At 55.9% G+C, this 57,399-nt stretch carries 54 protein-coding genes, 1 tRNA gene and 1 pseudogene (2 of these 56 cut by a window edge); 32 read left to right on the top strand and 24 right to left on the bottom strand.

The features are described from left to right. Positions 1-351: the 3' end of an aspartate aminotransferase family protein gene (locus SOP85_RS09835; RefSeq protein ID WP_323626807.1), read on the top strand. The gene continues 837 nt to the left of window position 1, outside the view; the window shows 351 of its 1,188 coding nt (coding positions 838-1,188); its start codon lies off the left edge, out of view; its stop codon occupies positions 349-351. On the opposite strand, the gene SOP85_RS09830 is transcribed toward SOP85_RS09835, so the two are convergent. The 4 genes from SOP85_RS09830 to SOP85_RS09815 all read right to left on the bottom strand — a co-directional run bounded on the left by SOP85_RS09830 (position 319) and on the right by SOP85_RS09815 (position 3,505). Next, complete coding sequence (locus SOP85_RS09830) at positions 319-573, bottom strand: Txe/YoeB family addiction module toxin (RefSeq protein ID WP_274073890.1); 255 nt, start codon at positions 571-573, stop codon at positions 319-321. The two genes, SOP85_RS09835 and SOP85_RS09830, sit on opposite strands and share 33 nt — an antisense overlap. Continuing rightward, the gene (locus tag SOP85_RS09825; RefSeq protein WP_020795569.1) at positions 570-824 is read right to left on the bottom strand and encodes a type II toxin-antitoxin system Phd/YefM family antitoxin; all 255 of its coding nucleotides are present in this window, start codon (positions 822-824) and stop codon (positions 570-572) included. The genes SOP85_RS09830 and SOP85_RS09825 overlap by 4 nt, the downstream gene beginning before the upstream one ends. Before the next feature lie 153 nt (positions 825-977). Then, complete coding sequence (locus SOP85_RS09820) at positions 978-1,460, bottom strand: adenylate kinase (protein WP_323626806.1); 483 nt, start codon at positions 1,458-1,460, stop codon at positions 978-980. Positions 1,461-1,585: 125 nt separating this feature from the next. Further along, positions 1,586-3,505 carry an alkaline phosphatase D family protein gene (locus tag SOP85_RS09815; RefSeq protein WP_323626805.1) on the bottom strand — a complete coding sequence of 640 codons (1,920 nt, stop codon included), beginning with the start codon at positions 3,503-3,505 and terminating at the stop codon, positions 1,586-1,588. Between the two features lie 148 nt (positions 3,506-3,653). Between SOP85_RS09815 and SOP85_RS09810 the strand changes: the two genes are divergently transcribed. The 6 genes from SOP85_RS09810 (at position 3,654) to SOP85_RS09785 (ending at position 10,295) form a co-directional block, all read left to right on the top strand. Next, positions 3,654-4,106 (top strand): hypothetical protein, encoded by a 453-nt coding sequence (locus tag SOP85_RS09810; RefSeq protein ID WP_323626804.1) that lies wholly within the window; start codon positions 3,654-3,656, stop codon positions 4,104-4,106. Positions 4,107-4,123: 17 nt separating this feature from the next. Further along, entirely contained in the window at positions 4,124-4,492 is a 369-nt protein-coding gene (locus SOP85_RS09805; protein WP_323626803.1) for a PH domain-containing protein, read from the top strand. Between the two features lie 470 nt (positions 4,493-4,962). After that, a complete protein-coding gene (locus SOP85_RS09800) occupies positions 4,963-6,909 on the top strand; it encodes a flavin monoamine oxidase family protein (RefSeq protein WP_323626802.1) in 1,947 nt (648 codons plus the stop codon). Between the two features lie 203 nt (positions 6,910-7,112). Continuing rightward, positions 7,113-8,000: a nitrilase family protein gene (locus SOP85_RS09795; RefSeq protein ID WP_323626801.1), complete on the top strand. Its 888-nt coding sequence runs from the start codon at positions 7,113-7,115 to the stop codon at positions 7,998-8,000. Between the two features lie 17 nt (positions 8,001-8,017). Further along, complete coding sequence (locus SOP85_RS09790) at positions 8,018-9,217, top strand: hypothetical protein (RefSeq protein WP_323626800.1); 1,200 nt, start codon at positions 8,018-8,020, stop codon at positions 9,215-9,217. Between the two features lie 76 nt (positions 9,218-9,293). Continuing rightward, positions 9,294-10,295: an asparaginase gene (locus SOP85_RS09785; protein WP_323626799.1), complete on the top strand. Its 1,002-nt coding sequence runs from the start codon at positions 9,294-9,296 to the stop codon at positions 10,293-10,295. Positions 10,296-10,409: 114 nt separating this feature from the next. On the opposite strand, the gene SOP85_RS09780 is transcribed toward SOP85_RS09785, so the two are convergent. From SOP85_RS09780 to SOP85_RS09765, 4 genes are read right to left on the bottom strand one after another with little or no spacing between them, the layout of a single operon-like run. Continuing rightward, complete coding sequence (locus SOP85_RS09780; protein ID WP_248687421.1) at positions 10,410-10,625, bottom strand: formate dehydrogenase subunit delta; 216 nt, start codon at positions 10,623-10,625, stop codon at positions 10,410-10,412. Beyond that, the gene (fdhF, locus tag SOP85_RS09775; protein WP_323626798.1) at positions 10,622-13,504 is read right to left on the bottom strand and encodes a formate dehydrogenase subunit alpha; all 2,883 of its coding nucleotides are present in this window, start codon (positions 13,502-13,504) and stop codon (positions 10,622-10,624) included. The genes SOP85_RS09780 and fdhF overlap by 4 nt, the downstream gene beginning before the upstream one ends. Further along, positions 13,501-15,060, bottom strand: a complete 1,560-nt coding sequence (locus SOP85_RS09770; RefSeq protein ID WP_323626797.1) for a formate dehydrogenase beta subunit — start codon at positions 15,058-15,060, stop codon at positions 13,501-13,503. The genes fdhF and SOP85_RS09770 overlap by 4 nt, the downstream gene beginning before the upstream one ends. After that, entirely contained in the window at positions 15,060-15,536 is a 477-nt protein-coding gene (locus SOP85_RS09765; RefSeq protein ID WP_274073882.1) for a formate dehydrogenase subunit gamma, read from the bottom strand. The genes SOP85_RS09770 and SOP85_RS09765 overlap by 1 nt, the downstream gene beginning before the upstream one ends. A gap of 902 nt (positions 15,537-16,438) precedes the next feature. On the opposite strand from SOP85_RS09765, the gene SOP85_RS09760 reads away from it, so the two are divergent. Then, positions 16,439-17,350, top strand: a complete 912-nt coding sequence (locus tag SOP85_RS09760; protein ID WP_323626814.1) for an Abi family protein — start codon at positions 16,439-16,441, stop codon at positions 17,348-17,350. A gap of 303 nt (positions 17,351-17,653) precedes the next feature. Here SOP85_RS09760 and SOP85_RS09755 read toward each other — a convergent pair whose 3' ends face one another. After that, positions 17,654-17,965 carry a DUF3077 domain-containing protein gene (locus SOP85_RS09755; RefSeq protein WP_046820408.1) on the bottom strand — a complete coding sequence of 104 codons (312 nt, stop codon included), beginning with the start codon at positions 17,963-17,965 and terminating at the stop codon, positions 17,654-17,656. A gap of 661 nt (positions 17,966-18,626) precedes the next feature. On the opposite strand from SOP85_RS09755, the gene SOP85_RS09750 reads away from it, so the two are divergent. From SOP85_RS09750 to SOP85_RS09740, 3 genes and pseudogenes are all read left to right on the top strand, one after another. Beyond that, the gene (locus SOP85_RS09750; protein WP_323626796.1) at positions 18,627-20,039 is read left to right on the top strand and encodes a PAAR domain-containing protein; all 1,413 of its coding nucleotides are present in this window, start codon (positions 18,627-18,629) and stop codon (positions 20,037-20,039) included. After that, a complete protein-coding gene (locus SOP85_RS09745) occupies positions 20,036-20,419 on the top strand; it encodes a hypothetical protein (RefSeq protein ID WP_046820406.1) in 384 nt (127 codons plus the stop codon). Before SOP85_RS09750 ends, SOP85_RS09745 begins: the two co-directional genes overlap by 4 nt. 248 nt (positions 20,420-20,667) lie before the next feature. Beyond that, positions 20,668-20,778 (top strand): annotated as a pseudogene (locus SOP85_RS09740) (transposase domain-containing protein); the annotation flags it as partial. Between the two features lie 30 nt (positions 20,779-20,808). Here the strand turns inward: SOP85_RS09740 and SOP85_RS09735 are convergent. The 4 genes from SOP85_RS09735 to SOP85_RS09720 all read right to left on the bottom strand — a co-directional run bounded on the left by SOP85_RS09735 (position 20,809) and on the right by SOP85_RS09720 (position 23,054). Continuing rightward, a complete protein-coding gene (locus SOP85_RS09735) occupies positions 20,809-20,955 on the bottom strand; it encodes a hypothetical protein (protein ID WP_323626795.1) in 147 nt (48 codons plus the stop codon). 121 nt (positions 20,956-21,076) lie between these two features. Continuing rightward, a complete protein-coding gene (locus SOP85_RS09730; protein ID WP_323626794.1) occupies positions 21,077-21,751 on the bottom strand; it encodes a hypothetical protein in 675 nt (224 codons plus the stop codon). Beyond that, positions 21,739-22,596, bottom strand: a complete 858-nt coding sequence (locus SOP85_RS09725) for a hypothetical protein (RefSeq protein WP_323626793.1) — start codon at positions 22,594-22,596, stop codon at positions 21,739-21,741. The genes SOP85_RS09730 and SOP85_RS09725 overlap by 13 nt, the downstream gene beginning before the upstream one ends. Positions 22,597-22,724: 128 nt before the next feature. Further along, positions 22,725-23,054, bottom strand: coding sequence for a hypothetical protein (locus SOP85_RS09720; protein WP_323626792.1), 330 nt, complete (start codon positions 23,052-23,054; stop codon positions 22,725-22,727). 402 nt (positions 23,055-23,456) lie between these two features. Here SOP85_RS09720 and SOP85_RS09715 point away from each other — a divergent pair, with 402 nt between their 5' ends. The 3 genes from SOP85_RS09715 (at position 23,457) to SOP85_RS09705 (ending at position 32,315) form a co-directional block, all read left to right on the top strand. Continuing rightward, the gene (locus SOP85_RS09715) at positions 23,457-24,998 is read left to right on the top strand and encodes an RNA-directed DNA polymerase (RefSeq protein WP_323626791.1); all 1,542 of its coding nucleotides are present in this window, start codon (positions 23,457-23,459) and stop codon (positions 24,996-24,998) included. A 770-nt stretch (positions 24,999-25,768) separates the two neighbouring features. Further along, positions 25,769-30,400, top strand: a complete 4,632-nt coding sequence (locus tag SOP85_RS09710; protein WP_323626790.1) for an HTH domain-containing protein — start codon at positions 25,769-25,771, stop codon at positions 30,398-30,400. Then, entirely contained in the window at positions 30,393-32,315 is a 1,923-nt protein-coding gene (locus SOP85_RS09705) for a hypothetical protein (protein ID WP_323626789.1), read from the top strand. Before SOP85_RS09710 ends, SOP85_RS09705 begins: the two co-directional genes overlap by 8 nt. Positions 32,316-32,641: 326 nt before the next feature. Here the strand turns inward: SOP85_RS09705 and SOP85_RS09700 are convergent, their stop codons facing one another. The 10 genes from SOP85_RS09700 to SOP85_RS09655 form a co-directional block, all read right to left on the bottom strand. Continuing rightward, positions 32,642-33,484, bottom strand: a complete 843-nt coding sequence (locus SOP85_RS09700) for a chromosome segregation protein SMC (RefSeq protein WP_323626813.1) — start codon at positions 33,482-33,484, stop codon at positions 32,642-32,644. A gap of 237 nt (positions 33,485-33,721) precedes the next feature. After that, complete coding sequence (locus tag SOP85_RS09695; RefSeq protein WP_323626787.1) at positions 33,722-36,628, bottom strand: DUF927 domain-containing protein; 2,907 nt, start codon at positions 36,626-36,628, stop codon at positions 33,722-33,724. After that, positions 36,625-36,897: a DUF3077 domain-containing protein gene (locus SOP85_RS09690; RefSeq protein ID WP_323626786.1), complete on the bottom strand. Its 273-nt coding sequence runs from the start codon at positions 36,895-36,897 to the stop codon at positions 36,625-36,627. Before SOP85_RS09690 ends, SOP85_RS09695 begins: the two co-directional genes overlap by 4 nt. Beyond that, on the bottom strand, positions 36,894-37,178 hold the full coding sequence (locus SOP85_RS09685; protein WP_323626785.1) for a hypothetical protein: 285 nt from the start codon (positions 37,176-37,178) through the stop codon (positions 36,894-36,896). The genes SOP85_RS09690 and SOP85_RS09685 overlap by 4 nt, the downstream gene beginning before the upstream one ends. Continuing rightward, the gene (locus SOP85_RS09680) at positions 37,175-37,333 is read right to left on the bottom strand and encodes a hypothetical protein (protein WP_177327479.1); all 159 of its coding nucleotides are present in this window, start codon (positions 37,331-37,333) and stop codon (positions 37,175-37,177) included. Before SOP85_RS09680 ends, SOP85_RS09685 begins: the two co-directional genes overlap by 4 nt. A gap of 373 nt (positions 37,334-37,706) precedes the next feature. Then, positions 37,707-38,012 (bottom strand): hypothetical protein, encoded by a 306-nt coding sequence (locus SOP85_RS09675; RefSeq protein WP_323626784.1) that lies wholly within the window; start codon positions 38,010-38,012, stop codon positions 37,707-37,709. Further along, on the bottom strand, positions 38,009-38,290 hold the full coding sequence (locus tag SOP85_RS09670) for a helix-turn-helix transcriptional regulator (RefSeq protein WP_323626783.1): 282 nt from the start codon (positions 38,288-38,290) through the stop codon (positions 38,009-38,011). The genes SOP85_RS09675 and SOP85_RS09670 overlap by 4 nt, the downstream gene beginning before the upstream one ends. Positions 38,291-38,393: 103 nt before the next feature. Beyond that, on the bottom strand, positions 38,394-39,233 hold the full coding sequence (locus SOP85_RS09665; protein ID WP_323626782.1) for a hypothetical protein: 840 nt from the start codon (positions 39,231-39,233) through the stop codon (positions 38,394-38,396). Positions 39,234-39,513: 280 nt separating this feature from the next. Then, complete coding sequence (locus SOP85_RS09660) at positions 39,514-40,755, bottom strand: tyrosine-type recombinase/integrase (protein ID WP_323626781.1); 1,242 nt, start codon at positions 40,753-40,755, stop codon at positions 39,514-39,516. Positions 40,756-40,919: 164 nt separating this feature from the next. Next, a tRNA-Leu gene (locus tag SOP85_RS09655) sits at positions 40,920-41,004 on the bottom strand. Positions 41,005-41,109: 105 nt separating this feature from the next. Between SOP85_RS09655 and queA the strand changes: the two genes are divergently transcribed. From queA to SOP85_RS09625, 6 genes are all read left to right on the top strand, one after another. Next, positions 41,110-42,174 (top strand): tRNA preQ1(34) S-adenosylmethionine ribosyltransferase-isomerase QueA, encoded by a 1,065-nt coding sequence (gene queA / locus SOP85_RS09650; RefSeq protein WP_046820403.1) that lies wholly within the window; start codon positions 41,110-41,112, stop codon positions 42,172-42,174. A gap of 14 nt (positions 42,175-42,188) precedes the next feature. Next, positions 42,189-43,304, top strand: coding sequence for a tRNA guanosine(34) transglycosylase Tgt (gene tgt, locus SOP85_RS09645; RefSeq protein WP_274077280.1), 1,116 nt, complete (start codon positions 42,189-42,191; stop codon positions 43,302-43,304). Between the two features lie 43 nt (positions 43,305-43,347). After that, on the top strand, positions 43,348-43,686 hold the full coding sequence (gene yajC / locus SOP85_RS09640) for a preprotein translocase subunit YajC (RefSeq protein ID WP_016773317.1): 339 nt from the start codon (positions 43,348-43,350) through the stop codon (positions 43,684-43,686). 63 nt (positions 43,687-43,749) lie between these two features. Continuing rightward, positions 43,750-45,618, top strand: coding sequence for a protein translocase subunit SecD (secD, locus tag SOP85_RS09635; RefSeq protein ID WP_323626780.1), 1,869 nt, complete (start codon positions 43,750-43,752; stop codon positions 45,616-45,618). A 9-nt stretch (positions 45,619-45,627) separates the two neighbouring features. Beyond that, positions 45,628-46,542 (top strand): protein translocase subunit SecF, encoded by a 915-nt coding sequence (gene secF, locus SOP85_RS09630; RefSeq protein WP_274077271.1) that lies wholly within the window; start codon positions 45,628-45,630, stop codon positions 46,540-46,542. Between the two features lie 120 nt (positions 46,543-46,662). Continuing rightward, a complete protein-coding gene (locus tag SOP85_RS09625) occupies positions 46,663-47,214 on the top strand; it encodes a glycine zipper 2TM domain-containing protein (RefSeq protein ID WP_323605688.1) in 552 nt (183 codons plus the stop codon). 260 nt (positions 47,215-47,474) lie between these two features. Here the strand turns inward: SOP85_RS09625 and suhB are convergent, their stop codons facing one another. Next, on the bottom strand, positions 47,475-48,293 hold the full coding sequence (gene suhB / locus SOP85_RS09620) for a type III secretion system regulator SuhB (RefSeq protein WP_034150845.1): 819 nt from the start codon (positions 48,291-48,293) through the stop codon (positions 47,475-47,477). A 146-nt stretch (positions 48,294-48,439) separates the two neighbouring features. Between suhB and trmJ the strand changes: the two genes are divergently transcribed. The 12 genes from trmJ to rlmN all read left to right on the top strand — a co-directional run. Then, entirely contained in the window at positions 48,440-49,210 is a 771-nt protein-coding gene (trmJ, locus tag SOP85_RS09615; RefSeq protein WP_274077269.1) for a tRNA (cytosine(32)/uridine(32)-2'-O)-methyltransferase TrmJ, read from the top strand. Positions 49,211-49,212: 2 nt separating this feature from the next. After that, entirely contained in the window at positions 49,213-49,989 is a 777-nt protein-coding gene (cysE, locus tag SOP85_RS09610) for a serine O-acetyltransferase (RefSeq protein WP_323605692.1), read from the top strand. Between the two features lie 285 nt (positions 49,990-50,274). Then, entirely contained in the window at positions 50,275-50,766 is a 492-nt protein-coding gene (gene iscR, locus SOP85_RS09605) for a Fe-S cluster assembly transcriptional regulator IscR (RefSeq protein ID WP_007903581.1), read from the top strand. A 50-nt stretch (positions 50,767-50,816) separates the two neighbouring features. Further along, a complete protein-coding gene (locus tag SOP85_RS09600; RefSeq protein ID WP_034150842.1) occupies positions 50,817-52,031 on the top strand; it encodes an IscS subfamily cysteine desulfurase in 1,215 nt (404 codons plus the stop codon). Positions 52,032-52,132: 101 nt separating this feature from the next. Then, positions 52,133-52,519, top strand: a complete 387-nt coding sequence (gene iscU / locus SOP85_RS09595) for a Fe-S cluster assembly scaffold IscU (protein ID WP_046820395.1) — start codon at positions 52,133-52,135, stop codon at positions 52,517-52,519. Between the two features lie 34 nt (positions 52,520-52,553). Further along, positions 52,554-52,877 (top strand): iron-sulfur cluster assembly protein IscA, encoded by a 324-nt coding sequence (gene iscA / locus SOP85_RS09590; protein ID WP_003227904.1) that lies wholly within the window; start codon positions 52,554-52,556, stop codon positions 52,875-52,877. 8 nt (positions 52,878-52,885) lie between these two features. After that, positions 52,886-53,407 carry a co-chaperone HscB gene (hscB, locus tag SOP85_RS09585; protein WP_323605699.1) on the top strand — a complete coding sequence of 174 codons (522 nt, stop codon included), beginning with the start codon at positions 52,886-52,888 and terminating at the stop codon, positions 53,405-53,407. Positions 53,408-53,458: 51 nt separating this feature from the next. Then, positions 53,459-55,321, top strand: coding sequence for a Fe-S protein assembly chaperone HscA (gene hscA, locus SOP85_RS09580; protein ID WP_274077267.1), 1,863 nt, complete (start codon positions 53,459-53,461; stop codon positions 55,319-55,321). Between the two features lie 2 nt (positions 55,322-55,323). Continuing rightward, on the top strand, positions 55,324-55,665 hold the full coding sequence (fdx, locus tag SOP85_RS09575; RefSeq protein WP_274077266.1) for an ISC system 2Fe-2S type ferredoxin: 342 nt from the start codon (positions 55,324-55,326) through the stop codon (positions 55,663-55,665). Positions 55,666-55,679: 14 nt separating this feature from the next. Next, positions 55,680-55,880: a Fe-S cluster assembly protein IscX gene (iscX, locus tag SOP85_RS09570; RefSeq protein WP_274077265.1), complete on the top strand. Its 201-nt coding sequence runs from the start codon at positions 55,680-55,682 to the stop codon at positions 55,878-55,880. A 195-nt stretch (positions 55,881-56,075) separates the two neighbouring features. Then, on the top strand, positions 56,076-56,501 hold the full coding sequence (gene ndk, locus SOP85_RS09565; RefSeq protein ID WP_024014216.1) for a nucleoside-diphosphate kinase: 426 nt from the start codon (positions 56,076-56,078) through the stop codon (positions 56,499-56,501). A 28-nt stretch (positions 56,502-56,529) separates the two neighbouring features. After that, a protein-coding gene (gene rlmN, locus SOP85_RS09560) for a 23S rRNA (adenine(2503)-C(2))-methyltransferase RlmN (protein ID WP_274077264.1) crosses the window boundary here: on the top strand, positions 56,530-57,399 show its 5' portion. It continues 273 nt past the right edge of the window; only the first 870 of its 1,143 coding nucleotides appear in the window; it begins with the start codon at positions 56,530-56,532; its stop codon lies off the right edge, out of view.

Genomic DNA, 57,399 nt, shown 5'->3' with positions numbered 1-57,399 from the left:
CCGTTGGCCTGTCGGGTCGGTTGTACGGTGCTGGATATCATCGAAGAACAAGGCCTGCTGGAAAACGCCCGGCGCCAGGGCGAACGCCTGTTGGCCAGGTTGCGCATGGAATTGGCCGACAATCCAAACGTCCTGGCCATCCGCGGCCAGGGCCTGATGATCGGCATCGAACTCAAGCAACCGATCCGCGACCTGAGCCTGATCGCCGCGCGGGATCATGCGTTGCTGATCAACGTGACGCGGGGGCAGACCATTCGCTTGTTGCCGCCTTTGACGATTGATGAGCGGGAGGTGGAGATGATTGTCAGGGGGGTGAGTTCAGTAGTGGTATCTGCACATCACAACGCGTAACTCACCGTCTTCGATGGTGTAGACCAAGCGATGTTCAGCCGTGATCCGGCGCGACCAGAAGCCGCTTAAATTGTGTTTGAGCGGTTCCGGTTTTCCGAGGCCCTCGAAAGGTTCACGCTGGATGGCTTTGATCAGCAGGTTGATGCGCTTGAGTCCCGCCTTGTCGTTTTGCTGAAACCACAGGTAGTCATCCCAAGCTTCAGGAGTGAACTCGATGTTCATTCTTCAATGAGTTGCCGTGACTTGGTTTTCCCGGCGCGCAGGTTGCCGATCGATTTGATCAAGCGTTCGGCATTGGCGGGGGAGCGGAGCAGGTAGGCGGTCTCTTCGAGGGCGTTGTATTCGGCTAGCGACATCATCACCACCGGCTCGCCTTTCTGGCGCGTGACCAGCAGCGGGGTGCGGTCTTCATTGACGCGATCCATGGTCTCGGCCAAGTGCGCGCGTGCGGTGGTGTAATTGATGGTGTGCATGGTGAAATCCTCGCTCGATGCAAGGACTGTACAGAAATGAGTACAGGTCGACAAGGCGATATCTCCGAATGGTCATTGCGCAATGAGCGCATCAACGTGTCTTCCGAGTATCGCCGAAAGCTCCTCGGGACGTTTCCGAGAACGCTGTAGTCCTTATCTGATAAAGGCGAAATCTGCAATTTCAGTCCGGTCCATCAATTGAATTCTGCAACCGGTAAACCCGTCGAATAGCCGCTGATGGGCCGTGTATCCGCTGGAACCGTCACGCTGACGATAACTGCCCGCCCACTCCAGCAACGCGATCAGACGTTCATCGTCATTGACTTCACGCTGACGAATATTGGCGACGCACACCTCGTCGGCAACGCTCAACCAGATCAGCGCAGTCGTGCGGGGCAGGAGTTCGCGGGCGATCCAGCCATACACACCTTCGATCACCCAGCGCTCCTGCTCGGCCGCGATTCGCGCCATGGCCAAGGCTTCGGCGCGGGGGCGGGCGATGCTGTGTTCGTCGGACAGCCAGTGAACGCGGTCGAGATCGGTCCAGGGCACCTGCAAACGCTCAGCCAGCCGCTGCGCCAGCCAGCTCTTGCCGGAGCCGGAGTTGCCGATGATCAGGGTTCGGGTTAAATCCATGAGCGACACCGATCAAACTGTGGGAGCGGGCTTGCTCGCGAATGCGGTCTGACAGACACCCCAATAGGGACTGGTAGACCGCATTCGCGAGCAAGCCCGCTCCCACAGGTTCTCAGTCCAGCCCTTCAGATATCACCTTCAGGCGCCACCATCCGCGTCTTCGGCGAGCCATTGGCGTTATGCTGGAAAATATCCCGTGGCTGCCCTTGTTCATTGAAGTACACCTGGCCGATCCCCGCTGAATTCCACAGCCGTTCACCCGCCTCAGCATGTTCCGGCACATGCGGCACGATGCGCATGCGCCGACGCTTGGTCAGCCAGTTCAGCGGCGAACGCGGGGAATACAGCCAGCGATTGAGGCGGTCGAACCACTCCAGCAGGGCCGGCGGGAACTCGTTCTTGATCCCGCTGCTGGTGATCTGCCAGATGCGCGGGCCGGCCTTGCGGTGGCGGATCAGCACTTCGTAGACGAAGGAATAATGCACATCGCCGGACAGCACCACGTAGTTACCCGGCGTGCGCGAGTGGCGGAAAATGTTCAGGATCACCTGGGCCGCGCCGCGATGGGCCATCCAGTTCTCGGCGTCCACCAGCAGTGGATAACCCAGCCAGCTGAACACCCGTTGCACGGTTTCGATCAGCTTGACGCCGAAGATCGGCGCCGGCGACACGATGATCGCCGAAGGGTGATCGAGCAGTTCCTGCTGCAGTTCGCTGAGGGCTTCCCAGTCCAGCAGGCCCGACGGTTGCTTGAGGTTCATCTCGCTGCGCCAGCGCCGCGTGCGGGTATCGAGCACCACCATGGCCGGCGTGGTGGGCAGCACGTAGTGCCAGTGCTGGAAGCGCAGCAGCTCATCGATCAGCGCGTCCTGGACATCGCTGTCCAGGTAATGGTCATCGCCGGTGGCGCTGAGTGAACGGGTTTTTTCCAGCACATCAACGAACGCATCCGGGTTGTTGCCCCAGCCCTGGCACAGCATGTAGGCCAGCAGTGCATTGCCGATGATGCGCCGGGAAAACGGATGGCCGTAGGCCGTTTCCTCCCATTGCGCGGAAAGATTCCAGTCGTCGGTGATGTCGTGGTCATCGAAGATCATCAGCGTCGGCACGTGTGCCAGCGCTCGCGCGACCTTGTCCAGGCCAGCCTTGAACGCGTCGATGCGCGTCTGTTCCAGGGCATAACGCTCGCGGCGTTCCTTGATCAGTTTCGGCGGTTTTGGCGCGATCAGGGTCCAGGGCGTCGGCGACCAGACCAGCAGGTACATGGCCATGACTTCGGCGAAGGTCACCAGGTGATTGTCGGCACTGCTGCTGGTGAAAATCGGCTTGCGCGCACCCCCGAAAAACCGCTCGCGCAGGGTTTCGTTGCTTTGCAGCGCCGGCAGCAGATCCGCCCGGTGGTAATAACAGGCGGCGTGCCCGTACAGCTCGGCGCTGTCGCTGACGATGGCGCCAGCCAGATGCTCACCGAAAAGCCCCAGCCGTTCGATCACGGCATGGATCGCCCGCAGGGTCGGCCCGGCGACATCGTCGGCGTAGACCTGGTCGCCGCTCATCATCAGCAGCGCCGGACGCTCGCTGGCCAGGTGCTCTTGCGCCAACAGCTGATCGACGCACAGCAGGCCGTCGGGCGCCGGGTGATGGGGTTTGCGGCAGGAACCGTGCAGCAACTGCTCGATGCGCGCATGCAGGACGAAGTTCGGCGCAGCCGCATCGCCATACAACAAATGCGGCGCCCAGGTGGCGATGCCCGTGCCGTCATCGATCAACAGGTCGTACTCGATCACCTCATCGCAGGGCAGGGCAGCGTCCAGCGCCACATCGATCAGGTGCACAAACGCATGGGTACCCACCGCAACGACCGTGCATTGCCCGGCATCGAGGCGAATATCGCCCACGCCCTGCAAGCGCAGCGTCAAATCCAGCGCCCGCGAACCCACCAGCCACAGCACCAGCCGCGTCGGTTCCAGGCGCCGCAACAGCGGGCCCGCCAGCACCGGTGGCAGCGATTGAGGGTCTTCAGGCAATGGCAGAGTATCGGACATCCGGGGGCAGGGCTCTTGGGGAAACAGGGCAGCGATGATAACGCAGGTGGGCGCTGCTGCCCTTGTGTACTGACAGACTCAAATGCGTGCGCAGGCTAAAGTGAGTCATTCATGCTATATGCAGGCATTCGCGAAGAAGAGGGTAAACATGAACAGAATCATCCTGCCAGCGCTGGTTATCCTGCTGACCGCGCAATCCCCGGCGTACGCCATCAACGACAAATACCGCAAGCAACTCGAGCAATCCGGCTGCACCCAGGTCAGCGAGACCCAGGGCTGCGATATCCACAAGAGCAAAGCGGAAAACGCCAAGGCCGGCTTCACCAACCCCGCCACGGACAGCGCGACGACCCAGACCCCGTATGCCGGCCAGTGGGTGGCCAAAAGCGATGCAGGCGCGACAGTCGCCACCATCCGCATCGATGCCAAGGAGCAGGTCTGGGTGAACGGCAAACGGGTCGACGCCAAACGCACCGAGGGCACCCTGCAATTTCACCAGGGCAAGCTCACCTTCACCATTCAGGGCGATCGACGGCTGACGGGCGAGGATTACTGGACCGACAGTGATGCCGGGACCAAGGGGCCGATCGAGATCGAGTAATCAGAGAGGAGCGGTAAATGATTGATTTCAACAACAAGGGATTCTTCAAGCTCAAGCAGAACGACGAATACGCCGAACGGGTAGCCGATCTTTTGCTCGACGGGGAACAGGTCATCGACTCGTACAAATCCATGCGCGACGGCGTGGTCTTCACCAACAAACGCATCATCGCGGTGAACGTGCAGGGCATCACCGGCAGCAAAAAAGACTTCACCTCGTTGCCGTACAAAAACATCGTGGCGTATTCGGTGGAAACGTCGGGGACGTTTGATCTGGATTCTGAGCTGGAGATTTATTTTTCATCGTTGGGGAGAGTGAAATTCGAATTCACCGGCAGGACGTCGATGGTGGCAATTTCCAAACTGATTTCTCAGCATCTGTTTTGAGCTGGCTCCAACACTCATGAACGACGCGGACCCCTGTGGGAGCGAGCTTGCTCGCGATGGCGTCAGTTCGGTCGGCATCCCTGTTGAATCTACCGGCCTTTTCGCGGGCAAGCCCGCTCCCACAGTGGCCATGGTCGCACCCGGAATAAGGTACGCATCTAAATCCCCTGTGGGTACGAGCCTGCATCTGCCTTGAGCTGGCTGCAATACACGTGAACGACGCGGACCCTGTGGGAGCGGGCTTGCCCGCGAAGGCGTCGGCAAATACAGCAATGATTTGACTGACACACCGCTTTCGCGAGCAGGCTCGCTCCCACAGAGGATTGTGGTGAATTTGAGGTGTCTTCATTTCCTACAAAAAAAACAGAAAGCGGAGCGCCTCAGCGCCCCACTTGGCTCATTTATGTTGCGCGTTCAAATCTTCAAGGTCGTCCCTGCAAACAACATCAGTACTATCAGGGAAGATCAAAATGACTATAGGTTCAAGCTACAACTACCCTTCATTCGCAGCCACGCAAACCACTCGAGCAAAACGCTCGACTGACAACAAATGGGCTGCCCGCTTTCCCAATCCACCCGACTTGTGCTTCGACTATCGATCGCTGGTTGAACAGGCAAACGGAATAGCCAAGACCACTACTCCGGATCACCGAATTTGTATCATCGGCGCAGGGGTGACCGGGCTGACGGCCGCCCGAGAACTGTATCGCTGCGGCTTTACCAATATCACCCTCATAGAACAGTCCCGGCGCATAGGGGGCAGGCACTTAACCATCCCAGGAAGCCGTAACTCCACGGAAAGTCATACACCCTTTGAAATGGGGGCAATGCGCATGCCCTTTTTCAATCGCGCAGACGAGCCACCCACAGATGGCAGATCACTGATGGCTTATTACGCCAAGGCGTTTGACCTGTCGATTTCAGACTTCGCCAATCCCGGAAGCCAGTGGGTCCGCTCGACCGGTATTTACCTCAGAGAGGGCAGCATGGGGAACAGCGGTACACCGGAGATGTTGATCTGGAAAAATGCCGATGGCCTCACCCCACCTCCTGGCGAGGAACTGCAGAAGGTCTATGCAAAGTGGAAGGATTTCGCCGATCGCATGACAAAACATGTTGCGGAAAACTTCGCGAGTCCGAAATGGGAAAGCATGTGGGCTGCGATCGTAAACAAGTACGAGAGCGTTTCATTTCGCGATCTGGTCAGTATGCCGGCCCTGACAACCTGGGATGAACGCTCCCCCGGGGAATTTGGCGGAATGGGAATGTCCGCGGAAGAATCCGCAATTTTCTATGCGATAGGTATCGGTGACGGAAGCTGGGGGGCTTTTTATGACGTCTGCAGCCTTTACCCACTGCGAACTGCCATTTTTGGGTTCAGCAGTCAGTTGCAACTAATTCACGGTCGGGTAGACGCTAATGGTGACCCACTGGCCTCGCCGTACCTCCAGAAACAAGCCGTTTTTGACTCCGCAGGATTGAATTTCGACGCCCCGCGCTACATCGGACTCGCCGCTTTGGACGAATGCCTGATGTTTCTGAAAACCGCCGAAACGGGAAAGTCCGTTTATGAACACAGCATCGAAAGAAGCGATGGCCTCTTTACGGACTCGTCCGTTACTAAACTGGAAAAACTGACTAACCAGAAGATACGCGTCTATTTCAGCTGGAAACACAGTCGCCCCGAGCATACCGAGGAACGCTTCGAAGACTTTGATTCGGTCATCATGACCCTCCCGTCCTGGTTAATCGAGACTCGAATCGAACTGAAAAACTTCACTCAGGAAATGCTGCCATTCGAGACAATCAACGCCTACAAAACGGCCCACTGGGAAACCAGCTGCAAAGTCTATGCACCGCTGAAAAAGTCATTTCTTTCGAAAAACCACAAAATCCCACAAACCATCGTCACCGACAGCTTTATCCACGATGTCTACACCCACCGCTACAACGATACCTACAGCTATGACTGCATCCTCTTGAGTTATACCTGGGAGGATGACGCAACGAAGCTCGCCTCATTCACTGACAAAGAGCTGGTTGCCAAGTGCGTCAAAGAGCTGGATCGAATTCTCATGAGTTCCACCAATATTCAGGAGAAAATCTCTCCTTACATCGGTATTGATCAGGCGGTGGTTCAACGCTGGATAACGGACAAAAACGCCTTGGGTTGTGCAAAGCTCTACCGACCCGGTACCTATTACGACGCCGTAAGCCTGATGAAGTACAACAGGGACTTCGGCCGTTCATCAGGCCTGTATTTTTCTGGCGAGTCATTTTCAGTCGATGCGGGCTGGACGGAGCCTTGCTTTCGAGCGGCTGTTGATGCGGCTATTCACATCTGCGACAAAACTGCGGCAACGTTCAATGGCGGCTTTTCCATGAGTGACTATCCCCACTACCAACTCAAAACCTGATCCTCGCATCAGAGCCATGCAGGTCTGGCATGGCTCTGCTTTCCCTCCTGACCAGTCGAACGTACAAAAAACACCTCGCTCATACATCTTCGGACAAAGGCTACAGCATTGCAGGAAGCGTCTGACTTACACCAGCTGGCATTTCGACTCTCATAAACACGCAATTAAACAGCGTGAAAAACAATAAAAAGAGGTCACCCGAAATGAGCGAGCCAACAAGCCCTGTGCGTGTAGCAGTCGTGCAATTCGATCCACAAGTCGGCATCGAAAATTGCGATGCAAACCTGTGTCGTAGCCTGGAATTGGCGCTGGAGGCGGTCACCGGCGGTGCGAACCTTATTGTGCTGCCTGAGCTATGCAGCACCGGTTATTTCTTCAGCAATCGGCAGGATGCTTTTGAACATGCGCAGTTGATACCCGGCGGGCCAAGCGCGCAACTCTGGATCGACTTTGCCTCCAAACACAGCGTCTACATCGTGGCCGGCCTGGCCGAGCGCGACGGCATGCGGCTCTTCAACACCTCAATACTTGTTGGCCCTGACGGTTTCATCGGCAAGTATCGAAAAGCCCATTTGTGGAATCTGGAGAAACTCTGGTTCACACCGGGCGATCTTGGTTTTCCGGTTTTTGATACGCCCATTGGCCGCATCGGGATGTTGATTTGCTGGGACATCTGGTTCCCGGAGGTACCGCGCATCCTGAGTCAGCAAGGCGCCGACATCATTTGCAGCGTCAATAACTGGGTCTGGACGCCTCCGCCGCTGTTCGATGAAGCCGGCAAGTGCATGGCGTCGTACCTGACGATGACGGCGGCACACGTCAACAATGTGTTTATCGCCGCTGCCAGCCGGATTGGTGAGGAGCGAGGTGCCCGCTACCTCGGATGCTCGCTGATTGCCGGGACCAATGGCTGGCCGATTGGCGCCGTAGCATCGGCAGACCAGCAGGAAATCCTGTTTGCCGATATCGACCTGACCAGCTCCCGCAGCGCCCTCATCTGGAACAACCTGAACGATCTGCACCGTGATCGTCGAGCCGATCTCTACGATCAAATGCTCGGCTACACACAACACCCATGTCTCCCACGTTGATAAGGGGGACCTGACTCATGGAAACCACAACCGATAAAAACCGGTTTGCCCACAGATCGCCATTCGATGTGGCGGTCATCCTGCTGATGATCGGCGCGATACTGCTGATTATCTGGCTTTCACTCACCAATCGTTCGTTCTGGTCTGCCCATTGGCCGAGTTACAGCGACATGGTGTCGAGCCTTCCCCAGCCGAGTGCCTGGTTACGTTGGCTGCTCGGCGACATCAGCGAGGTGGCGTTCTACAAACACGAGTTCGCATCGATCGGACTGTTGGCGGGGGCCTATCTCGCCTACTGGGCGAATCGAACGGGGAGAACCTGGCAAGGCTTCAGCATTTCTTATGGCACCGGGCTATGGCCGTGGCTGATCACCAGTTCGCTGCTCGGGCTGCTGCTGAGTAACGTGCTGTGGGGTTGGACGGTGACCGCCACCAGTTGGCAGCCGACATTTGCCGCGTTCGTTTCGCTGCCAGCGGCGATGGTGCTGATGTTTGGCGGTGGCTGGAAGGTCACGATCAACGGCGCGATCATGGGCGCCGTACTCGTCACGCCCCTGTGCCTGCTGATCGTCAATTACCTGTGTAACCCGTTGGGGTTGCCGGCGGTGATCGGCAATGTCCTGGGCATGGCGGTCGCCAGCGTCGTGGCTTTTCTGCTGTGCCGCTACCGGCCCAGCCTGATGAAGTCCGAACAATCCGCGACACCACCCTCCAAGCTTCCCGCGCCCGTCACCAAGGCGCCCGACTACGGGGTTGTCTGGAGCCTGCGCCGGGTCCTGGCAGACTTTTCCGAAGCACCGTTCTTCGGCAATGAACTGGCCAGCCTCGGCTTGTTATTCGGGGTATTGCTCGCCTACAGCATGAACCCGATGAGCCCGGCGTACGGTTCAGGTCTGCTGCTGCACATCATCGCTGCACAGGCGCTGACCTCGGCCATCGGGGTGGTGATCTGGCGTCGGCAATGGATGTTGCGCGGCTGGTACCCCACTTACGTGCCTCTGGTGTCGGTGGTGCCCGCGGCGATTCTGACCCATGGCGGCAGTTGGCTGGTGATCGGTTCGAGTGCATTGCTGGGGGCATTGATCGCACCGCCCCTGGCCTGTGCGATTGCCAAGCGATTGCCGGCCGACATGCATGCCTACATCGGCAATGTCCTGTCCATGGCGATCAGCACGTTGCTGATCGTGCCGCTGATCGGCGTCCTTATCGCGGGGTAAATGCCACCGACCTTTGGGCTGTACCCCATCCTTAACCGGGTACAGCCACCTCTCTTCCGAACACATGAGGTATCACATGGAACTGCCCAAACTCGCCATCGCGGCACTCGGCGGCACGGTGAGCATGCAAGCCAGGAATGCCGGCGAAGGCGTTATCCCGACCGTCAGCGGCGAGACTCAACTGGCGTCCGTACCGCATTTGGCGACGTTTGCCCGGGTGACCGTTGAAACCCTTGGACTGCTGCCCAGCGCTTCATTGGATTTCGGATTTTTACTGACTGTATTGTCGTGGGCGCAACTTCAAGTCAAGCAAGGCGCCGTGGGTGTCGTGTTGACCCAAGGCACCGACACACTCGAAGAAACGGCGGCGTTTTTCGATTACCTTTGGCCCCACGACGCACCACTGGTGCTGACCGGTGCGATGCGCTCGGCAGCACAGCCAGGGGCCGAGGGACCGGCGAATCTGCTGGATGCATGTCACGTCGCCCTGGCCAGGACCAGCCGAAAGCGTGGTGTTCAGGTCGTGATGAACGGGGAGATTCATCAAGCGAGCAGCGTGCGTAAAACTGATTCGATGGCGTTGCAGGCGTTTACCTCTCCGGTCGTGGGGCCTGCAGGCCTGATAATGGAAGACCGCGTTCACTACCTGCGCGCGCCGGTTCAGCGTAGGGTTTTGCCCCTGCCGCACCAGACAACACAGAAGGTTGCGATGTTCGAGGCATCCCTCTCGGCTGACACGCTGATTCTGGAAAACATCCTTGCGCTCGGTTATGACGGGCTGGTGATCGCCGGTTTCGGCGCCGGACATGTCTCGCAGAGCTGGGCGACGGTGATTGAGCACATCGCCGAAAGAATTCCGGTCATCGTCGCGACCCGCACCGGTTCCGGCTCTACCGCACAAGCCAGTTATGGTTTTCACGGCGGAGAGATGGATCTGATTCGCAAGGGTGCATCGATGGCGGGATTTCTATGTCCGCGTAAAGCCAGGATCTTGCTTTGGCTGTTGCTTGGCTGTCAGCGGCAACATGAGTTGTCGCTCTACCTGAAAAGTGAAAGCCCATTTAAAATTGATACATAACCCTGTAGGAGCCGGCTTGCTGGCGATGACGGACATCCAGACGACACACATGTCGCCTGACGAACCGCGATCGCCAGCAAGCCGGCTCCTACAGGAATTGCGTTTCTCCAGTCGCTACCAACCTGCGCCACTCACCGCCTCTTGCACCAACGGATGCAAATCCGCCCCCTGATGCTCCGTCTGCCAGGCCAGCAATTCCTTGCGCATGCTCGGCGCCCAGAACATCTGCAGGTGATTGCGCACGCTGAGCACCGCCTGTTGCTGGTCCGGTTGGCTGGCGAAGTACTGGGCGATCTGGTTGGCCATCTTGATCAGGTTTTCAGTGCTCATCGGCGCACCTCCGCCTTATCACCACGGGCGTGGCGGCGATCCTTGAGCAAGCGGTCCTGTTCCTCGCTGAACTCCTGGAAGCGCTTTTGCCACTCCGAAGGGTGATACACGCGGCTGACTTCCACCGCCGTGACCTTGTACTCCGGACAGTTGGTGGCCCAGTCGGAGTTGTCGGTGGTGATCACGTTGGCGCCTGATTCAGGGAAGTGGAAGGTGGTGTACACCACGCCCGGCGCGACCCGTTCAGTGATCCGCGCGCGCAGCACGGTCTGCCCGGCACGGCTGCCGATGCCGACCCAGTCACCTTCATTGATACCACGGCTTTCGGCGTCAGTCGGGTGGATTTCCAGGCGGTCTTCATCGTGCCAGGCGACGTTCTCGGTACGCCGGGTTTGCGCGCCGACGTTGTACTGGCTGAGGATGCGCCCGGTGGTCAGCAGCAGCGGATAACGCGTGTTGACCTTCTCCTCGGTCGGCACATAGCCGGTGAGCATGAAGCGCCCCTTGCCCCGCACGAACTGCTCGATGTGCATGGTCGGTGTGCCGTCCGGTGCCTCGGCGTTGCACGGCCATTGCAGGCTGCCGTGGCGGTCCAGTTCGGCGTAGCTGACGTTGGTGAAGGTCGGCGTCAGGCTGGCGATTTCATCCATGATTTCCGATGGGTGTTTGTAGTTCATCGGATAACCCAGGGCGTTGGCCAGCGCCACCGTGCCTTCCCAGTCAGCCTTGCCGCCCAGAGGGTCCATGACCTTGCGCACCCGCGAGATGCGCCGTTCGGCGTTGGTAAAAGTACCGTCCTTCTCCAGGAACGAACTGCCCGGCAAAAATACATGGGCGAACTTGGCGGTTTCGTTGAGGAAAATATCCTGTACCACCACGCACTCCATGGCCGACAGCGCCGCAGTGACGTGCTGGGTATTCGGATCGCTCTGGGCGATGTCCTCGCCCTGGCAATACAGGCCCTTGAAACTGCCGGCCAGGGCCGACTCGAACATGTTGGGAATACGCAGGCCCGGGTCGGGTTGCAGAGTGACGTTCCACGCCTGTTCGAACTGCGCCCGCACCACCTCGTTGGAGATGTGCCGATAGCCAGGCAACTCGTGGGGGAACGAGCCCATGTCGCAGGAGCCCTGAACGTTGTTCTGTCCCCGCAGCGGGTTCACGCCCACGCCTTCGCGGCCGATGTTACCGGTGGCCATGGCCAGGTTGGCGATGCCCATGACGGCGGTGCTGCCTTGGCTGTGCTCGGTGACACCCAGGCCATAGTAAATCGCCGCATTGCCGCCAGTGGCATACAGGCGCGCGGCGGCACGAATGTCGGCAGCGGGCACGCCGCAGATCGCGCCAAGCACTTCCGGCGAGTTTTCCGGCCGGCTGACAAACTCACTCCAGTTGGCGAAATCGCCGCCCTCGCAACGGGCGTCGATAAAGGCCTGGTTGAGCAGCCCTTCGGTGACGATCACATGGGCCAGGGCGTTGAGCATGGCGACGTTGGTGCCGGGGCGCAGCGCCAGGTGATATTCAGCGCGGGCATGCACCGAGTCCACCAGATCGATGCGGCGTGGGTCAATGACGATCAGCCGCGCACCTTCACGCAGACGGCGCTTGAGCTGGGAAGCGAACACCGGGTGCGCGTCGCTGGGGTTGGCGCCCATCACCAGGATCACGTCGGCCTGCATCACCGAGTCGAAGCTCTGGGTGCCGGCGGACTCGCCAAGGGTTTGCTTCAAGCCATAACCGGTCGGCGAGTGGCAGACCCGCGCACAGGTGTCGACGTTGTTGTTGCCGAACGCGGCGCGCACCAGTTTTTGCACCAGGTAGGTTTCTTCGTTGGTGCAGCGGCTGGAGGTGATCCCGCCAATGGAATCGCGACCATATTTCTGCTGCAACCGGCGGAATTCGCTGGCGGCGTAGGTCACCGCCTCATCCCAGCTCACTTCCTGCCAAGGGTCGTTGATGTGCTTACGGATCATCGGTTTGGTGATTCGATCCGGGTGGGTGGCGTAGCCCCAGGCAAAGCGCCCCTTGACGCAGGAGTGGCCGTGGTTGGCCTGGCCGTTCTTGTCCGGAACCATGCGCACCAGCTGGTCGCCTTTCATCTCGGCGCGGAACGAGCAACCCACGCCGCAATAGGCGCAGGTGGTGATCACACTGCGCTCGGGCTGGCCCAGTTCGACCACGCTTTTTTCCATCAGCGTCGCAGTAGGGCAGGCTTGCACACAGGCGCCGCAAGACACGCATTCCGAGTCGAGGAAGTTATCACCACCGGCCGCCCCCACCCGGGATTCAAAACCGCGCCCTGTAATGGTCAGGGCAAAGGTGCCCTGGGTTTCCTCGCAGGCGCGCACGCAGCGGTTGCAGACGATGCACTTGCTCGGGTCGTAGTCGAAGTAGGGGTTGGAGGTGTCCTTCACATCGGCCAGATGGTTGTCGCCTTCATAGCCGTAACGCACCTCCCGCAGGCCGACCTGACCGGCCACGGTTTGCAGCTCGCAGTTGCCGTTGGCCGAGCAGGTCAGGCAGTCCAGCGGGTGATCGGAGATGTACAGCTCCATGACATTGCGGCGCAGGGTCGCGAGCTTCGGCGTCTGGGTGTGCACGCTCATGCCTTCAGTAACCGGCGTGGTGCAGGACGCCGGATAACCGCGCATACCGTCGATCTCCACCAGGCACATGCGGCAGGAACCGAAGGCTTCCAGGCTGTCGGTGGCACAGAGTTTCGGAATGGTGGTGCCCAGCAGCGCAGCGGCGCGCATCACCGAGGTGCCTTCGGGCACGCTGATGCTGCGACCGTCGATGTTCAAGGTGACCTGCACCTGGCTGTCGCGGGCAGGCGTACCCAGGTCAATGTCTGTGTTCGGGTCGAAGAGAGTGATCATTGCTCGGCCTCCGAGGGCAACAAGCCGAAGTCGGCGGGGAAGTGCTTGAGGGCGCTGGCGACCGGAAAGGACACCATGCCGCCCAACGCACACAGCGAACCGTATTGCAGGGTGTCGCACAGGTCCTTGAGGATGATCACCTGCTCATCGCGACCGCTCGGGTCTTGCGCGGCCAGCAAGCGGTCGATCACCTCCACGCCCCGGGTCGAGCCGATGCGGCACGGCGTGCATTTGCCACAGGATTCCTCGGCGCAGAACTCCATGGCGAAGCGCGCCATGTGAGCCATGTCCAGCGTGTCGTCCGCCACCACCACGCCGCCGTGACCGAGCATCGCGCCGATGCCAGCAAAGGCCTCGTAATCCAGCGGCGTGTCGAATTGCGACGGCGGCACCCAGGCGCCGAGCGGGCCACCCACCTGCGCAGCTTTCAGCGGCCGACCACTGGCGGTGCCTCCGCCGTAGACTTCCACCAGTTCGCGCAGGGTCAGGCCAAAGGCCCGCTCCACCAGCCCGCCGCGACGCACATTGCCTGCCAACTGGAAGGGCATGGTGCCCAGGGAACGGCCCATGCCGTAATCGCGATAGAACTGCGCGCCCTTGGCCAGAATCAGCGGCACCGAGGCCAGGGTCAGCACGTTGTGCACCAGGGTCGGCTGGCCGAACAAGCCCTTCAAGGCAGGGATCGGCGGCTTGGCGCGGACGATCCCGCGCTTGCCTTCGAGGGAGTCCAGCAGCGCGGTTTCTTCACCGCAGATGTAGGCACCGGCACCGACCCGCACTTCCATATCGAAGGCCTGACCGCTGCCGCCGACATTGGCGCCGAGGTAACCATTCTTCCGGGCAATCTCCAGCGCGTTGCGCAGGATGGCCACGGCATCCGGGTATTCCGAGCGCGCATAGATGTAGCCGTAGGTGGCGCCGACGCACAGGCCGGCAATGGCCATGCCTTCGATCAGCAGGAAGGGGTCGCCTTCCATCAGCATGCGATCGGCAAAGGTGCCGGAGTCGCCTTCGTCGGCGTTGCACACAATGTACTTTTGCGCCGCTTCGGTCGCGCGCACCGTGCGCCATTTGATCCCGGCGGGGAAGGCCGCGCCGCCACGGCCACGCAGGCCGGAGTCGAACACTTCAGTCGCAGTCCGTTCGCCACCGAGGATGACGGCTCTTTTCAAACCCTCGAAACCGCCATGATCCAGGTAATCGTCGATGTACAGCGGCTGTGTGATGCCGGCGCGGGCAAACAGCAGGCGTTGTTGAGTCTTCAGATAGGGCAACTCTTCCACCAGACCCAGGGCCAAAGGATGAGCAGACGGCTCGCCTTTCAGGGCTTCGAGCACTGACGGTACATCGTCTGCAGTCAGTGGGCCGAAGCCGAAACGACCTTGCGGCGTGTCCACTTCCAGCAATGGTTCCAGCCAGTACAGGCCACGCGAGCTGGTGCGGTTTATCACCAGCGGCACGACGCGCCCCCGGCCATGGATGATAAGGGCCTCCACAACCTCTTCGGCACCCACGGCACGGGCTACCGAATCACGAGACACATAGAAAGCGGGCATTATGCGTCCTCCCGGCAAGCATCGAGCAATGCATCGAGACGCTCGGCACTCAGCCGCGCATGCACCCGGCCATCCAGCTCCAGCGCCGGCGAACAGGCGCAAGCGCCCAGGCAATACACCGGCCGCAAACTGATGCTGCCATCGGCGCTGCTGCCGTGATCGTCCAGTTGCAACCGCTCGCGCAACTGCGCGGCCAACTGCTCGGCACCACGACTCTTGCACGACTCGGCCCGGCACAGCCGCAGGATATGCCGCGCGGGCGGCGCGGTACGGAAATCGTGGTAAAAACTGATCACCCCACGAACCTCGGCCTGGCTCTGGTTCAGCGCATGGGCAATCTCGGGAACGGCGGCATCGGGGATGTACCCAATGCGCTCCTGAATATCATGAAGAATGGGCAACAGTGCACCCGCAGAGCCCTTGTGGCGCTCCAGCAGGCTGTTGACCAAAGACAAGTGCAACTCAACATCAGGCATTCAGCAATCCTCACGGTCACGGACAAACCAGAAGGTCGTCGGTCGTCCGAAAGTGTCGGCTGCGGCACTCACACCACGTCACGGCATCGTGGCAATTTCAGGCCGTTGGCCAGGGCACCCTGAGCGGGCATCTTGTTGTGCCCGGCACGGTCTTCGCCGCGCCTCTACTGGGCATAAAGGGCAGCTTGCCACGCCGCTGTTGATCGCATTGCACCAAAGCGACGTACTCGGTTCTGCCTACGACTATCCATTAAGTCTAGATGAGTGGTGCACGGGGCGTTCACGCACTGGCCTAATGCCCAAAGGGCCTGTCGATGGCTGATATATAGCAAGCATTGCAGGGGAGAAGAAGTATCAGAACCGTAGGTATTTTCAGGGAGCAGATGCGTTGATCCACTACGCTGTCCTTTGTAGGAGCGAGCTTGCTCGCGAATAACGCAAGGTATCCACTTTCCTTGTTGAATGCCCCCGCTTGGAGGTCGACGCAGAAGTCCGAGCCCGCGTCAGCACTTCATAGCATCATCAAACAGCGCCTCAATCATCGCCTTCAAAAAATCAGCAGCCCCCTGCTTTTTCGCAATGGCCTGACAACAACCGCAGTGCTCTGTTCAGGCCGCTGTAAGAGGTGGATGTAACCTGTAACAAACCGCCGAATCACGAATGAACCCTGACGTTTGCCGCGTTTAATGTGATGTCGACATTGACATTGACATTGACATTGACATTGACATAGTCATTAGGCTACGGCAGCATGGATCCCAATCGCGCCCGATCCTCTGGTGCTGGTTCAGTCCGGCATTACGTTCGGGCCTTCTTGTTTATGGAACATGGACGTTGCCTAATCCAGCCCCTCCGAAGCCTTTCCTTACGTATCCAGACATGGTTGCGCTCCTGACCAGCAAATCGATGACCCGTCACGTGCAGAACGCAAACTCGCGCAGCTAGGGTATTACCGCCTCAGCGGATTCTGGTACCCGGCGCGGGAATTCAAAATGAACGGCCTTCAGCAAGAAGTCTGCCCGGTCGCGGGCAAGCCTCTTCGTCTGGACACTTTCCAAGCGGCCACCTCTTTCGATGCGATCGTAGACCTTTACCAGTTCGATAAACGATTGCGAATGCTCATGCTGGATGCGGTCGAGCGCCTGGAGGTCCACCTCAAGACCATAACGGCTCACGAGGTTGGGTATCACGACCCGATGGCCTACACCAATGTGAAATTCATTCTGTACAAATGGACCCAGCCATACACGGACAGCCGTGGTAAAGCGCGGAACAAGTGGACAGAGTGGAGTCTGAAACAGCAGTCGCATATTGCGCGGAGCAAGGAAGACTGCATTCAGTGGCACTTGCGAGCCGGTAAGTCCATTCCTGTTTGGGTCGCCGTGGAAGCTTGGGACTTCGGGGATCTTTCGGAGTTCTTCGAGCTGCTCACCAGCAAATATCAGAATCTAATACTCGCACGCCTCGGTTTGAACAACGCCAAGATGCTCAGCCGGTGGATGCAGCAGATCAGCCATTTGCGCAACCGCTGTGCTCACCATACCCGCATCTGGAATCAGGCTTCGGGTAACCCGTTATCGGTCCCCTTGGAGCCGTATTTCCAGGTATTGGGGCTGGATCAGCATGCGCTGAAGCGGCTGTACGGGTTAATTGCGGTCACATGGTTTCTACTACAGAAGATCGCCCCCGCTTCGACCTGGATCAACGACGTTGCGGATCTGATCGATCGCAAGCCTGCTATGCCCGGCTGCACTTTCAAAGCGATGGGGTTTCCAGATGAAACTGGCTTTCCTCGAAAACTGTTCGGGATCTAACTGGCATCGATACAAATCCCGAAACTCGGGGGGGGGCTATTACCCTCTCTTTTAGTCCCGCCCACCCCTTCAAGTCTAAACATACAAGCTAGCCCTGCTGGCGATAGCGCCAGCCCAACCGCCCTCAATGCTGAGATGCACCGCAAACCCGCTCACACACCAGGTCCAACCAATGCCTCCCACTGACCACAACCCCTGTGGGAGCGGGCTTGCCCGCGATAGCGCCAGCTCAGCCAACACAAATGCTGAATCAGCTACCACCATCGCAAACAACCCACCACCCACAACCCACAGGCCCAAACACTAAGCCTCAGCATTCTCTCCCGCCTTCTTGGACACCGGCACACAAACCCGATCCCGCGTTAGCACCTTCACCGCATCATCCACCAACGCCTTACTCATCGAAGTCAGATAATGCGCAGCCCAGGCATGGCGGTCGGTGTCTCTGGCGTAGGCAGCATCTTCAGTGAGCGTCTTGGCCAGGAACAGAAAATCGGAGGCCATGGACAATGCATCGCCGAGAGGAACGCCGCGAGTGACGTGGAACAGTGGTTGATCCGCGCAGTAGATCGCGGGTGTCAGGCCGATGGTCTTGAGTTCGGGTTGTTCGCTCATTGGCCACCTCCGAGGAGGGAGAGGCAATGGGGGAGGGCGTTACGCGATTGGGGATTGCGTAGAGGGGAAAGCCAAATTTCAAACGGATTTGTCTTGGTCATGGTCAACATCCTTGATTTGAGGAGCTGCCACGAGCCTTCTCACGGGCTTGGGTGACAGCCGTGCGCGGGGTGAGAAACCGGCAATCAAGGCAACCGGTAGACCCGAAGGTCTCCCACGCACAGCCGCCATAAAGCCATATCGCAGACGAAAAAAAACGCCACGACAGGTTTTGGGGCGCTTTGCGCCTTGATTGTTTCGGGCTCTCACACCCGGTCGCTGAATTGGCAGCGACAGCGGAAGGGTATCGTGCAGTCACAACTGGTGCAACCATCAATCGAGCAGTACATGACCTGCCGCCGAGAAGATGGTGGGGCGAAGGGCGTTTCGTTTTGAATTTCCCTTTTTTAGGAACCAGGCACGAACGGGTATTTGCCTTATCTCCATTGTTGTCGCCTTTTTCCGCCTACTTTGTGGGATTTTTCCTGATTTTCTAGGCCATCTTGAGTTTCCTCTCTGTCCGCGTATTTTGCGCTAAGCCGCTCATCCCGAGCCGGCTTAGCGATCGTTAACAGTGGCGCGCTTTCCATCATTGGGGAGCCCTTAGAGAGGGAGATCAGCAATGGCCAAAGGACATTTCATTCGCCTGGGTGACGAGACCACTTGCGGCGGAAAGGTTTTAGAAGCCGACACACGTGTCATGATGTTTGGTATTGCCCATGCGCGTGAAGGTGACCGCGTTTCCTGCGGAAAAAACGACGAAACCTACAAGATCGTGGGAGGCGTCTCCTACATTAACAGTCATGGCAGGATCGTGGCGGGCTCGCTGGACAGCTACAGCACCTGCCCGTGCAGAGCCAGGTTGATCCCGTCGGTTTTCACCGCCAGTTATGAGTCGAGCCACAGTGCTGCGCCCCAGGCCACAAGGGCCGCGTCCCAACCGACCACACCTCTCGCCGGCAATTCGGCAGCGCCACGATCAACCGGTTTCGCGTCCGCGTCGAGCACACCCAAGCCAGTGTCCTCGGGAAGTGCAGCCGCCCAGGAACCGGGCTTCTACATCGTGCCCAAAAGCACCACCCGCGAAGAGCTGGAAGCCTCCTTGTTCACCCTGCGTGACCCGGCGGTTATGGGTAAATTCAAGCTACTCAACCCGTACTTGCGCGACGTCAAGGCCGGTTCGATGATCGTGCTGAGCGACCCCAAAAATTACCAATGCACCCGTGAAGAAGCCCTGCTCATGGATGTAGCGGCCAGGACCAACCAAATACTAGAAACGCTCAGCCCGGAAGAAGCGGACTTCATGGTGCAACACCGTGATGCCATTCAGACCTTCCTGGGACATGGCTCGACCGCAATCGGCGTTGGTGCGAGTGTACTCAAAAACAATCTGGATAACGTCAGCGACACCCTGAAAAAAATCGAAGCGTTGCATCAGCATTCATTTCTGCGCGATGGCCACCTGAACTCACCGACGTTTCTGGCAGAGCGCCAAAAACTGCTCGCTCAACTCGATATCCACATGACGAGTCTGACGCGCAAAGGTATCGGTTTCCCCGACCATCCCAATTTGAATCGTGCAATGTTCCTTTCGCCTCCCACTCTAGTTCATCGATGGACTGACGCTGGCGGCGTGGGGCGGATACCGGGATATGCCACTCATCTGGAGGGTGTGGCCAGGGCTTCCAAGTACCTCAAATACGGTGGCTGGGTTGGCACTGCGGTCGGTGGAGGGGCGTCGGCCCTGAAGGTGCAGGATGTGTGTTCGGTGGGAAAAACCGAAGCATGCGAACGAATCAGGTTCACGGAAACGGGGAGTTTTGCTGGGGGGATCGCTGGTGGTGCCATGGCAGGTGCATTACTAACTACTTCTGCAGTTGGCGGGCTTTGCATTGGGCTGGGGGTAGCGACAGCAGGTGTCGGTCTCCTGGCGTGCAGTGTCATCGCGGTTGGCATTGGTTCTTTTGCTGGCGGCACGCTTGGTGAGATGGGTGGCGAAATAATCGGCGAACTTGTTTATGAGAATTTGAAATGACTACTGCGGAACTGGTTGTCGGCAGTTCGTGTGGAGTTGTGCTCATCAGCATGTTTGTCTGGCTCGCAGTTGCGCTATATCTTGGCTACACAAAAACCGATGTGTTGCTGAATTCTTTCAAAAACAGTTCTTCAGCCATAACCCTTTCCACACGCATATACAAGGGCCCTTGGGGAAAGCTCCAGTTAGTGGGTTCAGCATGCAGCGTCCTTACATTCCCCCGCTTTTTTGTAAAACACGGTATCGCCGGTGCTGAAGATATAGAAAGCTTTCCCGTTTCACTCAGGCGCAAGCTCATCGTGCTTATGTGGAGTGCTGTAGGACTATTTACCTCCTTAGCGTTACTCGTGACGTTGTGGAAATCAGGAGTGCTCAAGTGATGTGACTGTGGATTTATGTTGTTGTGTGGTCGGAAGGTGGATGGCTTAAGGCTAGCCAGTTTCGCGATGGTGGAGCCAACGCTAAGGAATCAAGTTATCGAGCGCAAGTAATTCGGCAGGCCTTGGAGAGTAATTAGTTAAAATTTATAGTCGTAGGGGGTGCGAAAAGGTGACGTGCAAAAAGGTGACAGATTTATTTCCTTGAAAATAAATCTGTCACCTTTTTCACTAGTCACCTTTTTCACTAAGAGCCCTATGCGTGGCTGCGCCACGCACTTGAACGCCTGCCGCAGGCAACCTCGGTTGAAGATTACGAAGCCTTGCTGCCTTGGAACTGCTCGCCCGCATCGCCTCTCTAAGCGTGCCGCCTATTTTTGAATAGGTGGGGTTCATGGAGCGCTAACAAAGCACCGGGTCAAACACCGCACCTTGATGTCCAGTTCGACCAGAGCGGCGACGTCGTCGATGGATTTTCGGAAGTCGACGGGCTTGGAGTAGAGATAGACTTTTTCGACTTTTGCGTCGGGACGCATCATGAGCTGCTGGCTCCGGAAAGGAATCGGGAGCACAGCATCGGGGATCAGGTGGTGACTTTAATGTGGGGTTTATGGAGCGCTTACTTTTATAGTGCTGTTAGTGCACGATGAATTTTTGTTGCTATTTCGTCGCTTCCGAAAAGCCTTCTCCTAAAATGGGGGTTTCATTAGTGAGAAATTTGGCTGCAACATAGTATGGTAATACGTGGCTTAAAAAGAATTTGAATGAGCTCCATGTTGAAGTTATGAAAAGTAAAGCACTTGCGAACGCTATGGCAATGTTTCCAATATCAAATCTAAAACTAAGCCAGCTGCATACAAAAACGGTTATCAATATTTCTGCGAAGTTCTGGCGTCGACGTAAGATTTTTGAGTTTTCAGATAGTTTTGAAGAGGATTCTTTTTCAATATATTTTAAAGCGGTTTCATCTCCCTTATTTATAGTCCGAAATTTTTCCACTAGCTTTACAAGGTGTGTATCAAGCGAGTGAGATAGGCAGAATAGATAAAACATGAATTCAGTGAGTGCTCTGACTCCCGTAGTGATGACATAAACAAAAATCAACGATGAAATAATGATTATTATGCTCATGTCAGGGAGTACGCCATTTTTTATATCGAACAGGCTACTTATTGGTACCCCACTCAAACCTTTGAATAGCGATGTTTCCTTCATGTCGTAATAAACATATATGGAGCACAAATATAGTGCCCAGCACAAAATATTGGATAAGGAGAATTTATATTCAAACTCGTCTAAAAAGCGTTGCTTGCAGTATTCAATTAATTGTTCCATTGTGTTAGTCCAATAAAGAAAATATCACCTGCTGTCGCATCAAATGCGCCACCTTCGTAAATTGGGCATCCGACAAATTTAAGGTGTTCTGGGCTGCCGAGATAGTTCTTTATGTTTAGGAAGGATGCCTCGTCGGCGAAATGTAATTTTATTGATTTCCCATTGCTGATATTGGTTACAGTTCCGTTTTTATTTTTATGGTCTAGCTCGTGAACGACTACTTCGAATGAGAGTGGTTCACCAAGGTTTCGCTTGGAAACTACAGCGTGAAAATTTTGGCTATTGATTTTGTTGAAAGAAAATTTTGTCGTCGAGGTTTCGGGCGTTATTTCTAATTCAATCGTGCTTTTTCCCGCGCCTGGGGAACGAATTATCCCTAGTATCTGATCGATTTCTTTGTTAATGGCGCGGTCGCCATAGGGATTTAATGAAGGCTTGAAAGTTTCATATCCAAGTGGCTCATAAATTCCAGCTGTTATTTGTTGGGATCTTATCGACGCTTGTTCGGCTAGAGTGCCAGCATTTACCAAACTAGCCTGTTTTGATTTCTCAATAGCTGGGCTTATTGCGTTTATCATCCGGCTCAAGGTTTGCCTGATTTTTGGGCTGTCATTGATAAAATCTATAACAAACCCACCTTCTTGAGGTGCCTGTGACCAAAGAGCCGTCTCGACGTAATCCTCTTTGGACATACGAGCATTTTTCCAGACCTGCCCATATTTGGTGTCTAGGTATGCTCGATCAACTGCGGCTTGAAGGTGGTGCAGACTTTTACCAAGAGTACGTAGAGTCACACGATGTTGTTTTGTGATTTCACCGTCAAAATGGATCAGAATTTTACTCATCATTCATCCGTGGAGTAATGGCTAATTGCCGCTCAGCGTGTCCCATTTTTCTTTCAGTTACAAGTCAATGTGCGCCATCCGGCGCGGTCCATGAATACGGGGTTCGCCTCTTCGGGCAGTCTCATTACTCACTGAATTTCTTTCAAGTAGTCCATAAGCGCAATGAGCGGAGTATCAAGCTGCTCCATTGTCAGCGCATTACTAAAATCAGCGAACAGCCTATGCAGCTCGCGCCCCAGCAGCGTTTTAGCACCGCCTACTGCGCCCAGCGCCAACCCAACACACTCACCCACCTTCACCTGAATCCCCTCAACATCCCCCCGCCGCACCAGCAACTCAAACACATCCCGCTGGTAATCGCCCATGACCAGATCGTCACGCAAAATCGGGCTTGAATCTTCCGATTCGTAAGCCAGTTTGAGGGAGAAGAGGGCGACGGTTTCCAGGTGCAATTCCATGGAGGGAATCCTTGTGAAATGTTCCGCGGACGTGGCCCGCGTGGAAGAGAAGCAAGATCAAGAGATCGCAGCCTTCGGCAGCTCCTACACAGGTCGGTGGGGTGTCAGGCACATTATCGCGGGCGAAAAAAAAGGCCTTGCTAAGCAAGGCCTTTCTTAATTTTGGTGCCCGAGGGAGACTCGTGCGTTCCATATAATTCGTGCCTTGTAGCGAGATTGTACAATTAGGGATACAGGTAGGGATACAGGGTTTGCTTTGGTGCGGATACGTTTTTGCTTTTGCTCCGACTATCTCCAAAGCCTTCCCAAGCGAAGTGTTGTCCTACCAAGGCCTATCCGGCAGGTTCCCCCGGTGGTAATTTCATGTTGCCACCATTGGCCAAAAACACTCGGGGATCATTCATGCTAGAAGCGCTGTTAGAAAAGGGATTTTTACCTCGAGAATTACCACCTTTGTTTTCCTCAGCAACCTTAGGTTACGTTGGACGATTTACGGGGCAACTGCCCGAAAATTTGACGAAGGTTCAAGCCGTTTGGACGCAGCCGATGCATCATAATTTGTCGAGAGTAGGTGGGCTTCGTCGGCGTCTCACCATCCCAAATCCGTCAAATTACTTTCGACTCGCTAATGTTTTTGCCACACACAACGCTCAGCTGGCAACAGAATGGGCGAAATCACCGTTCTCTCATACTCGCCCTCAGTATGACCCTCAAGGGTTGAGAGCAATTGCGTCCAGTGCCTCGGATCGAGCTATCGCACGTGCAATTACTCGTGTCGGAGCCAGATATATTCTGCGAGCAGATATATCGCAATTTTACTCATCTATTTACACACATACGATTCCATGGGCTTTACACACTAAGGCAATTGCAAAAGCACGCCCCCGAGATCTTACTCTCTGTGGGAATGTTATAGATAAAGAGTTGCAGGCATGTCAGTCGGGTCAGACTAAAGGGATTGCGATAGGGCCAGATACCTCACTTGGCATTGCTGAGTTATTGCTTAGCTCGATCGACGCGAAATTAGTCTCTGAATGTAAAATTGTTGGTGGTGTTAGGTTTATTGATGATATTGAGTTGTCTTTTTCGACATTGTCCGATGCTGAGAATGCACTAATTATGCTGGAGGCGCAGCTGTATGAGCGGGAGCTCCAGCTTAATGGTAATAAAACGGCTATTTTTGAATTGCCTAGTGAGCTTGAATCAATTTATGTTAGTAAGTTAAGGCCAATGATTCCGGCGTATCATGGTGCGTCGTCATTTGAGTGGATTGACTATTTTAATAGCGCATTCGGGCTTGCTCGTCAAAATCCGACTGAAGGGGTCCTTCGATATAGTATCGCGGCTCTTAAAAGTGTGACGGCAGCAGATGGGCAGTGGGAGTTGGCCCAAAGTCTTTTATGGCAATGCATTGCGTTAGACCCAGGATGTTTGCGTATTGTTCTTGATGTCTTGCTTCTGAATATGGAACACGGTGGGCATGCCCTCGACAAAAATATTGCTTCTCGGGCAATTAACGCGTTAGTTCAAGCTAGTGCTCCAGTTGGTCATGGTAGCGAAGTTGTATGGAGCGTATGGGCATGTATGTTATTAGGAATAGCCTTAAGTGATGTATCCCAAACTGTTATTTCCCGTATGGATGATGGTTGTGTAGCTACTGCTTCAATGCGTGCGCGAGAGGTGGGAGTTTTCGATCCTGGATTCACGTCTCTATTGTGGGAGGGATGGCTAGTTGATGATTGCTTTGAGCAGGATCATTGGCTGTTTGCATATGAGTGCTATCGTCGCGACTGGCTTCCACATCTAGTAAATGCCTCAAATATTATCGCTGATCCCGTCGCAAAATTATTTAAGAACCTCGATGTCACATTTTTGGATATAGATGCTCCGCATACCTATAAGCCAAAAGCCGCTGTGATTGGAGACGAGGATGGTGGTTATTGATTCCTTACAGGTTCTGATAAATATAGCGCTGGGGACCCTGCACACTTTAGAAATACACGGGGTCGGAAACCCGCGGGGTCCTGTTAGTGGTAGTCGCCCCAGCTTACTGAAATTTCAACCTTGAAATTGAAACGATTTTGAAGAAAAACGAAGATCGTTACCGCATCGGTAACGGTAGCCTGAGATCATCCATTTGATAATGCATGCAGTTCACCGGGCTAACCTGCTCACTAAGTTGGGAGTTTTTCCGCTAACAAGGTTCTGCGGGTTTCCGGCTACGTGTCGAGTAAAATTTTGCTAGGGCCCTTCGGATGTCGTGATCACACATTGGTATCGCCGTCTCACGCTGATGGCGACCTAACCGACGGGGTGCTGGGGCCAAAAATAAATGATGTTACGTCTGTTACAGGTGTCACGAGCAAGGCTAACTAATTGAATTTATTAGGTATTATTGTCGTTACACAGTGTGTTGAGCTTTATAAGCGGTGGGTGTTACTACGCGGTTGGTGTTACAACAGAATGCAGGATCTTTGGCTGGCGGATTTGAGCTATCGAGCAGCGCTGCTGCCTAACTAGGTAGCTACAATGATGGTGGGCTCATAGGCAGGTGTATTTACGAAACAAACGAAATTCGGTGATGGCCTGGAGTAAGGTATATTGTTTTTTACCGAAACATGATTTGTCGGGATTTGCGTGAGTTCTGTTATTGGTAGGCATGGTTTATCGCTCATTTTGAGCAAGTGGAGGATGTTCTGGCGGACTTATCAGCATTGTCGGATAACTATGATGGCGTGACAACACACGTTATTTTTTTGCACGGTTTGGATGGAGACAAAGAAAAAACATGGCTGTCTAGCCGCGCGCCGTTCGAACTTTGGCCTTGCTGGCTTTCGATAGACTTTAAACATGTTGGAGTCTGGAGTATTGGCTACGATTCGGCAGCGAGCAGGTGGCAGGGTTCGAGTATGCACTTGCCAGATAGAGCAGAAAATATCCTACCGCTTATTTTGGCAGAACGACGTTTAACCGGCGGTAATATCATCTTCGTGGGTCATAGCCTAGGCGGTTTAGTAATAAAACAGCTTCTAAGAAGTGCAGAAAGAGATAAGTCGCGGAATCGTATAACAGAATCATTTTTGCACCGAGTACGGCGTGTGGTCTTTCTGGGTACACCTCATTTTGGTGCTGGTCTGGCTAATTTTGCTAAAATTTTTGGTCCCTTACTACGACGTTCCTCTTCGACCAAAGCTCTTGAACGTAACGATCCATATCTCCGTGATTTAAATAACTGGTATAGACAATATTGCATAGAAAACAATGTAGAAAACCTCATACTTACCGAAACTCGGTCGATAAGTCTGTGCGGCGTAAAGCTGCCGGAATGGATTGGTCATATTGTCCTGCCGGATAGCTCTGATCCAGGAGTAAATAGTGTTCCGATCCCTATAGATGCAGATCATATACTTATTTCTAAACCTCCTAGTAGAGAGGCGGAAGTTTATGTGCATGTCGGGAATTTTGTATGTAAGCCATTCGAGATGATGCACAAAGATGTTCTGATTTCCGAAGATATCAAAAAGCAAACGACGGCAATCAGCTTATTAACTGAGGCCTCCGAAAGGCAGGCGGAAGCTTTTGGGGAAGTGCGCAAAGCAATAAACTCCGTTGAATTATTGGCGGCTCGACCTAAAGATTTAGATGGTGAATCCACAAAAATTATTGATGCTGAAGCAAAACAACGACTCCTGTTAATCTTGAAAACGCGGTTTTTCGTTGGATTTGATTTGCACGCGCAAACTAGAAAGCTCGTAGACGACATCCAAGGTGGTGATTTGGCTAGAGCATCAACTTCTGTGAAGGTGGAGGTGCTAAGTTGGTGCGCTCGCTTTTTGTCGGTAATTGATCTCCAGTTGGCGAAGGATATCTTACAAAGTATCGAGCATTCTAAAGGCGGCGAAGCGGTCGTAATAGCTAAGGCCTTTGTAGACGCAAACAATGGTGCATTTTCTTCGGCGCTTGAGTCCTTAAGCAACTTAAAGACTATAGTCGCAAGGTCGGCAGCTTTTATATTGGTGAGAAATAAAGAAGGTTTCGATGCAGCTTTAAAGTGGTTCAAAAGCTCTGGGTTAACTTCAAATGATTTGGACGCCGATGGTAAATTTTTTCTAGTTCAAAGTTTTATTGATAGAGAGGACTGGGGGGGCGCCTTACAAACGATCGAGTCAACAACCGAATCTGAATATGACATTGCCCCAGCTCTAATCCACTTGGCAGCAATTACACATTTAGCCCAGGCGGTTCCAGAAGAACTACGTGCGCAAATAATTTATACGCCCCCCTTTGAAGCTAAAATTTTTCCCTTAGCCGGCGACCAAAATGCAATTCAGCATAGGCGTAAAGCCCAAGAGCTTTTCGAGAAAGGAGCTAATTATGCAGCTGTATTAGGTGCTGTTGATGCATCAAATACTGCCAGTGACAGCGCATTGTGGCTTGCTCTTAGAGATCAAGATCGCTTCGATTTGGCACGCAGCGAGCTTGAAAAAAGCATGAGAGACCCAGATGCTTCATTGAGACGCTTCCCGCTAGCGCTTCAGTTCGGATTGAACATTGACTTAGTCGCTCTTGAAAGGGAAATTGAGCGAAAAACAGCATTAAGTGGAGGGAGATCTGCTGATGCTGCTGTTGCTAGGTTTGCGCTTGCATTTAAGCAGAGTAGTCCGCGGGAAGTAGCAGCGTATATTGACCGGCATAGAGCTCAACTACTGGAACAGCTGAATTACAAGGCAGTTGGCTTTCTAGAAATAGACATGTTAATTCAGTCTGGTCAAAAGAAATCTGCTGAAAAACGGCTCGAAGATCTTGTTGGTAAAGGATTGACTGAGCTTGAAAAGATTCGAATGGAAAGACTTGTTTTTGAAGCCCCTGATACAGATTCAATTGCACACCAAATTGCCTTGTATGAATCAAGCAAATCAATAACAGATTTAAATAACTTAGTATTGATGCTTGAAACGCAACAGGACTGGGTTAAGTTGCTTGAGTATGGCCGTGCTAAATTCGATCTTACCCATGATGTTGTTGATGCAAAACGTTACGTCATATCACTCTATAATGCTGGAAAGCTAAATGAGCTTCTAGAGTTTTTGAGCGAATTTTCTATATTTTTAGAGCAGTCAGAGGAAGTTCAAAGGCTTCGTTGCTGGAGCTTCTATGAAAGCGGTTTGTTACTAGAAGCTCGCGATGCGCTCCAACAACTAAAGAGGAGTTTCAGTGATTCGAAGCAACACATGTTGACGATCAATATTGCCGTTGCTTCAGGCGATTGGGAATCACTACAGGTTAATGTCGAGGAAGAGTGGAATTGTAGGAATGAAAGATCCGCAAAAGACCTAATCCAGGCAGCTAAGCTTGCACAGCTTATCGAGTCGCCTCGACTAAAGGAGTTGGTCTATGAGGCCGCGCAAAAAGGTGCGGCAGATCCCGCTATTTTGATAGCATGTTATGGCATTGCCACAGAGTGTGGATGGGAAGAAAGTGACAAGGTCTTTAGCTGGATGCAAGCGGCCAGCGATATGTCAGACGAGAGCGGTCCTGTTCTGAAGATGACTTTGCAAGACATCGTCGATAGGCAACCAAGCTGGGAGAGTCAAGCAAGCGAAGCGTATGAAAAGCTATCCAAAGGTGAAATTCCAATATTTGCGGCTGCTCGTTTAAATAATCAAGGTTTATTGAGTTTTTTCCTAAGTCCTGCCCTAAGCAATCAGAATAAAGCAGATGTCAGAAAGCGGAGTATTATCTTTGCCTTTTCGGGCTCTAGAAACGTTGTTGATTCTGAGCCAAAGAAAATTGCTATGGATGTTACAGCATTAATTACGTCGGAGTTGTTGGGTGTTACACCTTTGGTTTTTGACACCTTTAGTGAAATTGTTATATCACATAGTCTATTGGGATGGCTATTTGAGCAGAAAGGGCGTCTGTCATTTCACCAGCCAAGCAAAGTAACGGAAGCACATGAGGTGCGACAATTAATTTCACTCGGTAGCCTTAAGCGATATGAGGCAACGATGTTAACTCCAACTCCATTATCTATAGAGGTAGGGGAAACATTGGCGTCAATGCTTACAGATGCTTCTGCTGAGCTCCCCGACGGTGGAGTGCAGCGTCTAGTGGTGCACCCTGCCCCAGTGCACAGGATAGGTACTCTAGTGCAGGAAGAAGCTGACCTGGCCGCATATCAAGGTAAACTTTGTAATTGCCAGGCGGTGATAGAGAAGTTGATAGAGCGAGGAGTTTTAACTACAACTGAAGCGCATATTTGTACAGAGTTTCTTTCTTCTCGAGAACGGCCATGGCCTGGTGCTCCGCAAATAAAAGACTCAGCGCATTTATATTTAGATGATCTGACTGTTTCATATTTTCAGCATCTGAAACTCCTGCCGAAACTATGCAGGGCGGGGCTTACAGTTTTTATTTCTATGCGTGAAATTACAGAGTCGGATGAGCTTATCGATCACGAAAATCAAGCTTATCAAGCTGCGGCAGTAGTAGAGAATCTTCGGAAAAAACTGCGAGATGGTATTAACTCTCGAAAAGTAATAGTTGGAAAATTAGACAGGGTAGAGGACGAGGCTCAAGAGAGCCCCATGCGCTCTCACCCTTGCTTGGCGATTCTAAATGTAAATATGCCGGTAGATGCAATTGTCTCCGATGATAGATATATAAATAGATATGTAACGATTGAGGGAGGCGGAATTCCGCGCAGCTTACTCACAACTCTAGATATATTGGGTTTTCTGAAAGCGAAAGGTGCGATCAGTGAAGTGCAACTTGTGGAGTTCAAGACGCAGATGCGTCGTTTCGGGATGGCTCTTATACCTCTCGATCCAATTGAGCTGCAATATCACTTATCAGAATCAAAAGTTATTGGTGGTAAGATTGTCGAGAGTGCTGGGCTGAAAGCAATACGCGAAAACATACTTCGCGTTAGAATGACTGATGTGTTGCAACTTCCTCAAGAGTTACCTTGGTTAAATTCACTCTTCGAGGCGGGTTTTGAGGTCATGAAATTGCAGTGGTACGAGGGAGTCGATGAAAGCATTGCCAGAGCAAAATCCAGCTGGCTCATGGATATTATGGATATACGGAAATGGGCACATCGGCTAACTGAGGAAGATGCAAAATTAGATGGGCGTTACGAATCGCAACTAATGGCGTTAATGATTTTACCTAACCATAGTTCTGCGTCGGTTCGAGCGGCTTATTGGAATTGGCTAGAGCATCGGGTGTTGTTAGAAATTAAAGAAGAGAATCGTCCGCTTTATAAAGATCTGGTTTTGAGAGCTGCGCGAGTAATTGAACACGGACTTTGTAATCTACCAGACGTGGGGAATGAAGATGAGTGATGCCAAGTATACTTCCCATATTGATTTGGTATTAAGTTTGTTTCCTGGGGTCATAAGGGAATCATTGGTTGATGATGTTGACTTTAAGAAACGTATTGGGATGCAAACCTTTTCAATATTGACGTTAAAAGAAGTTGAAGCGTCTTTCGATAGCAAGATTTTTTTTGATGTTGTTCGAGAAGCATTGGCAGATTCAAAGATAAAGCAGGAAGTGCTTGATGAACAAGGGCGTGCGTGGGAGTTAAGTATATCGGCGAATGATGGTCGCGAATTTACTCTGCTGGAGCTTGAAGATAAAAAAGTTAGGCTTCCCTACTTTTGGCCGTTATCGCCATTTAAGTCAGTTCGTATGAGCGCTCTATCGAGAGAGGCAAAATTAATTAATTTACACGGATCCGCCTTAAAATACTGGCATGAATTGATGTCTTTGGCGCCTCTTGAGGTAGAAGCCTATAATGATTATCGTGAAGACGTAGCGCTAACTCCTTTAAGTTTTTCTGAATGTTTATCTGAGAGTATTGAATCTGGACGATGTACTTTAAGTGACTTGGTCCCCCTTGATGTGCGTTATTATGAGAGGTTAGTTGGTTGTCCATTGTTGGAAGATGATCTTTCAACTTATGTGGCCGGAGGAGCAAAGACTCACAGTGATCAACTCATACATTGGTGCCATACTAGGGGGTTGGAGCTGTCGTTACTTTCTTCTTGCCACTCCTCACTGATTTCAAATATTGACTTGAGTGCTTTGCCAATTGAGGACGTGGTGTCAGCATTTAAATCAATTGAGTTGCGAGGGGACTTTTTTTCAAAGCTTGGTGCTATTGAGTTAGGGTTAACTTTTTTGGATAAGCGTCCAGAGCTTGAGTCGATTTTAGAGGTTTTGGTCGACGAGGTTTTAGAAGATAATCCTGATGATGCTTCAGGGCGGTTTTCATTTCTCTCGGGCTTGATAGTCCTAGTGATTGGTGAGTTAGCTAGAACTAAGATTTTTTTCAATAGGCCTCCATACTGGGTTAGGCTCGCTGCAATCGCTCACGCGTCTCAAATTGAACGAGTATATGTTGCAACTAAAACTATTCCTGATGAGTTTGCGAGTTGGGTATATGGATTGCGGGGATCACTTTTTTTTCTGCAATCTCTCATAGATATGAGATTGGAGCCTAGGTGGCAGCCAGATTTTATCTCGCCAAATCAACTTAAGTCAGAGTTTCTCGGACGGATAGCGAACATTGCTACTATTAATCAAGATAAAGTCTCATCTTTGCGGTTAAGAAGGCTTTTAATTGATGAGGATAGCGGTGGTAAACAGAAGCTTCTGACATTCCCACATTCTTTTCTGCCAGGGCCTTTAGAGGGGGGGCATGCTTCAACCTCAGAAATGCCGAGGGAGCTTTTACGAGACTTAGAAGCCCAGCTCGCGGCAGATGGAGTAAGCCCTGATTCTTTCTCGTCCCTAGTTAATTGTTCACTCTTGTTTAATATTACTTCTGATCATGCTCGTTTAGCCGCGACTGCATTAAGGAAGGTTAAGTATCAGCTGCAGCAGACTGTTACTGATCCAAAAGTTTTTTCATTGATCAGTGGTCTGGCTACTGTGGCAGCTGTAACTCGTAGCAAAGAGCTTGCAGATGAAGTAAGGATTTTAACCAGGGTGACTAGAAGACAAAAAGGTGCAGATATAAGTCTGGAAGATGAGATGAGGATTGCTATGATCGCAGCCGCTTCTATAAAGGATATTATTGGTTGGGCAAAATTTGCAGGAGATTGGTTAACGGAAATTGCATTTGAGGCTAAGGTTCGAGAAGAATCAATCCGATTGTTGGCACATGTTAGGCTGCTTATAAAGCTACAGCCTGAGCTAGCGGTAACATGTGCCAAAGCGGAAGCCGCGTTGTCTGCAAGTGTGGAAGGTTAGTGTCAGTGGGTGCTGTTGGAATGTTGAGCGGGTAAGTATGCGTCGGAACTCTCAATTGAGCTCCGCTTTAGTGCTATTCTTTTTTTCTCAAACGAAGATCAATGTAATCTATTTCGGCTTTTATCGCATTTGTGGTGAGGCTCTGTATTTTGGTGCGTTTATCTGCTTTGATGTCAATTATCTGAAGCAATGCAATCAGGTGGGATTTTCTTGCTTTCAGAGTATCGGAGAGGGATAAGCTGTTCTGTATTGGAGTATTCAAGGTATTAGTCCTCACGGTGTCCTAAACAGCCCGCGTACGCAGGCTGTTTCAGGTGAGACGATCGTTATATCGCCAGCAAGTCTTGCACTGTGTGTTGACGCGCACGCTCTGACAGCTCATGCCAGTTCCAGCTGTGGAAGTTTTCCCCCTGTTCTGGAACGACCAGCTTCATGAGTCCGATCTGGTCATGGTTGAGTAGATTGTAAGAGGCCCAAAGCTTGCCCCCCACATCGAACAACGTTTCGGCCGCTTCGTTCCACTGCTCCTCCAGGCTCATGTGAGCTAGCCGGATGGCGTCCTGCTCGATCTTTCTGTGTTCCTGTTGGGCTTCGGTGATGTGTTCTTCCACCGTAACCAGTTCCTGCTCCAGCGCCGTGATGATCAGTTGTTGACGTCGGTGGTGCTCGGTTGCCGTTGCAAGGCACTTAGCGGCCTTTTGCGCATCGGCATTGGCGCTAGTTTCGCCTTCGGTGTCGCCCCAAGCGACCGCTTGTGCATACGCCGTCGCCGCATATGTCTCGGCCTGCCGTGCCTTCGCTAAATCCTCTTGAGCCTGCTGACGGATATGATCCAGTCGAGTACTGAGACTTACACGTTTTTCGTTGAGCTCTTGTTCGTCGGCTTTCCAGTTCGCCATGGAATCTATGTAGCTCGCCATCAAGGTTTCTCGGTTGGCGAGGTTCTCCCGACGGTGAATCTTCCGATCCAGCATGTGGATCTCCAGGTTCAGCGAATCAAACTTCCTTTTCCGTTCGTTGTACTGATCCCGCACTTCGCGTTCCCGACCCTGTTCAATGATTTCGGTACTTTCCAGCGCCGCCTCAAGGGGAATCATTTCAGTTCGAACACTTTCCATCTCGACGCTCAGTCGTCCGCGGAGCTCTTTCAGATCTTGGATTTCGTTCATCCGTATTGTCTCTTTGCAATCCGATTGTTCGGTCGTTTCGCGGCTCTCCAGGGCCACTTCATCGGGAAGCGGTCCTGCTTGGAGATTCTCTATCTCAATGGTCAATGGTTCGCGGCGCTCTTTCAGTTCTTGAATCTCGTTCATCTGGATGGTCTCTAAGCAATTAGATTGTGGGTTGGTTGAGCGGCTGGCGAGGCCGGGAATGAGCCGGCGCTACCTCGATCAGGAGGGATGCCCTCAGGCAGCCCGAGCCTCGCCCTCATCCGTTCCCGGAATCGTCTTCACGATGTAGCAGCGTTGCGGGCCGAGGCCGGGCAACCGGACCAAACTCGACGCCTTGCCGTCGCTCCCCGGCTCCAGCACGCCGAGTTGCAGCAGTTCCTTGTTCACAGCGCTGATGTTCATGCCCCGGAAGATCTCGGAGCGCCACATCTCAGGTAGCACGTAATAAGTATTGGTGGTGTGTATGGTGTCGCCCATCCCGTGCTCCAGCGCCTTGCGAAAGCCAAGCCGGTCGATGGTGCGCGGGCCGTGTTCGTCGATCTTTGCTGCCGCCGACTCCCAGCGGGTGAAGCGACTTTCGCCGAAGCGCTCGATGACCTGGCGCAGCCGCGCCAAGATCGCATCACCCTCAAAGTTACCGGCGCCGCCACGCTCGTTTAACCAGGCGTTCAAACACACTCGGGCCGCAGTAGTTGCGGTTCCATCAGGCCAGCCGGTGATGCCCATGGCTGTGGCCAGCTCGCCCGCTGCAGCGGCGAGGCCGAAGCGAGCTGCAGCGCGGTGTGCCTGTCCGCTGGCGGAAGCCGGGAGCGATTTGGCGATAAAACCCTCCAGCGTGCGGCGCAGGATGACGGACCAGCCGTGACGCTTGCCGGGTTCGCACAGTGCCGTAAGGAAGGCAGTGAGCGGAGTGCCGTAGTAGTTCGCTACCCGTGCCTTGAGCGCGTCAGATAACGCTGCCGCATCTTCAAAGCCGTTGAGCGCGTCGAACATGCCGAGGCCCTTGCTCGCATCGGCCGGGACGGCGAGCATGCGCACTTCCATGCCCGCTTTCAGCTCCTTGTTGGCCTCAGCCATGTGCTGGGCCAAGGTCTTCTCGCCCGTGGAGAGGAACAGCAAGCGCCACTCCTGTACCTGGCGGCCTGCTTGGCCTCGATCATTGGCGCGAGCCTTGCCGGTGCCATTGCCGAGCATGTAGACCGTCTCGCCGATGATGCGCGGATCGCACATGCCGATTTCGTCCAGTACCAGGAGGCCGTCGGAATGCGCGGCGGCAATGGATTCCAGCGCGTTGTCGGTGGAGCGCCATGAGCGCACCAAGCGCGGTCCGCCGTAGATCGAGGCGGCAACTTGCAGGTGAGTGGTCTTGCCGCCCGAGCTGTCGCCGTACAGATGAAAGCCGCCTGACTCATGACCGAGCATGTGCAGCAGGGGACCCGCGAACGCCACACCAACGACAAAGGCCAGGCGATGATTACCGATGCATAGCGCGCCGATCTGTTGCTGCCATTGCTCCAGCGTGCCCGCTTCGCTGATGGGCGGAAGCTGCGCACCGGCCTCGTAGAAGTGCAGGTGTTCGTTGTGCGTACCGACTTGCCGCTCAGGCAGTAGAAAGGCGCTGTCGTGCCAACCCAATCGGGTGACCAGTCGCGCACGCTGTGCACTGTCGAAGCCGCCGAGGTAGCTCTGTAAGTCGTTGCGTGCGTTGCGTCCCGAACGGCTACCGGCGAGTCGTAGCCCCATGTCCACCAACGGACCGAGCACGTCTTTGCCGAAGTCGCCGGTCATGGTGCGCGCCGGGATGTTCCAGCGCTTCTTGGTGCCGTCTGGATCGTCGAACTCGACCAGCAAGCCCCAGTTGTAACCCTTCTCGTCACGTGTACGAGCAAGGATCGCTAGAGGCGAGCACACCGGGCGTGCCTCGCCGTCGTCGCCAGCATAGAACACGCCCTCGGGTGTCAGGCGAAAACCACCGGGCATCAGGTCATTTTTCGATTTTACGGGTCGCTTGGCCGCCGCTTTCGTTTTCGATTCTGGCTTGGTTTCAGCCTGCTCCGTTGCCGACTTTTCCACAGCCAAACCAAACAGTTCACCGCTGTTTTCCAGTTCGGTGAAATGGGCCGCTGTCCAGCCTTTGGCGAGTGCATCGGCCGCGTCGTCGCCATCGTCCCATTGACCACCTTTGGCGAAGGCGGCGCGTTCGTTCTTCAGCGTGGGCTTGCGTTTGAACACGTCCAGCGCGATGACTCGGACCGAGGCGGCGCCGATTCCGCGCAGCTTCTCGGCTACGGTTTCCATGCAGGCCTTGCCGCTGTCGTCATTGTCCGGCCACAACACAACGTCGCGACCCTTGAGTGGTGTCAGGTCGGCTTTGTGCCAAGAGTTGGAGCCATTCGGCCAGCAGGTGGCCACGTAGCCCGATAGCAGTTCAGTAGCGGCGTCGGCGGCTTTCTCGCCTTCGCACAGAACAACCGGTGCGTCGCCGCGCTGGGCCAGTTCATCAAGGCGTAGCAGGGGACGCGGATCTGGCAGACCCTGCCAGCGCCATTGCTTGGTCTGGCTGTCTGCGCGCTGACACCACGTCAATGGCGCAAAGACCTTCTTCGGCTTGCCGTCTTCATCGGGGCCGAGGTCAAAGCGGTAGAGCGCCATGAGGGGCTGGCCCTGAGCATCGCGGTAGATCCACACCTTGGACGGCACACCATGATCCCGGTGTTTGGCCGGGCACTTGTTAATGGCCTCGGTCGGGATTGGCTGGATGGCGCTCCATGTCGGTGCTTTGGGCTTGCTAGGAGTTGCCTTCGACTGTGCGGCGCCGGGCGAAATACTCAGCAAGTCAGCCAGCTTGTTGCAGGCTTCGATGTCAGTGCCGCCGTCCAAATAACGCACCAGATCGATCAGGTCGCCGCCCTTGTCGCCGGTGGCGAAGTCGGCCCAGTTGCCCTTGCTCAAGTTGATTTTGAGCGATCCGGCGCGCTTGTCGCTGCGGGTAGGATTCGGGGCTGTGTATTCCTTACCGCCGTCTATGCGCTTGCCGTTGGGCAGCCAGTGCGAAAGGACACGATCAATGTCTTTCAGCGCGGCTACCTTCACGTCGGCAAAGCTTGGACGTTTTGCGGTGCTGTTTGGGCGTTGGCTCATGTATCGGCCCTCTGCAGAAACAGCGCGTCGCTGATGTCATCGATCAAAGCTTTGGCCATCTCGCCCAGGTACAGAGCTGGCCAGCTGAAACGATCGCCTTGATCGCTCATGGCAGCGTCGAAAGTGAGCTGGTTGGCGTGATGCTGCAGCAGCGACACCATCTCCAGTGCATCCTCGACTGGAACTCCGGCGTTCACCCGAAACAGCTTTAAGTCTGTAGCGTTGACGCGGGAAAAGGTGGCGTGGCCAAGGGTGGTGGAAGTGCTCATAGCGCACCGCCTTTCTGCACAGCAGGAATCGAGGTGGTGTCGCCGTGCAAGGCGAGCATCTTGATCAGGCCTAGGGTACCGCGTACGTCCCAAAGGACGGCAGCAATGACGTGATTGGCAAGGCGCGAAGATTCGCTTTCGAAGTGGTCCTCGAGCAGCGTCAGTACCGAGTCGGCGCGTTCAATGGCACAGGTGATGGCGTCGATAGGCACGCCGGCTTCGACGGTTTTGCTGATGCACAGCAGGTCTTCGGGCAGGGCACAACTCAGGGGGCTGTTCATTGGGCACCGCCTGCGGCTTCGAGCGCGCGGGCTTTGGCCATGTGGTCGTTGTAACGGGTGAGGCGTGTTGCGAGGCTGGAATTGGCGTGTAAAGCGGCGAGAGCCATTGCACGGTGTGCAGCGGCGCGAATTTTGGACGGATTGAGGGTATGCATGTAGAGCTCCTTTTGCTGAGGAGCTGCCACCGCTTGCGGCCAAGCAAGGAATGGTGGCAGCTGTACGCAGGTTGGCCGACCGGGGCAAAAGGGACCCGGCACACCCGAAGGTGTCCCACGCACAGCCGCCATAACACGATACGACGGGCACAAAAAAAGCGCCTGCTATCGGATGGAGGGCGCTTGTGCGCCTTTTGCAGTTCGGACGGCCAAGTCCGGTCGCTGAATTTGCAGCGACGGCCAGAGAGTAACGTCCGTTTTTCGAAAGTGCAACCGCGCTGATGGCTTGCGGATTTTTCGGGTGCGGCATAAATTGTCTGTGCATGTAGATTTACCTCAACGCCTCCGGATCGCCCCCGGAGGCGTTTTCGTTTCAGGCATGAGCTTCCCAGCGCAGGGAAAGCAGGGGCAGGAATCCGCCGCTCAGCATGGAGCGGGCATCTTCGTAGGCTTGCGTTTGCTGGCCTTCATCGACGATGACTGCACCGGACTTTTCGCAATGGAGGGAGAGGGCGCACCAGGTGCCATCGGCCCAGCTGAGTACGCCGACCACGCGGCCTTGTCTGTCCTGCTGGCTGCGGTAGCGCTCAAGGCGTTGCATCAAGCGGTTTGAAAATCCGATCCGGCGTAGCACGGAAAAGGGATGCATCAACGCGTTATTGGCGATCTTGCGGTTCATGCGGCCACCTGATCACGCGCCTCGATACGGCTGCGTGCCCACGCTTGAACTTCAGAAAGAACCCAGGCGACAGGAGCACCACGGGCATTGCTGTTGCTCAGTTTGACGGGCTGGGGGAAGCCACAGTCGGTGCGTTGCATCAGTTTGTAGATGGTCGAGCGCTTCATGCCCACGATTCCCTCCACCTCGCGCATGCGGATCAAGGTCGAAGCGGCATCAAAAAGTGACGGCGAGTTGGTGGGTGTCTTGCGGGAAAAATCGGTGACAGAGGTGTTCATATGTATTGCTCTTGATTGATTTGGACAACGAGAGCAATGGTCTAGGGATTGGTCGGCGGTGAGCAGTTCACTTCCAATTGAAATCCCGTAATTGAAATTTCAGCTAAAGCACGAAGCTGCGTTTGAGAATGCCCTCCACGCTTTTGCGAGTGAGCGCCTTTTCGGTTTCGAGGGGGATCCACTCGGCGCGTTGTTTGGGTGGTTTAGCCACCTCTCGTTCTAGCCAGGCATGCACTGCCGTTGCGATGTTCCGTGTTGGCATTCCGCTCGCTAAATAGTGGCGGCCCTGCTCAATGATTGCAGTGTCGCGGGCGCTGATGTTTTGGTTACGCTCCATGCCGCTGATGATGCCGCCTTTACTGTGGATGGCGTTCTTGATCGCCCTGTCAGCGATCGGGGTCAGCTCGTCACTGATCAAGCAGGGCAGGGAAGTGATGGGTTCCAGATAAAGAACATACTCATCAAGTGCGTGGATACGTTCGTTGAGATCGACCTGCATCTCTACAAATTGGCGATAAAGATCCCATGGCCAGTCAGTCGGCGGGTCAGCAATATGCGACCAAGCTTCCTGATCGGTGGCACGCATCCAATCGGCCAAAGCTCCCAACGCTTTCACCGCGCACGCCATGACGTAGGCCGCATGCGCCTCGCGGTCTGATGCCGAATGGCATTTGCTGTACTGGCGAACCCAATGCGCGAGACGGGCTCTGTTATCGGTTGAGGCGTATTGAAAAATTGCCTCTTCATGAATCGTCGTCTGGATGCACATGCTGCTGAGATCGCCGTTGAGGTCGGCGGTCTGAATTCGCACGCAACACTGATCGATCAGTTTACATACATCTGCGAGCTGTTCATTGCAGTACTCGTAGAGCGGTTGTCCTGAAAGATAATGGATCAGGCCGCCGGTTAGCGCTGAGTGCAAGATTGGGTTTTGATCAATCATCGCCAAATGCTCTCTACGTGTAACGCACTATCCCGCGCCCTGCGTCTTGCAGGCGTAACCAGCGAGATTTGCGCTCCAGCCCAATGTGCCGAGCAGCGGCCCACAGCAAGCGAGGGGCTTGTTCTGGCGTTACACCTTAAGGCAGCGTTACATCGAGTGTACGGTAAATGCCTCAGGCGTGTGACGGGCGCGAAAGCCAATGAATTCGGGCATTTGGTGGAAGTTGTTACACGAGTAACACCCGTAACATGAAATTTGGAGGAGGGGGAGAAGGGCGCCCTCATACCGCTTTGCCAAACTGTCCCTTGATTACCTTACCGCTTGCTAACGCATCAAGGTGATCCGCATACCACTGCATCATCTTTACTCGGTGCTCAAAGTATTGGGCCTTATTGTATACCCCGGAGATTCCCTCTTCCTTATGAGCAAGTTGAGCTTCGACATGCTCTTTCGGCCAACCATGTTCCCTAAGTAGGGTGCTTGCGGTATGGCGAGTACCGTGACCTACCAACCGGCCTTTGTAACCAATCGTCGCGAAGACTTTGTTGATAGTGTTTTCACTAATGGTTGGATTCTTGGCACCGACACCGGGAAACAGCCATCGACTGCGCCCGGTGAGAGCTTGAAGTTCTTTCAAGGCGAATAGCGCTTGCTTGGGAAGTGGGCATACGAAATCCCTTCGCATCTTCATCTTGGCGGCAGGTGTCGTCCAAATCGCTTTATCGAGGTCGAACTCTTTCCATTCGGCTAAGCGAACCATGCCCGGTCTTGATGCCGTCCATATGCAGAGCCATGCTGCAGTTCGGGCCGTCAATCGACTGGGGGTGTTCTTCAATGCGGTCAGAAAATCGCCCAGTTCAGGCTCTAGCAAATGAGGGTGTTGTTGAGTTTTGGGTGCTTGGGCGGCGATATCGCGAAGTCGGCTTCCCGGGTCGTTTTCAGTAAGGCCTAAACCAATGGCTCTCCCGAATATTTGATTAATCCAAGTACGACACTTTTCCGCGACGTTGTGTGCGTTTCGGGCTTCGATGGATGCCTGGAGTTCCGCACAGTCGGTACGGGTGATTTCGTCGAGAGGTTTGTCTCCCAGTGCCGGGAGTATGTCTTTATCGAGGTAGGTACGGATTTTGTTGAGTGTTGAGGATGCAAGACCCTTTTCCTCTTTCGCCTTGAGCCAGGCATCAGCAGCAGCTCGAAAGGTTCGAGTTTTGGCCGCATCGATTGCAGCTTTCGCAGATCGCTTTTGTTCGAGGGGATCAGCGCCACTGCTCACTACTTTGCGTAGATCAGCAGCTTTGTCGCGTGCCAATGCGCCACTTACTTCCGGGTAACCCCCAAGCCCCATCCAAGCCCAATTGCCCGCCGGACGTTTGTAGCGGAGCTGCCAGGATTTACCACCGTCAGGTTTGACCCTGAAGTAGAGGCCGTTTCCGTCCAGCTCACGATATTCCTTTGATTCCGGCTCCAGTCCCGCAAGTGTCGTGTCAGCGAGAGGGCGGCGCTTGATGTCTGCGCGCTTCATCCTTGTATCCCAAAGTTCGGTATTTTTCTCAGGATACAAGCAGGGATACAGGGATACAACGGATAAGGGGAGACAGGGGTAGACAGACAGGCACAAAAAAACCGGCCAAGTGGCCGGTTTCTCTGGGTCTGAGAGGCTGGTAGAGACTCTCAGATACTGCTATGTGGTGCCCCGAGGGAGACTCGAACTCCCACTCCTTTCGAAAACGGATTTTGAATCCGCCGCGTCTACCAATTCCGCCATCAGGGCAATGGCCGCGGAGTATAGAGATGAGATAACCGTCGGTCAATCAGGTACATGGAGAATTTTTGATAATTCCGCTAGACTTCCCGGCCCTGCTAGACGAACCCCATCATGCGCGTTGCTGACTTTACCTTCGAGCTCCCTGATTCGCTGATCGCCCGCCACCCTTTGGCCGAGCGTCGCAACAGTCGCCTGTTGACCCTGGATGGGGTCAGCGGCGCCCTGGCACACCGTCAATTCACTGATTTGCTGGAGCATTTGCGCCCCGGCGACTTGATGGTGTTCAACAATACCCGGGTGATTCCGGCACGACTGTTTGGCCAGAAGGCTTCCGGCGGCAAGCTGGAAATCCTCGTGGAGCGGGTGCTCGACAGTCACCGCGTGCTGGCCCATGTGCGCTCCAGCAAGTCACCGAAGCCGGGGTCGAAGATCCTGATCGACGGCGGTGGCGAGGCCGAGATGCTGGCGCGTCATGACGCGTTGTTCGAGCTGGGCTTTGCCGAGGAGGTGTTGCCGCTGCTCGATCGCGTCGGGCACATGCCGCTGCCTCCTTATATAGACCGCCCGGACGAGGGCTCGGACCGTGAGCGTTACCAGACCGTGTACGCCCAGCGCCTGGGCGCGGTGGCGGCGCCGACGGCGGGGCTGCATTTCGATCAGCCGCTGATGGAGGCGATTGCCGCCAAGGGCATCGAGACCGCGTTCGTGACCCTGCATGTCGGCGCTGGCACTTTCCAGCCGGTGCGCGTGGAGAAGCTCGAAGACCACCACATGCACACTGAATGGCTGGAAGTCGGCCAGGACGTGGTGGATGCCGTTGCCGCGTGCCGCGCGCGCGGTGGTCGCGTGATAGCCGTGGGCACCACCAGCGTGCGATCCCTGGAAAGTGCGGCGCGCGATGGCGTGCTCAAGCCGTTCAGCGGCGATACAGACATTTTCATTTACCCTGGCCGGCCGTTTCATGTGGTCGATGCCCTGGTCACCAACTTCCATTTGCCCGAATCCACGCTGTTGATGCTGGTTTCGGCGTTCGCCGGTTATCCCGAGACCATGGCCGCCTACAAGGCCGCCGTCGATAACGGATACCGCTTTTTCAGCTACGGTGATGCGATGTTCATCACTCGCAACCCTGCGCCGACCGCCCCTGAAGAATCGGGCCCAGAGGAAACTGTATGAGTCGCACCTGTCGTATGTCTTTCGAGCTGCTGGCCACTGATGGCAAGGCTCGTCGCGGTCGTTTGACCTTCCCGCGCGGTACCGTCGAGACCCCGGCTTTCATGCCGGTGGGCACGTACGGCACGGTCAAGGGCATGCTGCCACGGGATATCGAGGCGACCGGCGCTGAAATCATTCTGGGCAACACCTTCCACCTGTGGCTGCGCCCTGGCACGGAAGTGATCAAGAAGCACGGCGACCTGCACGATTTCATGCAGTGGAAAGGCCCGATTCTGACCGACTCCGGCGGTTTCCAGGTGTTCAGCCTCGGCGCCATGCGCAAGATCAAGGAGGAGGGCGTGACCTTCGCTTCCCCGGTCGACGGCGCCAAGGTGTTCATGGGCCCGGAAGAGTCGATGCAGGTCCAGCGTGACCTGGGCTCGGACATCGTGATGATTTTCGACGAATGCACGCCGTACCCGGCTGACGAAGACGTCGCCCGTATTTCCATGGAATTGTCCCTGCGTTGGGCCCAGCGCTCGAAAAACGCCCATGGCGAGAACACGGCGGCGCTGTTCGGTATCGTCCAGGGCGGCATGCACCAGGACCTGCGCATGCGCTCCCTGGAAGGCCTGGACAAGATCGGCTTCGACGGCCTGGCCATCGGCGGCCTGTCGGTGGGCGAGCCCAAGCACGAGATGATCAAGGTGCTGGATTACCTGCCGGGCATGATGCCGGCTGACAAACCTCGTTACCTTATGGGCGTTGGCAAACCGGAAGATCTCGTGGAGGGTGTGCGCCGCGGTGTGGACATGTTCGATTGCGTGATGCCAACCCGTAATGCCCGCAATGGGCATCTGTTCATCGATACCGGCGTGCTGAAGATCCGAAACGCGTTCCATCGCCATGATGATTCGCCGCTCGATCCGACCTGCGATTGCTATACCTGCCAGAACTTCTCCCGCGCTTACCTGCATCACCTGGACAAGTGCGGCGAAATGCTGGGAAGCATGCTCAATACCATCCATAACTTGCGTCATTATCAAGTGCTTATGGCTGGTTTGCGCGAGGCTATTCAACAGGGTACATTGGCCGCCTTTGTCGATGCCTTCTACGCCAAACGCGGGCTACCCGTGCCGCCTTTGGACTGAGTTTTCTGACCCCAAGATTCAACATTTGCAACTGGAGTGCTAAATGAGCTTTTTTATCTCTAATGCCATGGCTGACGCTGCTGCACCTGCTGCTGCCAGCCCAATGGGTGGCGGTTTTGAGTGGATTTTCCTGGTCGGCTTCCTGGTCATCTTCTACCTGATGATCTGGCGTCCACAGGCCAAGCGCGCCAAAGAGCAGAAAAACCTGCTGAGCAGCCTGCAAAAAGGTGACGAAGTTGTGACCACCGGCGGCATCGCTGGCAAGATCACCAAAGTGGCTGACGATTTCGTGGTTCTGGAAGTTTCCGACACCGTCGAAATGAAGTTCCAGAAAGGCGCCATCGCCGCCACGCTGCCAAAAGGCACGCTCAAAGCGATCTAAGTTTCAACTTCTACTCAATCGACGGGGCGCGCAAGGCGCCCCGCGTCATAAGCGGGCGGCGTGATGCTGAACAAATACCCTCTGTGGAAATACATTCTGATCCTGGCGGTGCTGGCGGTCGGTCTGATTTATTCCGCTCCCAATCTATATCCTGATGACCCGGCCATTCAGGTCAGCGGCGCAAGCACTGCGCTGCAGGTCAATCAGGCTGATCTGGACCGTGTGAGCGCTGCGCTCAAGGAATCCGGGATCAACGTCAAGGCTGCCACCCTGGCTGCCAACGGCAAGGGCGGCTTGATTCGCCTGACCAAGGCCGAAGACCAGCTGCCGGCCAAGGACGTGGTGCGCAAGGCATTGGGTGATGACTACGTCGTTGCACTGAACCTGGCACAAACCACTCCGCAATGGCTGCGCAACCTCGGCGCGCACCCGATGAAACTGGGTCTGGACTTGTCCGGTGGTGTGCACTTCCTGCTCGAAGTGGACATGGACAAGGCCCTCGACGCACGCTTGAAAGTGTACGAAGGCGATGTGAAGAGCCTGTTGCGTAAAGAGAAACTGCGCTATCGCAGCCTGCCGCAACTCAATGGCGCCATTCAGCTGGGCTTCTCCGATGAAGACAGCCGTGAACAGGCCCGCGCTCTGATCCGCAAGAATTTCAACGATTTCGACATTGTTCCGGCCGACCTCAACGGTCAACCGGTGCTGCGTCTGGCGATGACCCCGGCCAAGCTGGCGGAAATCCGCGAATACTCCATCAAGCAGAACTTGACCACGGTACGTAACCGCGTCAACGAGCTGGGTGTTGCCGAACCGATCGTCCAGCGTCAGGGCGCCAACCGCATCGTGGTTGAGCTGCCGGGCGTGCAGGACACCGCGGAAGCCAAGCGTATCCTCGGCAAGACGGCCAACCTCGAGTTCCGTCTGGCGGCTGAGCCGGGTGCTTCGAAAGCCACTTCCGAATCCTTTGAGTTCCGTGAGGGCAACCGTCCGCCAGCACAGATCGAGCGCGGCCTGATCATCACTGGTGACCAGGTGACTGACGCCAAGGCTGGTTTCGGCGAGCACGGCACGCCAGAAGTGAACATCCGCCTGGATGGCCACGGTGGCGAGCTGATGAGCCGCGCGACCCGTTCGAACGTCGGTCGCAGCATGGCGGTGATCTTCATCGAGCAGCGTCCGGTCACCACTTACACCAAGCAAATGGTCAACGGTGTCGAAAAAGACGTCGCGGTTCAGACCTTCAAGGAAGAGAAGAAGATCATCAGCCTGGCGACCATCCAGTCGCCGCTGGGTGCGCAGTTCCGTATCACCGGCCTGAATGGCCAGGGCGAGTCGTCCGAACTGGCGCTGCTGCTGCGTGCCGGTGGCCTGGCCGCTCCGATGTACTTCGCTGAAGAGCGCACCATCGGCCCGAGCCTGGGTGCGGACAACATCACCAAGGGTATCGATGCATCGCTGTGGGGCATGCTGTTCGTCTCGCTGTTCATCATCGCCATCTACCGCTTCTTCGGCATCATCGCCACCGTCGCACTGGCGGTGAACATGGTGATGCTGCTGGCCCTGATGTCGCTGCTGGGGGCAACGCTGACCCTGCCGGGTATCGCCGGTATCGTGTTGACCATGGGTATGGCGGTCGACGCCAACGTGCTGATCTTCTCGCGTATTCGTGAAGAGATTGCCGCGGGCATGACCGTGCAGCGTGCAATCAACGAAGGCTTCGGCCGGGCATTCACCGCGATTCTCGACGCCAACCTGACTACTTTGCTGGTCGGCGGGATTCTCTTTGCCATGGGCACCGGCCCGGTCAAGGGCTTCGCAGTGACCATGTCCCTCGGGATCTTTACCTCGATGTTCACGGCCATCATGGTGACCCGCGCGATGGTCAACCTGATCTTCGGCGGACGTGACTTCAAGAAGTTGTGGATTTAAGGGGCTGCCATGTTACGTACAATCAACTTCATGGGCGTCCGCAACTTTGCGTTCGGCGTCACATTGTTCCTTACCGTGCTGGCCTTGTTCAGCGTCGCCACCAAGGGCATGAACTGGGGCCTGGACTTCACCGGCGGTACGCTCATCGAGCTGACCTACGAGCGTCCGGCCGACGTCACCCAGGTGCGTGAGCAACTGGTCAAATCGGGTTATCACGAAGCCATCGTGCAGAACTTCGGTGCCACCACCGATCTGCTGGTGCGCATGCCTGGCGAAGACCCGCAACTGGGTCACCAGGTAGCCGAGGCCTTGCAGAAGGTAGGCGGCGAAAACCCGGCAACCGTTAAGCGTGTCGAGTTCGTCGGCCCGCAGGTAGGTGAAGAGCTGCGCGACCAGGGCGGCCTCGGCATGCTGATGGCGCTGGGCGGCATCCTGATCTACCTGGCTTTCCGCTTCCAGTGGAAGTTCGCGGTTGGTGCGATCGTGTCCCTGATCCACGACGTGATCGTGACCATCGGTATCCTGTCGTTCTTCCAGATCACCTTCGACCTGACGGTGCTGGCGGCGGTACTGGCGATCATCGGTTACTCGCTCAACGACACCATCGTGGTATTCGACCGGGTTCGTGAGAACTTCCGGGTACTGCGCAAGGCCAGCCTGATCGAGAACATCAACATCTCGACCACGCAAACCCTGCTGCGCACCATGGCCACTTCGATCTCCACCTTGCTGGCGATCGCGGCCCTGCTGTTCTTCGGTGGCGACAACCTGTTCGGCTTCTCCATCGCCCTGTTCATCGGGGTGCTGGCGGGTACTTATTCGTCGATCTACATCGCCAACGTGGTGCTGATCTGGCTGAACCTGAGTTCCGAGGACCTGATTCCTGCGGCCAACACCGAGAAGGAAATCGACGACCGTCCTTGAAGGGCATTTCCTTCAGCGATGTAGTCCAAAAAAGGCGCGAGTTGAACTCGCGCCTTTTTTTATGCTCCAAGGCTGGGAGAAGCGCGGACAAGTGCCGCATGTGATGGTCAGGAGGTTCATGTGAACAAGTCGATGCTGGTTGGTGCGGTATTGGGTGCTGTCGGTGTAACTGCCGGAGGCGCTGTGGCCACCTACAGCCTGGTTAAAGATAACGGTCCTGAGTACGCGCAAGTACTCGCCGTTGAGCCGGTCAAGACACAAATCAAGACTCCACGTGAAGTGTGCAAGGATGTAGCTGTGACCCGGCAGGCGCCGGTGAAGGATCAACACCAGATCGCTGGTACCGTGGTAGGTGCACTGGCGGGCGGTCTGTTGGGTAACCAGATCGGCGGCGGCACCGGCAAGAAGATTGCCACGGTTGCAGGCGCTGTCGGTGGTGGTTATGCCGGTAACAAGGTCCAGGAGGGCATGCAGGAGCGTGACACCTACACCACGACCCAGACCCGTTGTAATACGGTGAATGACATCAGTGACAAGGTCGTGGGTTACGACGTGCGTTATTCGCTGGATGGCAAGGAAGGCAAGGTGCGGATGGATCGTGATCCGGGGAATCAGATTCCTGTGGATAAGGAAGGCAAGTTGGTTCTGTCGGAGAATCAGCAGGGTCAATGATCTGCTGGTAACGAGTTAAAAAAGCACCCTTCGGGGTGCTTTTTTTGTGCCCGCAATTTAAGCATCACCGCATTCCCCTTGTAGGAGCGAGCTTGCTCGCGAAAAAACCACAGGCGCCGCGTTCATCCAGAATTCACGCGTTATCGTTGACGACCTTCGCGAGCAAGCTCGCTCCTACAGTGGGGTTGTGGTGTTTTTGGGGGTGAATTACGGGCATAAAAAAAGCACCCCGAAGGGTGCTTTTTTCTGTCGCCGCAAGCTTAGCGCTTCAGCGAGGCCGGCAGGTGCGGCTGGATGGCCGTCAGCACTGCCTTGAAGCACTTGGTGTTACCGGCAACGACGTGGCCTTTTTCAAGGAAGTCGTGGCCGCCGGTGAAGTCGCTCACCAGGCCGCCTGCTTCCTGGATCAGCAGGGCGCCTGCTGCCATGTCCCACTCGGACAGGCCCGACTCCCAGAACGCGTCGAAACGGCCGGCAGCCACGTAGGCCAGGTCCAGGCTCGCCGAACCTGCGCGGCGGATGCCGGCGGTCTGGCCTACCAGGGCGCGGAACATGCCCAGGTAGTTGTCGAGGTTGTCCATCTGGTCGTCACGGAACGGGAAGCCGGTACCCAGCAGGGCGCCGTCCAGGCTGGTGCGGCCGCTGACGCGCAGGCGACGGCCGTTCAGTTGGGCGCCGCGACCACGGCTGGCGGTGAATTCTTCCTGGCGAACCGGGTCCAGGACCACGGCGTGTTCCAGGCGACCGCGGTATTTGCAGGCGATGCTGACAGCGAAGTGAGGGATGCCGCGCAGGAAGTTGGTGGTGCCGTCCAGCGGATCGATGATCCACAGGTACTCTTCGCCTTCGATGCCGCTGCCGGCGTGCAGGCCCGTCTCTTCACCCAGGATCGAGTGATTCGGGTACGCCTTGCGCAGTGCGTCGATGATTTTCTGTTCGGCGGCGCGGTCCACCTCGGATACATAATCCTTGGCGTCTTTTTCGTCGACCTTGATGGTATCCAGGCGCTCGATGGAGCGGAAGATCAATTCACTGGCGCTGCGGGCGGCGCGCAGCGCGATATTCAGCATGGGCTGCATGGATGTGTCACCTAAGGTTGTTAAAGAAAGCCGGGCATTCTATCAGAAAGTTTCTACAGGAGAAGGACGACGTTCGCTTTCATGGCTTAACGGTAGCTACAGCTGTAAGATTCGGCTCCCGATTATCGTGTTCGAGAGCGCCTCCCTTGCTGCAAAACATTCGTATCGTCCTGGTCAATACCAGTCATCCGGGCAATATCGGCGGGGCTGCGCGTGCCATGAAGAACATGGGCCTGTCGCGCCTGGTGCTGGTTGAGCCGCGCCTGTTCCCGCACCACGAGGCCGATGCCCGCGCTTCCGGTGCCGGTGACATCCTTGAAAACGCGCAAGTCGTCGCCACCTTGGAAGATGCCCTGGTCGGCTGCAACCTGGTGCTCGGCACCAGCGCCCGCGACCGGCGTATTCCATGGCCGCTGCTCGATCCGCGCGAATGCGGCACGAAGGTGGTCGAGGAAGCCGGGCAGGGCGCCGAGATCGCCCTGGTGTTCGGTCGTGAAGATTCCGGCCTGACCAACGAAGAGCTGCAGCGATGTCATTATCACGTGCACATCCCATCAGACCCTGAGTTCAGCTCGCTGAACCTTGGGGCAGCGGTGCAGGTGTTGAGTTATGAAGTGCGCATGTCCTTTTTGGCAGCCCAAGGTCAGCCGACCAAGGTCGAGAAGGAAGAAGTGGCATCGGTCAAGAGCGCTGAGCTGGCGACCATGGATGAGCTGGAGCGATTCTATGAACACCTGGAGCAAACCCTGGTGGCCATCGAATTCCTCGATCCGGAAAAACCACGGCACTTGATGGCGCGCCTGCGCCGGTTGTACGGACGCAGCTCGGTCAGCCGGGCGGAAATGAATATTTTGCGTGGCATCCTCACGGAAACCCAGAAAGCGGCCCGTGGTGAGCTTCTTAAGCGGAAGGATTAATGATGTTTGAGCGTTTGCGTGAAGATATCCAGAGCGTATTCCATCGAGACCCGGCGGCGCGTAACGCTTTTGAAGTCCTGACTTGCTATCCCGGTATGCATGCCATCTGGATTCACCGTCTGTCGGCCATGCTGTGGCGCGCGGACCTGAAATGGCTGGCGCGGCTGGTGTCGAACTTCGGTCGCTGGCTGACCGGGATCGAGATCCATCCGGGGGCCAAGGTGGGTCGGCGTTTCTTCATTGACCATGGCATGGGCATCGTCATTGGTGAAACCGCTGAAATCGGCGATGACGTGACCATTTATCAGGGCGTGACCCTGGGTGGTACCAGCTGGAATAAAGGCAAGCGCCACCCGACGCTGGGTGATGGCGTGGTGGTGGGTGCCGGCGCCAAGGTACTGGGGCCGTTCACGGTGGGTGCGGGTGCCAAGGTCGGCTCCAATGCCGTGGTGACCAAGGAAGTGCCGCCGGGCGCCACTGTGGTGGGGATTCCGGGGCGGATCATCGTCAAGCCCGACCAGGAGCTGGACGCCAAGCGCAAGGCCATGGCCGAGAAGATCGGTTTCGATGCCTACGGTGTGACCGAAGACATGCCGGACCCGGTGGCTCGCGCCATCAACCAGCTGCTTGACCACCTGCAGGCGGTCGATGGGCGCCTGGAGGGGATGTGCGGGGCGTTGAAGGATCTGGGCAGTAATTACTGTGCGAAAGATCTGCCTGAGCTGCGCGAAGAAGACTTTGCCTGCGTAAAAGACAAAGACCAAACCCAGGCCGGTTGATGTCCCGTAGGAGCTGCCGCAGGCTGCGATCTTTTGATTTTGATTTTAAAAGACAAGATCAAAAGATCGCAGCCTTCGGCAGCTCCTACGGGGGTTGTATTCGCAATTGCGGGTCGTAAACAGAAAAGTGCAGTACGCCGACCGGTGTGCCATTACGCCGCAGACCCTGCTATGATGCGCCCGCTCTTTTGCGGGTAAACCTGACTAAAGTACTAGGTCTTATAGTTGACTTAAATACTCGGGAATTGCATACTCGCCTCATTCCGAACTCCGTGGTAATTGTCCATGCGACTGACTACAAAAGGCCGATACGCCGTGACCGCCATGCTCGACCTGGCGTTGCACGCGCAGCACGGGCCCGTGTCCCTGGCCGATATCTCCGAGCGCCAAGGCATCTCCCTGTCCTACCTTGAGCAGCTGTTTGCCAAATTGCGCCGCAGCAATCTGGTGTCCAGCGTTCGCGGTCCGGGCGGCGGTTACCAGCTGTCTCGCGACATGCAGGGTATCCAGGTCGCCCAGGTGATCGATGCGGTGAACGAATCGGTCGATGCGACCAAATGCCAGGGCCAGGGTGATTGCCATCAAGGCGACACCTGTCTGACCCACCACTTGTGGTGCGATCTGAGCCTGCAGATTCACGAATTTCTGAGCGGTATCAGCTTGGCTGACCTTGTGACTCGCCGTGAGGTGCAAGAAGTAGCCCAGCGTCAGGATCAACGCCGTTGCAACAGCAAGGCGCCACGCCTGGACAAGATTGAAGCGTCCGCCGTCGAATGACAGCCAGAGAGCTAGCGGCACGCCAGCCAGCCTGATTTAGGAGATAGTCCATGAAATTGCCGATTTACCTTGATTACTCAGCGACTACCCCGGTTGATCCGCGTGTCGCGCAAAAGATGAGTGAATGCCTGCTGGTCGACGGAAACTTCGGTAACCCGGCGTCCCGTTCCCACGTGTTTGGCTGGAAAGCCGAAGAGTCCGTCGAAAACGCTCGTCGTCAGGTGGCCGACCTGGTCAATGCCGACCCGCGCGAAATCGTCTGGACCTCCGGTGCCACCGAATCCGACAACCTGGCAATCAAGGGTGCGGCACATTTCTATGCCACCAAAGGCAAGCACCTGATCACCACCAAGATTGAGCACAAGGCTGTCCTCGACACCATGCGCCAACTGGAGCGTGAAGGTTTCGAAGTGACCTACATCGAGCCTCGCACCGACGGCCTGGTTACCCCAGAGATGATCGAAGCCGAGCTGCGTGACGACACCATCCTGGTTTCGGTCATGCACGTGAACAACGAAATCGGCACCGTCAACGACATCGCTGCGATCGGTGAACTGCTGCGTTCCAAGGGCATCCTGTTCCACGTCGACGCCGCCCAGTCCACTGGTAAGGTCGAGATCGACCTGCAGAAACTGAAAGTCGACATGATGTCGTTCTCCGCCCACAAGACCTACGGTCCTAAAGGCATCGGCGCCCTGTACGTAAGCCGCAAGCCGCGTGTTCGCATCGAAGCGACCATGCACGGCGGCGGTCACGAGCGCGGCATGCGTTCGGGCACGCTGGCGACCCACCAGATCGTCGGCATGGGCGAAGCGTTCCGTGTGGCCAAGGAAGACATGGCTGCCGAAAACGTGCGCATCAAGGCCTTGAGCGACCGTTTCTACAAGCAGGTCGAGCACCTGGAAGAGCTGTACGTCAACGGCAGCCTGACCGCCCGCGTTCCGCACAACCTGAACCTGAGTTTCAACTACGTTGAAGGCGAGTCGCTGATCATGGCGCTCAAGGACCTGGCGGTTTCGTCCGGTTCGGCCTGCACCTCGGCGTCCCTGGAGCCTTCGTACGTACTGCGCGCCCTGGGCCGCAACGACGAACTGGCACACAGCTCGATCCGCTTCACCTTCGGCCGTTTCACCACCGAAGAAGAAATCGATTACGCCGCGCAGAAGGTTTGCGAGGCCGTTACCAAGCTGCGCGCTCTGTCGCCGCTGTGGGACATGTACAAAGACGGCGTCGATATCTCGAAGATCGAGTGGGCGGCACACTAAATATAGAAGCCGCCAGATACAGCTCCTGTAGCGACGCGGCGACTGACGCAGCGCAGCTACAGGGTCTCAAGAGCGGCCCTGATGAGTGAGGATTGAGAATCATGGCTTACAGCGAAAAGGTCATCGACCACTACGAAAACCCGCGTAACGTCGGCAAGATGAATGCCGAAGACCCGGATGTCGGCACCGGCATGGTCGGCGCCCCGGCATGCGGCGACGTGATGCGCCTGCAGATCAAGGTCAACGAAGCCGGCATCATTGAAGATGCCAAGTTCAAGACCTACGGCTGCGGTTCGGCCATCGCTTCCAGCTCCCTCGCCACCGAGTGGATGAAGGGCAAGACCCTGGACGAAGCGGAAACCATCAAGAACACCCAGCTGGCTGAAGAGCTGGCCCTGCCGCCAGTGAAAATCCACTGCTCCGTGCTCGCCGAAGACGCCATCAAGGCTGCCGTTCGCGACTACAAGCAGAAGAAAGGCTTGATCTGACTTTCAGTTTTTGGCGACGAGTAAGGAGTCACCGATGGCTATCAGCATGACAGAAGCGGCTGCTCGACACGTGCGGCGCTCCCTCGACGGGCGCGGCAAGGGTGAAGGGATCCGCCTGGGTGTTCGCACCACAGGCTGTTCCGGCCTTGCCTACGTGCTGGAGTTTGTCGACGAGGTGGTTGCAGAGGACCAGGTGTTCGAGAGTCACGGCGAGAAAGTGATCATCGACCCGAAGAGCCTGGCCTACCTGGACGGCACCGAGCTCGATTTCGTCAAGGAAGGGTTGAACGAAGGCTTCAAGTTCAACAACCCCAACGTGCGCGGTGAATGTGGCTGCGGCGAAAGCTTCAACATCTGAGGCTTGTCGTGGGTACTCCTTGTCATTTCGCTTTATTCGAGCTGCAACCGAGTTTCAACCTGGATCTCGACCAGTTGGCTACGCGCTACCGTGAGTTGGCGCGCAGTGTTCATCCGGACCGCTTTGCCGACGCTTCCGAGCGGGAGCAGCGGCTGGCGCTGGAGCAATCCGCGAGTCTCAACGAGGCCTACCAGACGCTCAAGAGTCCACCCAAGCGCGCGCGTTACCTGCTCGCCTTGAATGGTGGCGAGCTGCCGCTGGAGGTCACGGTGCATGATCCGGAGTTTCTGCTGCAACAGATGGAGTTGCGCGAAGAGCTCGAAGACCTGCAGGACAGCGCCGACCTCGATGGCGTCGCCGTCTTCAAGCGCCGCCTCAAGGCTGCCCAGGATGAACTGAACCAAAGCTTCGCAGCTTGCTGGGACGATGCCGTGCACCGCGAACAGGCCGAACGCCTGATGCGGCGCATGCAGTTCCTCGACAAGCTCACCTACGAAGTGCGCCAGCTGGAAGAGCGCCTCGACGATTAACCCAGTGCCGCTCCGGTCGCACGCCTGATATACAGATAAGTCCTGATAACGATGGCCCTACTGCAGATCGCCGAACCCGGCCAAAGTCCTCAACCGCACCAGCGTCGTCTGGCTGTGGGGATCGACTTGGGCACTACCAATTCGCTGGTCGCTGCATTGCGCAGTGGTCTTTCCGAGCCCCTGGCCGACGCGCAAGGGCAGGTTATCCTGCCGTCCGCCGTGCGTTACCACGCCGATCGCGTCGAAGTTGGCGAATCCGCCAAGCTGGCGGCCGCCACCGATCCCCTGAACACCGTGCTGTCGGTCAAGCGCTTGATGGGTCGTGGTCTGTCCGACGTCAAGCAGCTGGGTGATCAACTGCCGTACCGCTTTGTCGGTGGCGAGTCGCACATGCCGTTCATCGACACCATCCAGGGCCCGAAAAGCCCGGTGGAAGTGTCCGCCGATATCCTCAAGGTCCTGCGTCAGCGCGCTGAAGCGACCTTGGGCGGTGAGCTGGTCGGCGCGGTGATCACCGTTCCGGCCTATTTCGACGACGCCCAGCGCCAAGCTACCAAGGACGCGGCCAAGCTGGCCGGCCTGAACGTGTTGCGTTTGCTCAATGAGCCGACCGCAGCGGCGGTGGCCTACGGTCTGGACCAGCATGCCGAAGGCCTGGTGGCGATTTATGACCTGGGCGGCGGCACCTTCGATATCTCTATTCTGCGCCTGACCGGCGGTGTCTTCGAAGTCCTGGCTACCGGCGGCGACAGCGCCCTGGGCGGCGATGACTTCGACCACGCGATCGCTGGCTGGATCATCGAGAGCGCCGGCCTGTCCGCCGATCTCGATCCGGGCGCGCAGCGTCAACTGCTGCAAACCGCCTGCGCGGCCAAAGAAGCGCTGACCAATGCCCCGTCGGTCGAAGTGGTTCACGGCGACTGGAAAGCCGAGCTGACCCGCGAAGCCTTCGATGCCCTGATCGAGCCGATGGTCGCCCGCAGCCTGAAAGCCTGCCGCCGCGCGGTACGTGATTCCGGTGTCGAGCTGGAAGACGTGCATGCGGTGGTCATGGTTGGCGGCTCGACCCGCGTGCCGCGAGTTCGCGAAGCCGTGGCTGAAGCCTTCGGTCGTCAGCCCCTGACCGAAATCGACCCGGATCAAGTGGTGGCCATCGGTGCCGCGATCCAGGCCGATACCCTGGCCGGCAACAAGCGCGATGGCGACGAACTGTTGTTGCTGGACGTGATTCCGTTGTCCCTGGGCCTGGAAACCATGGGCGGCCTGATGGAGAAGGTGATTCCACGCAACACCACCATTCCCGTCGCTCGCGCTCAGGACTTCACCACTTACAAAGACGGCCAGTCGGCCATGGCGATCCACGTGTTGCAGGGCGAGCGCGAGCTGATCAGCGACTGCCGCTCCCTGGCGCGCTTCGAATTGCGCGGTATTCCGGCGATGGTGGCGGGTGCGGCTAAGATTCGCGTGACCTTCCAGGTCGATGCCGATGGTTTGCTCAGTGTTTCCGCCCGCGAACTGGGTTCGGGCGTGGAAGCCAGCATCCAGGTCAAGCCGTCCTACGGCCTGACCGACGGCGAAATCGCCAAGATGCTCAAGGATTCGTTCCAGCACGCCAACGACGACAAGGTTGCCCGCGTACTGCGTGAGCAGCAGGTCGACGCCCAGCGCCTGATCGAAGCGGTGCAGGCGGCTCTTGAGGCTGATGGCGAGCGTTTGCTCGACGCCGACGAGCGCCTGGTCATCGACTTGCAGGTGCAGGAACTGACCGAACTGATGAAAGGTACCGATGGTTTCGCCATCGAGCAGCAGACCAAGCGTCTGTCGCAAGTGACCGACGCCTTTGCTGCCCGCCGCCTGGACTCGACGGTGAAAGCCGCGCTGGCGGGGCGCAACCTGAATGAGATTGAGGAATAACGATGCCGCAGGTCATTTTTCTGCCACACGAAAAGTTTTGCCCGGATGGCATGGTCGTGGAGGCTGAGCCAGGTATTTCCATCCTCGAACTGGCTCATGAACACCATATCGAGATGGAAAGTGCCTGCGGCGGCGTCTGCGCCTGCACCACTTGTCACTGCCTGATTCGCGAGGGTTTTGACTCGCTGGAAGAAGCTGACGAGCTGGAAGAGGACTATCTTGATCGGGCCTGGGGGCTTGAGCCTGTGTCCCGCCTGGGCTGCCAGGCCAAGGTCGGCACCGAAGACCTGACCGTTGAAATTCCGAAGTACTCGCTCAACCACGCAGCCGAAGCGCCGCACTGATTCAAGGAATTGTCATGAGTCTCAAGTGGACTGATGTGCTGGAAATCGCGATCCAGCTGGCTGAAAGCAAGCCTGAGGTCGACCCTATGTCGGTCAACTTTGTCGATCTGCGTAAATGGGTGATGGAATTGCCCGAATTCGACGACAAGCCTGAGCATTGTGGCGAGAAGATCCTGGAGGCCATTCAGGCCCACTGGATCGAAGAACGCGAGTAGGAGCTGACTCGCGAAGCGAGGCTGCGATCTTTCCGGTGCCACTTGAATCTCAAGCGAAAGGCCAGGATCAAAGGATCGCAGCCTTCGGCAGCTCCTACAGAGCGGGCGACCTGTACACAGTTAGGCAATACCCAAGAACCCGCGTATAATTCGCGGGTTTAATTTTTCGCAAATTACCGTTTCTGGAGTTACACCATGGCTGTTCAACGTACTTTCTCCATCATCAAGCCTGACGCAGTTGCTAAAAACGTGATCGGCAAGATCACCACTCGCTTCGAAGACGCTGGCCTGCGCGTTGTAGCTTCGAAACTGAAGCAACTGTCCAAAGCCGAAGCCGAAGGCTTCTACGCTGAGCACAGCGAGCGCGGTTTCTTCGGCGACCTGGTTGCTTTCATGACCTCCGGTCCGGTTGTTGTTCAGGTTCTGGAAGGCGAAAACGCTATCGCTCGCAACCGTGAGCTGATGGGCGCTACCAACCCTAAAGAAGCAGCTGCCGGCACCATCCGTGCTGACTTCGCTGAATCGATCGACGCCAACGCTGTACACGGTTCGGACTCCGAAGCCGCTGCCGCTCGCGAAATCGCATACTTCTTCGCAGCTACTGAAGTAACCACTCGCTAAGCATTGGCTTAAGAGTGAAGGTGAATCCATGACTACATCGACTGTAAAAACCAACCTGCTGGGTCTGACTCAACAGGAAATGGAAAAATTCTTCGACTCAATCGGGGAGAAGCGTTTCCGTGCCGGTCAGGTAATGAAATGGATTCACCACTTTGGCGTCGATGATTTCGACGCCATGACGAACGTCAGCAAGGCCTTGCGCGAAAAGCTCAAGGCTGTTGCTGAGGTCCGTGGTCCGGAAGTGGTCAGCGAGGACATCTCCAGCGACGGCACCCGTAAATGGGTGGTGCGCGTGGCGTCCGGCAGCTGCGTCGAGACCGTGTATATTCCCCAGGGCAAACGCGGCACCTTGTGCGTTTCGTCCCAGGCAGGCTGTGCCCTGGATTGCAGTTTCTGCTCCACCGGCAAGCAAGGCTTCAACAGCAACCTCACCGCCGCCGAAGTCATCGGCCAGGTGTGGATTGCCAACAAATCCTTTGGCAGCGTCCCGGCAACCGTCGACCGTGCCATCACCAACGTGGTGATGATGGGCATGGGTGAGCCGCTGCTGAACTTCGACAACGTCGTCGCGGCCATGCACCTGATGATGGACGACCTGGGCTACGGCATCTCCAAGCGCCGTGTGACCCTGTCGACCTCCGGCGTGGTGCCGATGATCGATGAGCTGTCCAAGCACATCGACGTCTCCCTGGCGTTGTCCCTGCACGCACCGAATGACGCATTGCGTAACCAATTGGTGCCGATCAACAAGAAGTATCCGCTTAAGATGCTCCTCGAGTCGTGCCAGCGCTACATGTCGTCTTTGGGCGAAAAGCGCGTGCTGACCATCGAGTACACCTTGCTCAAGGACATCAACGACAAGGTCGAGCACGCGGTCGAGATGATCGAGTTGCTGAAA

The organism is Pseudomonas sp. YuFO20 (genome assembly GCF_035064975.1).
GTDB classification, from domain to species: Bacteria; Pseudomonadota; Gammaproteobacteria; order Pseudomonadales; family Pseudomonadaceae; genus Aquipseudomonas; species Aquipseudomonas putida_AE.
Note: the sequence above shows the minus strand (reverse complement) of the source record. Positions and strands in the feature narration are given on the sequence as shown.

Bases quoted from the DNA above. Each gene is read 5' to 3' on its own strand.
- SOP85_RS09745 (WP_046820406.1), top strand. From the start codon at position 20,036: ATGACTACTGCGGAACTGGTTGTCGGCAGTTCGTGTGGAGTTGTGCTC.
- SOP85_RS09790 (WP_323626800.1), top strand. From the start codon at position 8,018: ATGGAAACCACAACCGATAAAAACCGGTTTGCCCACAGATCGCCATTC.
- SOP85_RS09665 (WP_323626782.1), bottom strand. From the start codon at position 39,233: ATGATTGATCAAAACCCAATCTTGCACTCAGCGCTAACCGGCGGCCTG.
- SOP85_RS09705 (WP_323626789.1), top strand. From the start codon at position 30,393: ATGAGTGATGCCAAGTATACTTCCCATATTGATTTGGTATTAAGTTTG.
- SOP85_RS09685 (WP_323626785.1), bottom strand. From the start codon at position 37,178: ATGAACAGCCCCCTGAGTTGTGCCCTGCCCGAAGACCTGCTGTGCATC.
- SOP85_RS09600 (WP_034150842.1), top strand. From the start codon at position 50,817: ATGAAATTGCCGATTTACCTTGATTACTCAGCGACTACCCCGGTTGAT.
- ndk (WP_024014216.1), top strand. From the start codon at position 56,076: ATGGCTGTTCAACGTACTTTCTCCATCATCAAGCCTGACGCAGTTGCT.
- iscX (WP_274077265.1), top strand. From the start codon at position 55,680: ATGAGTCTCAAGTGGACTGATGTGCTGGAAATCGCGATCCAGCTGGCT.
- SOP85_RS09810 (WP_323626804.1), top strand. From the start codon at position 3,654: ATGAACAGAATCATCCTGCCAGCGCTGGTTATCCTGCTGACCGCGCAA.
- SOP85_RS09725 (WP_323626793.1), bottom strand. From the start codon at position 22,596: ATGAGTAAAATTCTGATCCATTTTGACGGTGAAATCACAAAACAACAT.
- SOP85_RS09730 (WP_323626794.1), bottom strand. From the start codon at position 21,751: ATGGAACAATTAATTGAATACTGCAAGCAACGCTTTTTAGACGAGTTT.
- SOP85_RS09715 (WP_323626791.1), top strand. From the start codon at position 23,457: ATGCTAGAAGCGCTGTTAGAAAAGGGATTTTTACCTCGAGAATTACCA.
- SOP85_RS09735 (WP_323626795.1), bottom strand. From the start codon at position 20,955: ATGATGCGTCCCGACGCAAAAGTCGAAAAAGTCTATCTCTACTCCAAG.
- iscA (WP_003227904.1), top strand. From the start codon at position 52,554: ATGGCTATCAGCATGACAGAAGCGGCTGCTCGACACGTGCGGCGCTCC.
- SOP85_RS09750 (WP_323626796.1), top strand. From the start codon at position 18,627: ATGGCCAAAGGACATTTCATTCGCCTGGGTGACGAGACCACTTGCGGC.
- yajC (WP_016773317.1), top strand. From the start codon at position 43,348: ATGAGCTTTTTTATCTCTAATGCCATGGCTGACGCTGCTGCACCTGCT.
- fdhF (WP_323626798.1), bottom strand. From the start codon at position 13,504: ATGATCACTCTCTTCGACCCGAACACAGACATTGACCTGGGTACGCCT.
- SOP85_RS09680 (WP_177327479.1), bottom strand. From the start codon at position 37,333: ATGCATACCCTCAATCCGTCCAAAATTCGCGCCGCTGCACACCGTGCA.
- SOP85_RS09700 (WP_323626813.1), bottom strand. From the start codon at position 33,484: ATGAACGAAATCCAAGATCTGAAAGAGCTCCGCGGACGACTGAGCGTC.
- SOP85_RS09695 (WP_323626787.1), bottom strand. From the start codon at position 36,628: ATGAGCCAACGCCCAAACAGCACCGCAAAACGTCCAAGCTTTGCCGAC.
- SOP85_RS09660 (WP_323626781.1), bottom strand. From the start codon at position 40,755: ATGAAGCGCGCAGACATCAAGCGCCGCCCTCTCGCTGACACGACACTT.
- hscA (WP_274077267.1), top strand. From the start codon at position 53,459: ATGGCCCTACTGCAGATCGCCGAACCCGGCCAAAGTCCTCAACCGCAC.
- fdx (WP_274077266.1), top strand. From the start codon at position 55,324: ATGCCGCAGGTCATTTTTCTGCCACACGAAAAGTTTTGCCCGGATGGC.
- SOP85_RS09825 (WP_020795569.1), bottom strand. From the start codon at position 824: ATGCACACCATCAATTACACCACCGCACGCGCGCACTTGGCCGAGACC.
- iscU (WP_046820395.1), top strand. From the start codon at position 52,133: ATGGCTTACAGCGAAAAGGTCATCGACCACTACGAAAACCCGCGTAAC.
- SOP85_RS09755 (WP_046820408.1), bottom strand. From the start codon at position 17,965: ATGAGCGAACAACCCGAACTCAAGACCATCGGCCTGACACCCGCGATC.
- SOP85_RS09820 (WP_323626806.1), bottom strand. From the start codon at position 1,460: ATGGATTTAACCCGAACCCTGATCATCGGCAACTCCGGCTCCGGCAAG.
- iscR (WP_007903581.1), top strand. From the start codon at position 50,275: ATGCGACTGACTACAAAAGGCCGATACGCCGTGACCGCCATGCTCGAC.
- SOP85_RS09785 (WP_323626799.1), top strand. From the start codon at position 9,294: ATGGAACTGCCCAAACTCGCCATCGCGGCACTCGGCGGCACGGTGAGC.
- SOP85_RS09780 (WP_248687421.1), bottom strand. From the start codon at position 10,625: ATGAGCACTGAAAACCTGATCAAGATGGCCAACCAGATCGCCCAGTAC.
- tgt (WP_274077280.1), top strand. From the start codon at position 42,189: ATGTCTTTCGAGCTGCTGGCCACTGATGGCAAGGCTCGTCGCGGTCGT.
- SOP85_RS09805 (WP_323626803.1), top strand. From the start codon at position 4,124: ATGATTGATTTCAACAACAAGGGATTCTTCAAGCTCAAGCAGAACGAC.
- SOP85_RS09690 (WP_323626786.1), bottom strand. From the start codon at position 36,897: ATGAGCACTTCCACCACCCTTGGCCACGCCACCTTTTCCCGCGTCAAC.
- SOP85_RS09720 (WP_323626792.1), bottom strand. From the start codon at position 23,054: ATGGAATTGCACCTGGAAACCGTCGCCCTCTTCTCCCTCAAACTGGCT.
- SOP85_RS09830 (WP_274073890.1), bottom strand. From the start codon at position 573: ATGAACATCGAGTTCACTCCTGAAGCTTGGGATGACTACCTGTGGTTT.
- SOP85_RS09815 (WP_323626805.1), bottom strand. From the start codon at position 3,505: ATGTCCGATACTCTGCCATTGCCTGAAGACCCTCAATCGCTGCCACCG.
- SOP85_RS09765 (WP_274073882.1), bottom strand. From the start codon at position 15,536: ATGCCTGATGTTGAGTTGCACTTGTCTTTGGTCAACAGCCTGCTGGAG.
- SOP85_RS09800 (WP_323626802.1), top strand. From the start codon at position 4,963: ATGACTATAGGTTCAAGCTACAACTACCCTTCATTCGCAGCCACGCAA.
- queA (WP_046820403.1), top strand. From the start codon at position 41,110: ATGCGCGTTGCTGACTTTACCTTCGAGCTCCCTGATTCGCTGATCGCC.
- SOP85_RS09770 (WP_323626797.1), bottom strand. From the start codon at position 15,060: ATGCCCGCTTTCTATGTGTCTCGTGATTCGGTAGCCCGTGCCGTGGGT.
- secF (WP_274077271.1), top strand. From the start codon at position 45,628: ATGTTACGTACAATCAACTTCATGGGCGTCCGCAACTTTGCGTTCGGC.
- SOP85_RS09670 (WP_323626783.1), bottom strand. From the start codon at position 38,290: ATGAACACCTCTGTCACCGATTTTTCCCGCAAGACACCCACCAACTCG.
- suhB (WP_034150845.1), bottom strand. From the start codon at position 48,293: ATGCAGCCCATGCTGAATATCGCGCTGCGCGCCGCCCGCAGCGCCAGT.
- cysE (WP_323605692.1), top strand. From the start codon at position 49,213: ATGTTTGAGCGTTTGCGTGAAGATATCCAGAGCGTATTCCATCGAGAC.
- SOP85_RS09675 (WP_323626784.1), bottom strand. From the start codon at position 38,012: ATGAACCGCAAGATCGCCAATAACGCGTTGATGCATCCCTTTTCCGTG.
- SOP85_RS09795 (WP_323626801.1), top strand. From the start codon at position 7,113: ATGAGCGAGCCAACAAGCCCTGTGCGTGTAGCAGTCGTGCAATTCGAT.
- secD (WP_323626780.1), top strand. From the start codon at position 43,750: ATGCTGAACAAATACCCTCTGTGGAAATACATTCTGATCCTGGCGGTG.